Source organism: Nonomuraea sp. NPDC052129 (genome assembly GCF_040680095.1).
Taxonomy (GTDB): Bacteria; Actinomycetota; Actinomycetes; order Streptosporangiales; family Streptosporangiaceae; genus Nonomuraea.
The window spans coordinates 56,608-112,974 of sequence record NZ_JBFAVX010000040.1; the positions used below are offsets into that span (position 1 = coordinate 56,608).

The 56,367-nt window shown below is 70.5% G+C and carries 52 protein-coding genes and 1 pseudogene (2 of these 53 cut by a window edge); 31 read left to right on the forward strand and 22 right to left on the reverse strand.

Annotated features, from left to right (window positions below):
- The 4 genes from AB0L53_RS50600 to AB0L53_RS50615 all read right to left on the reverse strand — a co-directional run.
- On the reverse strand, positions 1–161 hold the 5' end (the start) of the coding sequence (locus AB0L53_RS50600) for a hypothetical protein (RefSeq protein WP_364011424.1). It extends 490 nt beyond the left edge of the window; the window shows 161 of its 651 coding nt (coding positions 1–161); it begins with the start codon at positions 159–161; the stop codon falls past the left edge of the window.
- 85 nt (positions 162–246) lie between these two features.
- The gene (locus AB0L53_RS50605) at positions 247–540 is read right to left on the reverse strand and encodes a hypothetical protein (RefSeq protein ID WP_358199743.1); all 294 of its coding nucleotides are present in this window, start codon (positions 538–540) and stop codon (positions 247–249) included.
- A 3-nt stretch (positions 541–543) separates the two neighbouring features.
- Complete coding sequence (locus tag AB0L53_RS50610) at positions 544–861, reverse strand: hypothetical protein (protein ID WP_357952112.1); 318 nt, start codon at positions 859–861, stop codon at positions 544–546.
- Between the two features lie 89 nt (positions 862–950).
- Positions 951–1,421 carry a hypothetical protein gene (locus AB0L53_RS50615; RefSeq protein WP_364011427.1) on the reverse strand — a complete coding sequence of 157 codons (471 nt, stop codon included), beginning with the start codon at positions 1,419–1,421 and terminating at the stop codon, positions 951–953.
- 218 nt (positions 1,422–1,639) lie between these two features.
- On the opposite strand from AB0L53_RS50615, the gene AB0L53_RS50620 reads away from it, so the two are divergent.
- Together AB0L53_RS50620 and AB0L53_RS50625 are read left to right on the forward strand one after the other, a co-directional pair.
- Positions 1,640–2,857 (forward strand): cytochrome P450, encoded by a 1,218-nt coding sequence (locus tag AB0L53_RS50620; RefSeq protein WP_364011430.1) that lies wholly within the window; start codon positions 1,640–1,642, stop codon positions 2,855–2,857.
- 14 nt (positions 2,858–2,871) lie between these two features.
- Positions 2,872–3,066, forward strand: a complete 195-nt coding sequence (locus AB0L53_RS50625) for a ferredoxin (RefSeq protein ID WP_357952115.1) — start codon at positions 2,872–2,874, stop codon at positions 3,064–3,066.
- Positions 3,067–3,076: 10 nt separating this feature from the next.
- Here the strand turns inward: AB0L53_RS50625 and AB0L53_RS50630 are convergent, their stop codons facing one another.
- On the reverse strand, positions 3,077–3,724 hold the full coding sequence (locus tag AB0L53_RS50630) for a TetR family transcriptional regulator (RefSeq protein WP_364011433.1): 648 nt from the start codon (positions 3,722–3,724) through the stop codon (positions 3,077–3,079).
- A 202-nt stretch (positions 3,725–3,926) separates the two neighbouring features.
- Between AB0L53_RS50630 and AB0L53_RS50635 the strand changes: the two genes are divergently transcribed.
- Both AB0L53_RS50635 and AB0L53_RS50640 read left to right on the forward strand, forming a co-directional pair.
- On the forward strand, positions 3,927–5,381 hold the full coding sequence (locus AB0L53_RS50635) for an MFS transporter (protein WP_364011435.1): 1,455 nt from the start codon (positions 3,927–3,929) through the stop codon (positions 5,379–5,381).
- A 42-nt stretch (positions 5,382–5,423) separates the two neighbouring features.
- A complete protein-coding gene (locus AB0L53_RS50640; protein WP_364011438.1) occupies positions 5,424–6,089 on the forward strand; it encodes a helix-turn-helix domain-containing protein in 666 nt (221 codons plus the stop codon).
- Between the two features lie 34 nt (positions 6,090–6,123).
- Here AB0L53_RS50640 and AB0L53_RS50645 read toward each other — a convergent pair whose 3' ends face one another.
- The 7 genes from AB0L53_RS50645 to AB0L53_RS50675 all read right to left on the reverse strand — a co-directional run bounded on the left by AB0L53_RS50645 (position 6,124) and on the right by AB0L53_RS50675 (position 13,233).
- Positions 6,124–7,308: a tetratricopeptide repeat protein gene (locus AB0L53_RS50645; RefSeq protein ID WP_364011441.1), complete on the reverse strand. Its 1,185-nt coding sequence runs from the start codon at positions 7,306–7,308 to the stop codon at positions 6,124–6,126.
- Positions 7,305–8,744: an AAA family ATPase gene (locus tag AB0L53_RS50650; RefSeq protein ID WP_364011444.1), complete on the reverse strand. Its 1,440-nt coding sequence runs from the start codon at positions 8,742–8,744 to the stop codon at positions 7,305–7,307. Before AB0L53_RS50650 ends, AB0L53_RS50645 begins: the two co-directional genes overlap by 4 nt.
- Positions 8,745–8,858: 114 nt before the next feature.
- The gene (locus AB0L53_RS50655; RefSeq protein ID WP_364011447.1) at positions 8,859–9,809 is read right to left on the reverse strand and encodes a catechol 2,3-dioxygenase; all 951 of its coding nucleotides are present in this window, start codon (positions 9,807–9,809) and stop codon (positions 8,859–8,861) included.
- A gap of 12 nt (positions 9,810–9,821) precedes the next feature.
- Entirely contained in the window at positions 9,822–10,967 is a 1,146-nt protein-coding gene (locus tag AB0L53_RS50660) for a 4-oxalomesaconate tautomerase (protein WP_364011450.1), read from the reverse strand.
- A gap of 67 nt (positions 10,968–11,034) precedes the next feature.
- Complete coding sequence (locus AB0L53_RS50665; protein ID WP_364011453.1) at positions 11,035–11,745, reverse strand: 4-carboxy-4-hydroxy-2-oxoadipate aldolase/oxaloacetate decarboxylase; 711 nt, start codon at positions 11,743–11,745, stop codon at positions 11,035–11,037.
- Complete coding sequence (locus AB0L53_RS50670; protein ID WP_364011456.1) at positions 11,742–12,512, reverse strand: PIG-L deacetylase family protein; 771 nt, start codon at positions 12,510–12,512, stop codon at positions 11,742–11,744. The genes AB0L53_RS50665 and AB0L53_RS50670 overlap by 4 nt, the downstream gene beginning before the upstream one ends.
- Positions 12,513–12,582: 70 nt before the next feature.
- On the reverse strand, positions 12,583–13,233 hold the full coding sequence (locus AB0L53_RS50675; RefSeq protein WP_364011458.1) for a GntR family transcriptional regulator: 651 nt from the start codon (positions 13,231–13,233) through the stop codon (positions 12,583–12,585).
- Positions 13,234–13,381: 148 nt separating this feature from the next.
- On the opposite strand from AB0L53_RS50675, the gene AB0L53_RS50680 reads away from it, so the two are divergent.
- From AB0L53_RS50680 to AB0L53_RS50690, 3 genes are all read left to right on the forward strand, one after another.
- Positions 13,382–13,897: an MFS transporter gene (locus AB0L53_RS50680; RefSeq protein ID WP_364011461.1), complete on the forward strand. Its 516-nt coding sequence runs from the start codon at positions 13,382–13,384 to the stop codon at positions 13,895–13,897.
- A gap of 23 nt (positions 13,898–13,920) precedes the next feature.
- Complete coding sequence (locus tag AB0L53_RS50685) at positions 13,921–14,046, forward strand: hypothetical protein (RefSeq protein ID WP_364011463.1); 126 nt, start codon at positions 13,921–13,923, stop codon at positions 14,044–14,046.
- Positions 14,047–14,124: 78 nt separating this feature from the next.
- Complete coding sequence (locus tag AB0L53_RS50690; protein ID WP_364011465.1) at positions 14,125–14,802, forward strand: GntR family transcriptional regulator; 678 nt, start codon at positions 14,125–14,127, stop codon at positions 14,800–14,802.
- A gap of 82 nt (positions 14,803–14,884) precedes the next feature.
- Here the strand turns inward: AB0L53_RS50690 and AB0L53_RS50695 are convergent, their stop codons facing one another.
- Positions 14,885–15,634 (reverse strand): glucose 1-dehydrogenase, encoded by a 750-nt coding sequence (locus tag AB0L53_RS50695; protein ID WP_364011468.1) that lies wholly within the window; start codon positions 15,632–15,634, stop codon positions 14,885–14,887.
- Positions 15,635–15,789: 155 nt separating this feature from the next.
- On the opposite strand from AB0L53_RS50695, the gene AB0L53_RS50700 reads away from it, so the two are divergent.
- The 11 genes from AB0L53_RS50700 (at position 15,790) to AB0L53_RS50750 (ending at position 32,438) form a co-directional block, all read left to right on the forward strand.
- Positions 15,790–16,344, forward strand: a complete 555-nt coding sequence (locus AB0L53_RS50700; protein WP_357952123.1) for a helix-turn-helix domain-containing protein — start codon at positions 15,790–15,792, stop codon at positions 16,342–16,344.
- Positions 16,345–16,452: 108 nt separating this feature from the next.
- Positions 16,453–18,471: a hypothetical protein gene (locus AB0L53_RS50705; RefSeq protein WP_364011472.1), complete on the forward strand. Its 2,019-nt coding sequence runs from the start codon at positions 16,453–16,455 to the stop codon at positions 18,469–18,471.
- Positions 18,464–20,683: a TOMM precursor leader peptide-binding protein gene (locus AB0L53_RS50710; protein WP_364011475.1), complete on the forward strand. Its 2,220-nt coding sequence runs from the start codon at positions 18,464–18,466 to the stop codon at positions 20,681–20,683. The genes AB0L53_RS50705 and AB0L53_RS50710 overlap by 8 nt, the downstream gene beginning before the upstream one ends.
- Positions 20,680–22,335: a SagB family peptide dehydrogenase gene (locus tag AB0L53_RS50715; protein ID WP_364011477.1), complete on the forward strand. Its 1,656-nt coding sequence runs from the start codon at positions 20,680–20,682 to the stop codon at positions 22,333–22,335. The genes AB0L53_RS50710 and AB0L53_RS50715 overlap by 4 nt, the downstream gene beginning before the upstream one ends.
- Complete coding sequence (locus tag AB0L53_RS50720) at positions 22,307–22,483, forward strand: thiomuracin/GE37468 family thiazolyl RiPP peptide (RefSeq protein ID WP_357952127.1); 177 nt, start codon at positions 22,307–22,309, stop codon at positions 22,481–22,483. Before AB0L53_RS50715 ends, AB0L53_RS50720 begins: the two co-directional genes overlap by 29 nt.
- A 150-nt stretch (positions 22,484–22,633) precedes the next feature.
- On the forward strand, positions 22,634–25,219 hold the full coding sequence (locus AB0L53_RS50725) for a lantibiotic dehydratase (protein ID WP_364011481.1): 2,586 nt from the start codon (positions 22,634–22,636) through the stop codon (positions 25,217–25,219).
- Positions 25,216–26,187 (forward strand): lantibiotic dehydratase C-terminal domain-containing protein, encoded by a 972-nt coding sequence (locus tag AB0L53_RS50730; RefSeq protein ID WP_364011484.1) that lies wholly within the window; start codon positions 25,216–25,218, stop codon positions 26,185–26,187. Before AB0L53_RS50725 ends, AB0L53_RS50730 begins: the two co-directional genes overlap by 4 nt.
- 7 nt (positions 26,188–26,194) lie before the next feature.
- On the forward strand, positions 26,195–27,361 hold the full coding sequence (locus AB0L53_RS50735; RefSeq protein WP_364011487.1) for a thiopeptide maturation pyridine synthase: 1,167 nt from the start codon (positions 26,195–26,197) through the stop codon (positions 27,359–27,361).
- 104 nt (positions 27,362–27,465) lie between these two features.
- On the forward strand, positions 27,466–29,049 hold the full coding sequence (locus AB0L53_RS50740) for an AMP-binding protein (RefSeq protein ID WP_364011490.1): 1,584 nt from the start codon (positions 27,466–27,468) through the stop codon (positions 29,047–29,049).
- A gap of 124 nt (positions 29,050–29,173) precedes the next feature.
- Positions 29,174–31,552, forward strand: a complete 2,379-nt coding sequence (locus AB0L53_RS50745; RefSeq protein WP_364011493.1) for a CoA transferase — start codon at positions 29,174–29,176, stop codon at positions 31,550–31,552.
- A gap of 103 nt (positions 31,553–31,655) precedes the next feature.
- A complete protein-coding gene (locus AB0L53_RS50750) occupies positions 31,656–32,438 on the forward strand; it encodes an enoyl-CoA hydratase-related protein (RefSeq protein ID WP_364011496.1) in 783 nt (260 codons plus the stop codon).
- A 98-nt stretch (positions 32,439–32,536) separates the two neighbouring features.
- Here the strand turns inward: AB0L53_RS50750 and AB0L53_RS50755 are convergent, their stop codons facing one another.
- Entirely contained in the window at positions 32,537–32,878 is a 342-nt protein-coding gene (locus AB0L53_RS50755) for a ferredoxin family protein (protein ID WP_357952134.1), read from the reverse strand.
- A gap of 33 nt (positions 32,879–32,911) precedes the next feature.
- A complete protein-coding gene (locus tag AB0L53_RS50760) occupies positions 32,912–33,883 on the reverse strand; it encodes an NAD(P)/FAD-dependent oxidoreductase (RefSeq protein ID WP_364011499.1) in 972 nt (323 codons plus the stop codon).
- A gap of 249 nt (positions 33,884–34,132) precedes the next feature.
- On the opposite strand from AB0L53_RS50760, the gene AB0L53_RS50765 reads away from it, so the two are divergent.
- The 8 genes from AB0L53_RS50765 to AB0L53_RS50800 all read left to right on the forward strand — a co-directional run bounded on the left by AB0L53_RS50765 (position 34,133) and on the right by AB0L53_RS50800 (position 43,232).
- Complete coding sequence (locus tag AB0L53_RS50765; protein WP_364011502.1) at positions 34,133–35,377, forward strand: aromatic ring-hydroxylating dioxygenase subunit alpha; 1,245 nt, start codon at positions 34,133–34,135, stop codon at positions 35,375–35,377.
- Positions 35,377–36,321 carry a hypothetical protein gene (locus AB0L53_RS50770; RefSeq protein WP_364011505.1) on the forward strand — a complete coding sequence of 315 codons (945 nt, stop codon included), beginning with the start codon at positions 35,377–35,379 and terminating at the stop codon, positions 36,319–36,321. Before AB0L53_RS50765 ends, AB0L53_RS50770 begins: the two co-directional genes overlap by 1 nt.
- The gene (locus tag AB0L53_RS50775; RefSeq protein WP_364011508.1) at positions 36,318–37,646 is read left to right on the forward strand and encodes a M20/M25/M40 family metallo-hydrolase; all 1,329 of its coding nucleotides are present in this window, start codon (positions 36,318–36,320) and stop codon (positions 37,644–37,646) included. The genes AB0L53_RS50770 and AB0L53_RS50775 overlap by 4 nt, the downstream gene beginning before the upstream one ends.
- 10 nt (positions 37,647–37,656) lie before the next feature.
- Complete coding sequence (locus AB0L53_RS50780; protein ID WP_364011511.1) at positions 37,657–38,514, forward strand: alpha/beta hydrolase; 858 nt, start codon at positions 37,657–37,659, stop codon at positions 38,512–38,514.
- Positions 38,515–38,516: 2 nt separating this feature from the next.
- On the forward strand, positions 38,517–38,651 hold the full coding sequence (locus tag AB0L53_RS50785) for a hypothetical protein (protein ID WP_364011514.1): 135 nt from the start codon (positions 38,517–38,519) through the stop codon (positions 38,649–38,651).
- 8 nt (positions 38,652–38,659) lie between these two features.
- Complete coding sequence (locus tag AB0L53_RS50790) at positions 38,660–39,538, forward strand: alpha/beta fold hydrolase (RefSeq protein WP_358541369.1); 879 nt, start codon at positions 38,660–38,662, stop codon at positions 39,536–39,538.
- A complete protein-coding gene (locus AB0L53_RS50795; RefSeq protein WP_364011517.1) occupies positions 39,538–40,509 on the forward strand; it encodes a zinc-binding dehydrogenase in 972 nt (323 codons plus the stop codon). Before AB0L53_RS50790 ends, AB0L53_RS50795 begins: the two co-directional genes overlap by 1 nt.
- 194 nt (positions 40,510–40,703) lie before the next feature.
- Positions 40,704–43,232, forward strand: a complete 2,529-nt coding sequence (locus AB0L53_RS50800; protein ID WP_364011520.1) for a heavy metal translocating P-type ATPase — start codon at positions 40,704–40,706, stop codon at positions 43,230–43,232.
- 115 nt (positions 43,233–43,347) lie between these two features.
- On the opposite strand, the gene AB0L53_RS50805 is transcribed toward AB0L53_RS50800, so the two are convergent.
- Complete coding sequence (locus AB0L53_RS50805) at positions 43,348–44,217, reverse strand: universal stress protein (RefSeq protein ID WP_364011523.1); 870 nt, start codon at positions 44,215–44,217, stop codon at positions 43,348–43,350.
- 55 nt (positions 44,218–44,272) lie between these two features.
- On the opposite strand from AB0L53_RS50805, the gene AB0L53_RS50810 reads away from it, so the two are divergent.
- The 3 genes from AB0L53_RS50810 to AB0L53_RS50820 all read left to right on the forward strand — a co-directional run bounded on the left by AB0L53_RS50810 (position 44,273) and on the right by AB0L53_RS50820 (position 45,097).
- Positions 44,273–44,407: a hypothetical protein gene (locus AB0L53_RS50810; protein ID WP_364011526.1), complete on the forward strand. Its 135-nt coding sequence runs from the start codon at positions 44,273–44,275 to the stop codon at positions 44,405–44,407.
- A gap of 142 nt (positions 44,408–44,549) precedes the next feature.
- Positions 44,550–44,747, forward strand: coding sequence for a DUF1918 domain-containing protein (locus tag AB0L53_RS50815; RefSeq protein ID WP_364011529.1), 198 nt, complete (start codon positions 44,550–44,552; stop codon positions 44,745–44,747).
- Between the two features lie 62 nt (positions 44,748–44,809).
- On the forward strand, positions 44,810–45,097 hold the full coding sequence (locus AB0L53_RS50820; protein WP_364011532.1) for a DUF1876 domain-containing protein: 288 nt from the start codon (positions 44,810–44,812) through the stop codon (positions 45,095–45,097).
- 191 nt (positions 45,098–45,288) lie between these two features.
- Here the strand turns inward: AB0L53_RS50820 and pflA are convergent, their stop codons facing one another.
- The 3 genes and pseudogenes from pflA to AB0L53_RS50835 all read right to left on the reverse strand — a co-directional run bounded on the left by pflA (position 45,289) and on the right by AB0L53_RS50835 (position 49,224).
- The gene (gene pflA, locus AB0L53_RS50825) at positions 45,289–46,080 is read right to left on the reverse strand and encodes a pyruvate formate-lyase-activating protein (protein ID WP_364011534.1); all 792 of its coding nucleotides are present in this window, start codon (positions 46,078–46,080) and stop codon (positions 45,289–45,291) included.
- Positions 46,077–48,124, reverse strand: a pseudogene (gene pflB, locus AB0L53_RS50830) (formate C-acetyltransferase). The gene pflA and the pseudogene pflB overlap by 4 nt, the downstream one beginning before the upstream one ends.
- Positions 48,125–48,180: 56 nt before the next feature.
- On the reverse strand, positions 48,181–49,224 hold the full coding sequence (locus tag AB0L53_RS50835; protein WP_364011537.1) for a zinc-dependent alcohol dehydrogenase family protein: 1,044 nt from the start codon (positions 49,222–49,224) through the stop codon (positions 48,181–48,183).
- 229 nt (positions 49,225–49,453) lie between these two features.
- On the opposite strand from AB0L53_RS50835, the gene AB0L53_RS50840 reads away from it, so the two are divergent.
- On the forward strand, positions 49,454–50,299 hold the full coding sequence (locus AB0L53_RS50840; protein ID WP_364011540.1) for a universal stress protein: 846 nt from the start codon (positions 49,454–49,456) through the stop codon (positions 50,297–50,299).
- Positions 50,300–50,715: 416 nt separating this feature from the next.
- Here the strand turns inward: AB0L53_RS50840 and AB0L53_RS50845 are convergent, their stop codons facing one another.
- On the reverse strand, positions 50,716–50,925 hold the full coding sequence (locus tag AB0L53_RS50845; protein WP_364011542.1) for a hypothetical protein: 210 nt from the start codon (positions 50,923–50,925) through the stop codon (positions 50,716–50,718).
- Between the two features lie 185 nt (positions 50,926–51,110).
- Entirely contained in the window at positions 51,111–53,807 is a 2,697-nt protein-coding gene (mgtA, locus tag AB0L53_RS50850) for a magnesium-translocating P-type ATPase (protein WP_364011545.1), read from the reverse strand.
- A gap of 251 nt (positions 53,808–54,058) precedes the next feature.
- On the opposite strand from mgtA, the gene AB0L53_RS50855 reads away from it, so the two are divergent.
- Positions 54,059–54,526 (forward strand): pyridoxamine 5'-phosphate oxidase family protein, encoded by a 468-nt coding sequence (locus AB0L53_RS50855; protein WP_364011548.1) that lies wholly within the window; start codon positions 54,059–54,061, stop codon positions 54,524–54,526.
- 308 nt (positions 54,527–54,834) lie between these two features.
- On the opposite strand, the gene AB0L53_RS50860 is transcribed toward AB0L53_RS50855, so the two are convergent.
- Positions 54,835–56,367, reverse strand: the 3' portion of a protein-coding gene (locus AB0L53_RS50860) for a pyridoxamine 5'-phosphate oxidase family protein (protein WP_364011551.1). It continues 1,386 nt past the right edge of the window; only the last 1,533 of its 2,919 coding nucleotides appear in the window; its start codon lies off the right edge, out of view; it ends in the stop codon at positions 54,835–54,837.

Below are 56,367 nucleotides of genomic sequence, written 5' to 3' on the forward strand. Positions count from 1 at the left end.
CGCAGCCACGCGTGGAACAGCTTGTTGGACACCTTCGCCGGCGTGGCCGCCGGTGCCGCTGTGTTCTGGGTGGCGGCACCGGCCGCCGCCGGGGAGGATGTGACCAGCAGCGCGGCGACCGCGGTCGCCGCGCCGGCACCGAATAACCATCGTCGTGACATACCGGCGACGCTAACGACACCCGCTTGCACGGAGATTGACACCGGCTTGGCAGCGGAGCCAGGCGCCGGTCGGCCAGGACCGTGGCTAGAGGGTGGAAGACTCCTCCGTCACCAGGGCCCCGCTGGAGGTGTCGACCCGCATGTGCACCGGGCCGCTGATGAGCGAAGGGTCCACGTGCAGCGTCCGCAGCGCGGCGTAGTCCAGCCCGCGATCCCTGGCCAGCGCGAGCGCCCGCTCGGCGACCACGCTCTCCGGTGTCTCCTCGACGCCCTCCATGTCCACGACGTGATGGACATGCTGGATCACGCCGTCGGCGTCATACAGGACGCAGCTCTTGACGTAGGCGACCCGACCGCCGCCCGTTGACCTGAATTCCATCTCTCACCCCCAGAAGTCGAGCCGCGCGAGCAGCCAGCCGGTCTGATCCGTGCCCGTGGCGATCGCCAGGGTGACGCTGCTTACGCGGTCGAAGACCAGCGGCGGCCACGAGGGCCACTCGCCGAAGTCCACGTCCTGGTCGGCGCCGGAGTCGAGCCTGCGCCGGAAGTGCTTGATCCCCGCGTACTGCGTCCCGCCCCCGGTCGCGCCGTACAGCGAGACCGACGTGCCGACCAGCGCCGGGGGAAGGTTGACATCGACCGTGTGGTAGCCGTTTCCCCAGGCGGAGAACCAATGCCAGTCGATTCGAGTGACGGCCATCGCGCCCCCTCTCTCTTGGTTGTGCCGTTGAGCCAAGAGTGAGGAGGAATGGACCGCCGCACCTGAGTAGTCCCCTACCCATTCGGGCGTCAGGAGTGGACGGCGCGGATCTCCGTGACGATGAACTCGTCGACGATGTGCTGGTTCTGCAGCAGGAACCCGACCATGCCCGCCACCGCCTCCGCGCCCAGCTCGGCGCGTATCTGCCCGCTCAGCAGGTAGACCAGGGGGGTCGACGGCTGGTCCAGCGCGAAGCGGCGGCCGTGGCGGTGCACATCGTGCAGGGTCTTGATCGGGATCGGCCGCGCCGAGGTGAACCAGACCGCGACCTCCCACAACGGCAACGCCGGATCGGCGTCGGCCGAAACCTCGTAGCAGGTGACGCAGCCGTGCCCGGCGTGCTGCCCGTGCGGGCAGGTCCACTGGGCGATGTCGGCCCGGCTCTGGTCGTGGCTGCTGAGGATCGCCGCCTCAGTCACGCGCCGGCGCGCCGATCGTCGCGGGCCCTCGGACGAGGGAAAGTAGTCGTTGACGATGATCGGGTCCCTTCTCTCCCACATTTCCGATCTATTGAGCCTAGCTCCCACGCGACGCTCCGCGACGGCCCCGCGCCCGACGGTCGCCCGTCTCCGGTCAGTTGGACCACCCGCCGACTGCGAAGCCCGTTATGCACCAAAGGCGGCCCGGAAAGGCATCCGAGGGCCATTTCAAGGAGGTTGCCTTAATAAAGCAGGCGACTTAAGGTGAGTTCGATCAGGTTCCCGAACTGGAGGGCACGATGACTGCTGAGGCGATTCCTGACTATCCCTTCACCCGGGCCACGGCTCTGGAGCCTCCCGCGGAGCTGGCGGAGCTGCGGGAGAAGTGCCCTGTCGCGCACGTCCGGCTGCCCAGCGGCGACGTGGCCGGGCTGGTGACCCGGTACGACGACGCCCGTGCGGTGCTCTCGGATCCGCGGTTCAGCCGCAACCTCGCCCGGGAGGGCGCCGCCCGGATGTCCACCACAAAGGACGGCGGCCTGTTCAGCCGGCGCAAGATGGGCAGCGAGAACATCAGCGAAGGCGAGGGGCATCTGCGGTGGCGGCGGCTGCTCAGCCGCTGGTTCACGGTCCGGCGGATGGAGGTGTGGCGGCCCAGGATCCAGGCGATGACCGACGACCTGGTGGACGGCCTCGTCGCCAAGGGCTCCCCGGCGAACCTGTCGGCCGGGCTGGGACTGCCGCTTCCGGTGCGCGTCATCTGCGCGCTGGTCGGCGCGCCCAGCGAAGACCAGGACAAGTTCGCCCACTGGTCGCGCACCATGCTGACCCTGACGCGTAACACCCAGGAGGAGGTCGACCAGGCGTACGAGGAGTTCAACGCCTACGTCTCCGACCTGATCGACCGCAACCGGGCGAACCCGGGTGACGACCTGCTGAGCGAGCTGACGCAGATCACCGACAGCGAGGACGGCCGCCTCAGCCACGCCGAGCTGATCGCCACCGTACGCGGGCTGCTGCTGGCCGGGCACGAGACCACGTCGAACATGATCGCGATCATGGCGGCGATGGTGCTCAGCGAGCGGGAGCGCTTCGAGGCGGTGATCGACGACCCCGAGCTGATCCAGGGCACGGTCGAGGAGGTCCTCCGCATGGACAGCACGCTCTCGGCGATCGGCGTGCCGAGGTTCATCACCGAGGACGTCGAGCTGAGCGGCGTGACGGTGCCGGCGGGGACGACGCTGATCCCCAGCGGGCCCTCCGCCAACCGCGACCCGCGCAAGTTCCCCGACCCCGAGCGGTTCGACCCGCGCCGGCAGGCCAACCAGCACCTCACCTTCGGCGCGGGACCGCACTTCTGCATCGGCCAGCCTCTGGCCAGGATGGAGCTTCAGGTCGTGCTGGGCACGCTGGCCCAGCGGCTGCCGAGCCTGCGACTGCGGGACGCCCCCGACGACCTCAAGCTCCGTACCGGAGGGCTCTCCGGCGGGCTGCAGGACGTCTGGGTCACGTGGTAACTGGAGGGCCCGTCATGAAGGTGATCGCCGACCAGGACCTGTGCTGCGCCAGCGGCATGTGTGTGATGACCGCCGACCAGGTCTTCGACCAGCGCGAGGAGGACGGTGTCGTCGTCGTGCTGGTCGAGGCGCCCCCGCCGGAGCAGCATGAGGCGGTGCGCGTCGCGGCCGCGGGGTGCCCCGCCTCGGCCATCCGCCTCCTGGAGTGACATCCGCCCATCAGGGAGTGGCGCTGACCGGGGCCAGCCACAGGCCGGTGATCGCGTCGATCATCCCCGTCGCGGCGGCGTCCCAGGTCGCGTGCGGGGTGGCCGTGCCTTCGTGCAGCGCGCGTTCCCGCTCGGCGCACATGTGCACCAGCAGGTGCCTGATCATGTCCTTGCGCTCCTGTCGTACCTGCTCGGGCAGGTCGGGTACGAGCCGGGAGATCCCGTCGAGGGTCTGCCGCAGCGACGAGGACGTGGTCGTCTCGTCGGTGATGAGCTTGCGGAAGGCGGGGTCGGTGGTGACCTGGGCGGCGAAGCGGGCGTACCAGGTCGGGGTGCCCAGGTCGGCTATGTGTTCGGTGACGGGGCGTACGAGGCAGGCGATCCACTCGTGCAGGCCGGCCGAATCCGTGATCGTCGTGAGCATCTCGGCGCGCCGCCGCTCCATCGGCTCGGCGTGCCGGCGGACGATCGCGAGCACGAGATCGGTCTTCGTGCCGATGTGGTAGCCGACCGCGGAGTTGTTGGCCTGCCCCGCCGCTTCGCTGACCTGGCGGTTGGACACCGCCGCCACCCCGTGCTCGGCGAACAGCCGCTCGGCTGTCGTCACGAGCAGCTCACGGGTCTCGCCGCCACGCTCGGGCTTGGTCGTGGTCACCATTACCTCCGCACGGTCGTGGGAGCACCGTAGAGGGATCGCCTTGATTAAGTCAACTGCTTGACTCTATTGAGGCGATCGCCTTACGGTTATGATGGCCGCCGCGTGATCTTCGCGTACCCGGAAGTGGGTGCAGGCGTGAGCGCGGCGCACAAGGGGGAGTGGTCATAGAGCCCCGTATCGCAACGATCGAGACAGGACGTCGATGACGACGCTGGTCCCTGGGACCGAGGTGCGGGCGCCACGCGGCGGCCTGACGGTGGCGGTGCTGGCGTTCGCCGGCATCGTGGTCGCGCTCATGCAGACCTTGGTCATCCCGTTGGTCCCGCAGCTGCCGACCCTGCTGCACGCCACCCCGTCGAACACCTCCTGGGCCATCACCGCCACCCTGCTGGCCGGCGCCGTGGCCACCCCGGTGTTCGGAGGGCTGGGGGATATGTACGGCAAGCGGCTGATCCTCGTGCTCTGCCTCGGGCTGCTGGTGACCGGGTCGGTCGTCTGCGCGCTCAGTAACTCGCTGCCCCCGATGATCGTGGGCCGGGCCCTTCAGGGCGCGGCCGCCGGCGTCATCCCGCTGGGCATCAGCATCATGCGTGACGAACTGCCCCCCGAGAAGCTCGGCTCGGCGATCGGGCTGATGAGCTCCTCGCTGGGCGTGGGCGGCGCGCTGGGTCTGCCGAGCGCCGCGCTGCTCGCCGAGCACATCGGCTGGCACGTGCTGTTCTGGGTCTCGGCGGCGCTCGGCGCCGTGGTGGCCGGACTGGTGCTGGCCATCGTGCCGGAGTCGCCGCTGCGCACCGGTGGCCGCTTCGACCTGCTGGGCGCGGTCGGGTTGACGGCCGGACTGGTGTGCCTGCTGCTGGCCATCTCCAAGGGCGGCGACTGGGGCTGGACGAGTGGAACGGTTCTCGGGTTGTTCGCCGCCGCCGCGGTCATCCTGCTGCTGTGGGGTGTGTGGGAGCTCCGCGCGCGGCGGCCCCTGGTGGACCTGCGGATCACCGCCCGCCGCCGGGTACTGGTGACGAATCTGGCCTCCATCACGGTCGGCTTCTCGATGTTCGCGATGTCGCTGGTGCTGCCCCAGGTGCTGGCGATGCCGGCGGCCACGGGATACGGCCTCGGCCAGTCGTTGCTGGTGATCGGCCTGTGCATGGCGCCGGGCGGTCTGGTGATGATGGCCACCTCGCCGCTCGCGGCGCGGCTGTCGGCCGCGCGGGGCCCGAAGGTGTCGCTCATGACGGGCTCGCTCGTGATCGCCGTCGGCTACTTCCTGGGCATCGTGCTCATGGGCGGGGTCTGGCAGATCGTCGTGTTCACCTGCGTCATCAGCGCCGGGGTCGGCATCGCGTACGCCGCCATGCCCGCGCTGATCATGTCGGCCGTCCCGGCGTCGGAGACCGGCGCGGCCAACGGGCTCAACGCCCTCATGCGCTCGATCGGCACCTCCACCTCCAGCGCGGTGATCTCGGTCGTCCTGGCCAACATGGTCATCCGCTTCGGCCCCGCCGAACTACCGTCCCTCACCGGCTTCCGGGTCGCCATGCTCATCGGCGGCGGCGCGGCGCTGGCCGCGTTCCTGATCGCCGCGTTCATCCCGAGCGGCCGCGATACGGGTAATCTGGCCCCGGTGGAGGCAGGGACCGCGACCAGAGCGCGGTGAACCAGAGCGAGGTCGGACAACGGTCATGAAGGTCAGTGCAACGTGACGCTCTCCGAGACGGCCGCCTCGATCTCGCCCCGCTCCGCGCTCGCCAGGGACAAGCTGATGCACACCGCGGAGCGGCTCTACGCGGAGCACGGGTTCGCCAACGTGTCGATCAGGAAGATCGGCGAGGCGGCGGGCCAGCGCAACAAGTCGGTGGTGCAGTACCACTTCAGCACCCGTGACGAGCTCATCCACGCGATCCTGGCCCGGCACATGGCCGCGATCGAGAAGCACCGCGTCGCGATGGTGGCCGCGCTGGGCGAGTCGGGCGAGATGTCCCTGCGGGACTGGGCCACCTGCCTCGTCCTGCCGAGCATCGAGCATCACATCGACGTGGGCACGCCGTCCTGGTACGGCCGGTTCCTCGCCCAGGCCGTCGTGGAGCCCAGCCTGCGCGAATACACGATCCAGGCGCATCTGAACATGCCGTCGTTCCGCCGCCTGGAAGAGCTCGGCCAGCCGCCCGGGCGGACCGCCGATCCTGAGCTCTCCGCGCAGCGGGGCGCGATGATCCGGCAGCTGATCGTCCACATGAGCGCCGAACTGGAAGCCGACCTGGCCGACCGCCGGGCGGACCCCGGAACCGCCGAGCGGGCTTGGCGGCGGCTGGGGGACAACCTGATCACCGCCATCACCGGGCTCAGCTCCGCCCTGCGGGAGTAGCGGTAGCTGTGGTGGCCGAGGCGGCGGCGAACCGCTAGCCGTGGTGGCCGAGTACGCGCCGTACTCCTGCCGCCACCCAGATCGTGGCCAGCCCGGCGTACACGCTCAGTAGCGCCACGCCGGTCGAGGCCAGGATCGTCGCGATGGCGATGGCGAGGACGAGGAGGGCCGTCCAGCCGTACAGGATCGCCCGTCCGCGCGCCGAGCCGGTGTGCACGGCTTCCTGGACCGCGGTGACCAGGGCCATGACGGCCACGCCCGCGGTGCCGACCGTGTCCAGGCCGAGCGTTACGCCCAGCACGAGCACCGCCGCGCCCACGGCCACCAGGCCGCAGCACAGCACGGCCACGCGGGCCTCGGCGCCCTCGAAGAGCAGCCGGGTGGCCTTGGCACGGGCCAGCCGCAGCGTGGTCCACGCCTCGGCGACCCACGCCGCCCAGTGCAGGAGCGCGATGATGATGAAGACCACGACGAGTGGCGGGACCGCGGGCAGCAGGAACACCAGCCGGCCGCCACGGAACCCGCCCCGCAGCCGCGCGAGCCGCCGGTAGAGCGGATTGCGCTGCTTCAGCGCCGTCACCAGGAGATCCCTGGCCTGGTCGAAGCCGGGGTCGAGGCGGAGCACCTCGCGGAAGGCGTCCGCCGCCCGCCGGGGATCGCCGAAGGCCAGCGCCGCCCGGCCGTACGCCAGGTGCGCGATGGCGCTCTCCGGGTCCAGCCCCACGGCGTGCGCGGCGGCGGCCGTGGCCTGCTCCGCCTCCCCGAGCTCGGTGAGCGCCACCGCCAGCAGGCTCACCAGGTCCGACTCCTGTGGATCGATGGCCAGCCCGCGCCGCGCCGCCTCGGCCGCCTGGGGCCACTGACTCCTGGACACGTGGACGCGGGCCAGCAGCTCCCAGATCGGGGCGTACTCGGGCTCGAGCTCGAGGGCCACGTGGAGGGCGGCCATCGCCTCGTCGGGCCGGCGGGCGAGCTGATGCACCTGTCCGGCCACGTAGTGGGTGAGCCATTGGTCGGGCGCCAGCCGGATCGCCTCATGCGCCTCCTCGACCGCCTCGGCCACGACGCCCTGCTGGGCGAGGGCGAGCGCCAGGAAGGAATGCGCGATGATGTGCTGCGGATCCTGGGCGAGGGCGCCGCGCAGCTCCCGCTCGGCCTCGGCCGGACGGCGCATCCCCAGCAGGGTCCGCGCCCGCTGCACCGGATCGGCGCTGGTCACCACTTGGCTTTGACCCAGGGCAGCAGCTCGTCCCAGGCGCCGGAGTCGTTGGAGTGCATCACGTAGTTGCGCGCGGTGGCCATCCACTCGCGAACCGCGGTCGGCCGTACGCTCTGAGCCGCGGCCAGCAGGTCGGGCGTCGACAGCGGGATGGGACGGCCCGCGCTGATCGACTGCTGGAGCTTGACCTCCACCGCCCGGTCCACCACCCCCTTCAGATCCGCGCCGACGAAATGGTCGGTGACCCGCGCGACCGCGTCGAAGTCCATCTCGGCCAGAGGCTTGTCGCGGCACAGCAGGCGCAGGATGGCCGCGCGGGCCGCCGGGTCGGGCGGCGGGACGAACACCGGCTGGTCCAACCGGCCGGGACGGCGGAACGCCACGTCCACGTACCAGGGGGCGTTCGTGGCCGCCAGCACCAGGACACCTTCGTTGGCGTTCTGGTCCACGCCGTCGAGCTCGGCCAGGAACTGGTTGACCAGCTGCCGCGTGTGCGCCTGGCGCATGTCCGAGCGACGGGCGGCCAGCGCGTCGACCTCGTCGAAGAACAGCACGCACGGTCGGTTGCGCCGGGCCAGCTCGAAGGTGGCTCGCAGGTTGCGCTCGCTGGAGCCGATGTACATGTCCAGGATGTCGGCCAGGCCCACATTGACGAACGACGCGCCGAGCTCTCCGGCGGCGGCCCTGGCCAGGTGCGTCTTACCCGCTCCCGGCGGGCCGTACAGCAGCACTCCGCCACCGGCGCGCTTGCCGTACGCGGCGAACAGGTCCGGCTGCTGGATCGGCAGCAGGAGCTTGACCCGCAGCGACTCCTTGACCGCCTCCATACCGGCCACGTCGGCGAAGTTGAGCTTGGAGCGCTCGACCTCGGCAGTGGCCCCGTCCACCTGTGCGGGCGCCGACGTGGCGTAAGCCTGTCCAGTGGGAGAGGGCGGTGCGGCGTAGGACTGCCCAGGAGGCGCCGGTGGAGCGGCAGGCGCCGGTGCCCCGTGCGGTGGGGCGGGCGGGGCCGGTGCCCCATACGTCGGGGTCGGCGGGGCCGACAGCCGGGCGGCCAGGTCGGCGTCTCCCACGGACGGATCGCGGGAGACCGCCTCGTGGTAGCGGTAGCCCGCCCGCGCCGTGTCCCCCTCGCCGAGCAGCGCCCGAGCCGCCAGCACGCCCACCTTGGGCGGGTAGCCGGGCGAGGCCAGCAACGGCTCGAGCGCGGCCAGCGCGGCGCCGTAGGCGCTCTGCCGGACGAACGCCTCCGCCAGCCCGGCCATGATGCCCGCGTCCTTGGGCGCGAGCACGAGCGCGGCGCGGTATTCGGCCTCGGCCTCGCCGAGATACCCCTTGGCCAGGAGCTGCCCGGCCAGGTGCTGCCGCAGGGGAAGGTTGTCCGGGGATAGGCGGGCCGCCTCGCGGAGCGCCTGGAGACCGGCATCGTCGAGCACGTGCCGTCCCTTCTGTAGCGGGTGGTTTCGGTCGGTCCTGAACTACGCAAGATACCGAAATCAGCTCAGACAGGGGCGCATGGGGCGTGAGCCCTCTAGCCCTTCGAGGACGTCTCAGGCGAGGGGCGGGGTGCCGTGCGTGTGGAAGGAGTCGATGGTCTTCAGCCCCCAGGCCTGTCCCTTGGCCCGTTCCTCCTCCGTCCAGGTGATCAGCGGCCAGTCCGGGGCCAGCACCAGGCGGGTGAGCGGGTTGCACAGCTCGATCCGGTTGCCGCCGGGCTCGTAGACGTACAGGAAGAACGTCTGCTGGATCGCGTGCTTGTGCGGTCCCGTCTCGATGTGGACGCCGTTGTCGAGGCACAGGTCGGCGGCGCGCAGGATGTCCTCGCGGCTGTCAGTGGCGAACGCGACGTGGTGCAGACGCCCATGCGAGCCCGACCAGTCCTCGGTGTAGACCAGGTCGTACGACTTGTTGGTGAAGGTCAGCCACTGCGCGCTGAGCCTGCCGGAATTGAGGACGATCTGCTCGGTGGGCCTGGCCCCGAGCAGCCGGTGGGTGAAGTCGGCGTTGGGGGCGACGTCGGCGGCGAGGAAGTTGACGTGGTCGAGCCGCCGTACGCCGACACCCTGGCCGGGCTTGGCCTGCGGCTGGTTCTTGAGCCCGGGGCGCAGCTCGGGGGGCGCCTGATACCACTCGCTCTCCCAGTAAAGGGCGATCTCGTGCCCGTCGGGGTCGTGGGTGACGTACAGGGGGCCGATCCCGGGCTCGTCCTCCACCCACGCGCCGGTCAGGCCGGCGTTCTCCAGAGCCTTGACCCGCGCGTTCAACGCCTCCTCGCTCGAGGCCCGCAGCGCCGTACGGCTGATGCCGGAGGTGGAGTGGGCGGTGAGCGTCAGGCTGTGGTGTTCGTAGTCGTCCCAGGTACGCAGGTGGACGGAGTCGCCGGAACGACCGCTCTCGGTCATGCCGAGCATCTGGATGAAGAACCACAGGCTGCGGTCGGGGTCGGGGGTGAGGAGCCGGACATGGCCGAGATGGGCGATGTCCCCCAGCGGCGGGGCCATAGCAGAGCCTCTCTAGGAGTCGGACGGGCGTGGGTGGACCGTGCCGTCGAAGATCTTGCGGGCGGTGCGGACGACGGCCGTGCGCACCGCGTGGGGGGAGCCGGACGGCCCCTGTTCGACGACGGTCTCGACGTCGAGGAACCCCGTCGGATGCTCGATGCGCAGCCGATCTCCGGCTCCGGCGAGCGGATGCTCGGCGCTCAGCCGATCCCCGGCACCGGCGAGTACGGCCAGGTCGTGGCCGATGCCGTCGGCGAGCAGCAGCCCGGCGGCGACGCTCGCGGCGCTGAGCACGCCGATGGCGGTGTGGCAGCGGACCGGGATGAACATCCGGGTGCAGACGGCGCCGCCGTCGCGGGGCGGCGCGAGCAGGGTCAGCTTGGGCACGGTCGTGTCGCGTACGTCGCCGAGGCCCATCAGCTTCCCCGCCGCGAGGCGTATCTCGCGCAGCCGGGCGGCGAGCGCGGCGTCGCCCTCCAGCTCGGCCGGGCTCTCGTAGCCCGTGATGCCGAGGTCGGCCGCCCGCGCGAGGACCACCGGCATGCCGTTGTCCACGCATGTCACCTCGACGCCGGCCACCTTGTCGCGGGCACGGCCGGTCGGCAGCAGCGGCCGGCCGGCCGTGCCTCCGGTGAACTCGATCACGATGGCGGCGGCGGTGCCCGGCACGCCGGAGATCTCCGTCGAACCCTCGTAGCTCACCACCCGGCCCGGGGTCGGGAAGGTCGCCGTGGCCAGCTCACCGGTGTTGAGCATCCGGATCCGCACGGTTGTCTCGCCGTCGCCGGCCGGGACCAGCCCGCGCTCGACGGCGAACGGGCCCACCCCGGCGAGAAGGTTGCCGCAGTTCTGCCGGTCGGATACCTCGGCGGTCTCGACACCCGTCTGCAGGAAGAGGTAGTCGACGTCCGCGGCGTCGTCGCCGGAGCGGGAGACGACGGCCACCTTGCTGGTCAGCGGGTGCGCGCCGCCCAGGCCGTCGATCTGGCGCGGGTCGGGGCTGCCCATGACGCGCAGCAGCAGGTCGTCGCGGGCCGCCCGGTCCGCGGGCAGGTCCTCGGCGAGGAAATAGGCGCCCTTGGAGGTGCCGCCGCGCATCAGCGCGCACCGCAGGCCGCGCTCGCGGTCCCCGTCACCGTCGCGTTCGCCGGAGGTCACGTAGCCACCCCCTCGCGCCCGTACGTCTCGGACGTCATGCGGCCGCGCCCCGCGCGCTGCTCGGCCGTCATGTGGCCGTCTCCTCGCGTCCGTACTCCTCGGCCGTCACGTAGCGCACGCCCAGCCGGGACAGCGTCTCGCGCAGGCCGTACCGGTCGAGGCCGAGCTCGCCCTCGGCGAAGGCCGCGCGCGTGGCCTCCTCCTTCGCCGTCCGCGCCGCCGCCGCCTTCACGGCCGTGGCGACGAGGTCACGGGGGACGCGCAGCACCCCGTCGTCGTCGGCGAGTATCGCGTCGCCGGGCCTGATCACCTGGCCGCCGACCACCACGGGCACGTTGACCGACCCCGCGCTGGCCTTGACCGTGCCCTGCGCGCAGACGGCCGCCGACCAGACAGGGAACCCCATCGCGCGCAGCTCCGCGGTGTCCCGTACACCGGCGTCGATCACCAGCCCGCGCACGCCGCGCCGCCGCAGCGCCGTGGCGAACAGCTCCCCGAACAGCCCGTCGGTGGACGGCGAGGTCGTTGTGACCACCAGCAGGTCGCCCTCGCGGCACTGCTCGACCGCCGCGTGGATCATGAGGTTGTCGCCGGGCCGGCACAGGACGGTGACCGCCGTGCCGCCGACCCGTACGCCCTGCTGGATGGGCCGCAGCCCGGGACCGAGGCTTCCCGTACGGCCCAGGGCCTCGTGCACGGTGGCCACGCCGAAGCGCGCCAGCGCGGCCACGTCGGCGGCGTCGGCCCTGGGCGGGTCGGTGACGATCACCCCGGTCATGCCAGGACCCCCGTCACCTGGGGGAAGGGGCGCATGTACGCCTCGCCGTACGTGGTGTGGGGCAGTCCCAGATTCGGACCGGCGTTGCGCTTGAGCTGTACGCCCCGGCGCGTGGCCAGGTCGGTGTAGTAGTCCCACAGATGCCGCTGGGCGGGAAGGCACTCCATCGCCTTGCGCTTGGTGTCGAAGACCTCGGTGATGTCGAGCAGCACCTGCGGGGTGAAATCGCACATCTCCGGCTGGTGGGGCTCGAAGAAGAACACCGGCGGCGCGCCGAGCGGCTCACCCGGCCCCGGGTAGCCGATCGCCTGCGCCAGGATCCGGGCCTGCAGCGCCATCCGGGCCGCTGCGGGGTGGTCGCCGTTGTACGGATCCTCCAGCGGGTGCGTGAGCACCACGGTCGGCGTCACCTCCCGGTAGAGGCGTACGAGCTCGTCCGTGAGCTCGGGCGTCTCCCGCAGCGGGTAGTCACCGGCGTCCAGGAACCGGATGTCCGCCCCCAGGGTCGCGGCGGCCTGCTCGGCCTCGGCCCGCCGCAGCCGCTTGATCTCTTCGAGGGATCTGCCCTCGCGCCAGGCTTTCGCGGACTCACCGCGTTCGCCGAAGGACAGGCACACGATGGTCACCTTCTCGCCCCGCGCGGCGGCCAGGGCGATCGCCCCGCCCGCCCGCCAGACGAAGTCGCCGGCATGCGCGCTGACCACCAGGGTGGACTGTGCCGCCGGTGTGGACTGCGCCGCGGCCGCCGGGCTCGCGTCGTCGGTCATGATCGCTCTCCTCGGGGTAGGGGTCGGCTGCGGGCCTGCTGGCCGGCCGGCTTCGCGCCGCCGGACGGCGCTATTCGCGCAGGGCCGCGATGACGCTGGCCAGGTGGGCGTGCGCGGCCTCCTGGGCCGCCGCCGGGTCGTGGGCGCGGATCGCCTCGATCAGCGCCAGGTGCTCGTTGAGGGACTTCTGCGGCCGGCCGGGACGCAGGGCCAGCTGGAAACGGTGCCGGACCAGCTGGGCGTTGAGCCGTTCCAGCAACTCGACCGCCACTTGCTGCTCGGAGATGTCGCGGATGTAGGTGTGCAGCTCGTGGTTGAGCGCCGAGTACGTCAGCGGCTCGCCGTCGGCGACCGCCTTGGCCATCGCCTCGCCCATGGCCGCGAGCTCGGCCAGCTGCTCGTCGGTGGCCTGCGCCGCCGCCTTGGCCGCGCACAGCCCCTCCAGGACCATCCGGCATTCGGTGATGGCGACCGCCTCCTCGAGGGTGACCACCCGGACCCGGGCACCCCGGTTGGGGATGCGCTCGACCAGCCCCTCGGCGGTCAGGTCGATCAGCGCGGCCCGGATGCCGCCTCGGGTCACGCCGAACCGCTCCGCGAGCTCGTGCTCGACCAGGCGCTGGGCGGGCGCCACGTCCCCCCGCGTGATGGCCTCGCGCAACGCCGCCAGAGCGCGCAGTTTCGCCTGTTCGCCGCTGATCGGGCCGTCTTCGTACGGCATCGCTCGCCCTTCTCTGTGAGTGCTTGATGAGGCTAAATCTAGGGCGACAATATTGTCAACAATATTGTTAGCCATATTGCCAACAAGATTGTCGCGAGTTACGGTCGGCGGCACTCCTACCCCCCCAGGAACCTCCGAGAGGAACCAGATGTCCCCAACACCACCGGCCGTCGCCTCGGGGCGGCCCACCAGGCTCGTCGCCCTGGTGATCGGCTTGTGCTGGATGGTCGTGCTCTTCGACGGGCTCGACATGTTCATGTACGGCGCCGTACTGCCCAAGATGCTCGACGACCCCACCCTGGGACTGACCCCCGCGAGGGGCGGCGAGATCGGCAGCTACGCCACCTTCGGGATGCTCGTCGGCGCGCTCGCGGCGGGCACCGTCACCGACTGGGCGGGCCGCAAGAAGGTCATCGCCGGATGCTGCGCGCTGTTCTCGATCGCGTCGGGTGTCTGCGCCGTCGCGCCGTCGCTCGGGGTGTTCGGCTTCGGCCGTCTCCTGGCCGGACTCGGCCTCGGCGGCCTGCTGCCGATCGCGATCGCGATGGTCGTCGAGTACGCCCCGCGTGGCCGCGGCAACCTCATGATCGGCTCTTCCCCACGGAGGGCCGGGCCACCGCCCTGGGCTGGACCGCCGGGATGGGCCGCTTCGGCGCGGTCTTAGGGCCCTGGCTCGGTGGTGTCCTGTTGGCCAACCATGCGCAGAGCTGGGGCTTCACCGTGTTCGCCGTCACCGCGGTCTTCGGCGCGATCATGATCACGCTGAGCGGCCGGGGCGGCAGCCTACGGGCGATAGACGGCGGATACAGTTAACCGTCAACGGCTAACATTTACCGTCTACGGCAAGCAACGATAGTCTCCGTCCGGGTGGACAATATGGGAGGAGAGCCGGTGACGATCATCAATCCGTTGCGCAATCCCCCGCTCGGAGATCAGCTGCTCGTCCAGCTCCGCTCGCTCATCGTGCGCGGCGAGCTGGGTGTGGGCACGCATCTGGTCGAAGGCAGGATCGCGGAGCGCTTCGGGGTGAGCCGCGGGCCGGTCCGCGACGCGCTGCGCCAGCTGGAGATCGAAGGGTTGGTCGAGACGCGCAAGCGGGGCGTCTTCGTCCGCGGCCTGTCCGACAAAGACCTCCTGGAGCTTTACTCGCTGCGCGGCGCCCTGGAGAGCCTGGCCATCCGGGAGACGATCGTCCGCCTTGAGACCGCCGACTGGGGCCCGATCGACGAGGCGCTCGACGAAATGCGGTTCGCGGCCGATCCCGCCGATCCCGCCAAGTTCGCCGCCGCCGACCTCGACTTCCACAGCGGGTTCTACACGCTCGGCGGCAACCGCTGGCTCACCGCCACCTGGGCGCTGCACCGGCCGCTGTTCGCGGCGGTGATGGAGATCACCAACACCGGCCGGGACCTGGCCGGCGTCGCCGACGATCATGTCGGCCTGAGGGACGTCGTCCGCTCGGGCGACGTCGACGCCGCGCTGGCCGCGCTCACCGCCCATCTCGACGGCTCCTGCAGCCGGATCCGCACGACGCTGAGCGAGCGCCCGCGCCCACTACCCGCCTTCTGATCCGCACGTCGACCATGGCTGCGGCGGGCCGAGATCCTCCTCCCGCCGCCCTGAATCCGAAGACGTCCTGACCGGCGCTCGCTCAGCCGGCCGACCAGCCGCCGTCCACCGGGACGATCGCGCCGTTGATGAACGAGGCCGCGTCGGAGGCGAGGAAGAGGGCGGCGTCGGCCATCTGCTCCGGCTGGGCCATGCTCTCACCGAGGGCGAGCACGGGGCCGAGACGGGCGGCGCCGGCCGGGTCGAAGGTGGTGTTCGTGGCGATGCCGGTCATGGTGGGGCCGGGCAGGATGGCGTTGCAGCGGATGCCGCTCTTGGCGTACGCCCATGCCACGCTCTTGGTCAGGCCGACCACGCCATGCTTGGAGGCGGTGTAGGCGGCCCCGGCCGTGCCGCCGCGGATGCCGGCCTCGGAAGCGGTGTTGACGATCGCGCCGCTGTTCTGGCTCAGCATGTACGGCAGCACCGCGTGCGTGACCAGGAACGTGCCGGTCAGGTTGACGCGCAGCACCCGCTCCCACAGTGAGAGCGGGATGTCGGCGGGCAACGCCATGGTGTCCATGATCCCGGCGTTGTTGCACAGCACGTCGATGTGCCCGTACGCGCTGATCGCGCTCTCGACCAGCGCGGCCACCGAGGCCTCGTCGGAGATGTCGGCCGCCACGCCGATCGCCGCGTCGCCGAGGTCGGCGGCGGTCCGCTCGGCGCTGCCGGAGTCGATGTCGCAGGCCACGACGCGGGCGCCGGCCTTGACGAAGGCGACCGCCATGGCCCGGCCGATCCCGGAGCCCGCTCCGGTGACCAGGGCGACCTTGTTGTCAAAGGTGCTCAAAGAGATGGTCCTTTCGATAAGGCAAGCGGCGGCAGGACATAACCGGACAATCGTGTCCGGTGACAACGTAATCGTTGGGCCTGATATGTGTCGAGGGGGCGAGTGCATGAAGTCGAACATTCGGACTCTGATGTCCGGTTGCTATCGTTGCTGCTATGCCTGACGTACGCCGGATGAACAGAGGACCCGGCGCCGCGGCCGGGAACCGCGCGGCGCTGATCGCGGCGGCCCGCGATGTGTTCGCCACCGCGGGCTACGACGCGCCGCTCAGCATGGTCGCCCGCACGGCCGGCGTGGGCCAGGGCAGCCTGTACCGGCACTTCCCCGATCGCGTCAGCCTCGCGCTCGCCGTGTTCGAGGAGGGGGTGACCGCGCTGGAGGCGCTGGCCGCCGAACCGGGCGCCACGCTCGACGACGTACTGGCTCTGATCACCGAGCAGGCCATCGCCTCGACCGCGTTCATCGACATGGTGCGCGTGCCCCCCGCGGACCCCCGCCTTATCGCGGTGCGCGACCGCGTGGCGGATTTGCTGACGGACAAGCTCGCCGAAGCCCAGCGCGCTGGGCGGATCCGTCCGGACCTCACCCCTGAGGACCTGGTCATGGCCGTCGGCATGCTCGCGGCGGCCCTCGTCCAGCGGCCGGCACCTGCCCGGCGAGTCGCCGCCGCACGGGCGTGGGCGTTGTTACGCAAGGGGCTGGACGCCTGACGCCTGCTCTTTAGGTCCGCCGGATACTCCATGACCTCAACTGATGACTATAAGTAGTCAGTAGATTACTCTTTGCATGGGCAAAGTTGATGGGCATCAGGAGATGGCGTGCGACCACGGCTGCGGGACGACGTCCGCTACGTGCCCTCTGACGAGGGCGCGTACATCCATGCCGACCACGGGGCATGCACGCTGAAGGGCGCACAGGCGTACGAACTGCTCAAGAAGCTCGCCCCCTACCTGACCGGCGAACACAGCCTGACCGAGCTGACCGCCGCGCTTCCCGCCGACCGCCGTCTGATGGTCGTGCGCCTGGTCGAGACGCTGGCCGGTCAGGGATTCGTCGTCGACGCGGCGGATGAGGAGCCGCACGGCCTGAGCGAGTGTGAGCGGCGGATCTACGCCGCCGAGATCGCCTTCATCCGCTACCGTCTGGGCTCGGCCGAGCGGCGGTTCGAGCGGCTGCGCGAGGCGCGCGTCACCCTGGCCGGGCACGGCCCGGTGCTGCTCGCCCTGCTGGAAGCGGGCCTGGTCTCGGGCTGGCGGCAGGTCCGCGTGGCGGCCCCTGCCGAGGGGGTCGCGAAGCTGGAGCAGGCCGCGGCACGGGCTCGGCGGGACGAGGCGCAGCGGGTACGCGTGGACACCGCCCAACCGCTGTGGGCCGACGCCGACGTGGGCTTTCAGATTGGTACGGAGACGGCCGACCTGCTCGCGACGGCTCAGGCGTGCCCGGCGGACGTTTCGCTGGGCCAGATCCTGCTCCGCCCCACCGAGGCATGGATTGTCGGCCCCGGCCCAGCGGCCTCGGCCGTATCGTGCTGGCTCCGTCTGGGCGGTCTGCCGTACCACGATGAGCACGACGACGGCACAGACCTGCTCGCCGGTCCGGTCCTGGCGGTGCTGGCCGCGCAGCCGGCACTGTCGTGCTTCGCACGCCTGACCGGCCTGGCGGAGGGGCAGCAGGGGCACGCGACGGCGACCCGGGTGGACCTGCACACGCTGGAGATGCGCCGTCATCGCGTGGTGCCATGGACGTCCGCTGTTCCGTACCGCGAGGCCAGGGTGGGTCCGACGCCCGACGTGCGTCGGTTCGGTGTTGACGGGATGCGCGCGGTGCCTGATGTACGGGACGGTGCAGCCCGGGTGGGTCCGACGCTCGACGTACGGGACGGTGCTGACGGACTGCGGGCGACGGTCGAGCGGCTCCAGGCGGCCGAGCCGATTTCGCCGGAGGAGTTGCTCGAACGGGCGACGCGATATGTGGACCCCCGCACCGGGTTGCTGGGGACCTTGGATGAGGAAGACCTGGTCCAGGTCCCGGTGTCGGTGTGCCGAGCCGTCGTATCCGACCCGCGCCGGATCTTGCCCAGCTGGGCGCCCGCGCCGCGGGTTGTCGGCTGGGGCCGGGATCGGCGAACCGCGCGGGTGCGCGCCCTGCTGGCCGCCTGTGCGACGTACGGCGTCCTGACCTCCGAGAACGCTGAGATGTGGGGCCTCGAGCCGCTCACCGGCCGCCCGCGCCGGGTACCTGCGCCCTCCTTCACCGCCGCCGGGTGGCAACCCGGCCGGCCACCGATCGGGGTGGGCGCGGGACTGTCATGGTCGGCCGCGCTGGTGGCTGGGCTGCGTTCGCATGCCGAGGTGCTGCTGCTGAGTACCCAGGCCCTGGCTGGGCCGTGCTCGATGCCGGACACCGATGCCAGGGCCGGTGCTCGCGTATCGCCGGAGGATGTCGCGGACGCCGAGGCCGCCCAGCTGCTCGCACTGCTGCGGACCGCGGGGGAGCGACTCGAGATCCGCGACCTCACCGGCGTGCTCCAGATCCCCGCCTATGCGGTGGCCTACGGATCCGCGATCTCAGTGGCCTGCGCCACCACACCGGTGCCGGCGTTGCGGGACGCGGTCGAGCGCGCGCTGCTGGCCTGGCAGGCGCGCACCGCGCGCCAACCGGCCTACGCCGACCCGGTGCCGTCGTGGTGGGCGGGCGAGGAGCCGCCGGAGTGGAAGCTCATCGCGGAGGCGCTGCAGGCGGCCGGGCACGTGCCGGTGGTGGTGCCGATGCACCACGACGCGGCCGCGGCCGAACTGCTGCCGTACGTGGTGCGAGTGGTGTTGTGTGATGACTGACGCTCTTGCCGATTCGGTGCCCACCGGAGAGCCAAGGCTCGTTCTGGCTGGCCCGGAGCCGAATGGCGATCACAGCCCCGCACTGGCCGGCCACCTGCCGACAGGGGAGCGCCGCCCTGCGCCGCTGCGAGTGGCTCTGCTGGGGTCCGGCCGCCTGCGCGACGCCATCGCGTCGGCGCTGCCGCAGCCGCCCATCCCCAACCACACCCCTCTCACCGGCGCCCGGTCGACGGATGCTCCATCGACGGATACCTGGCTGTCGGACGTCCAACTGCCTGATGCTCCGCTGCCGGGCGCTCCACTGACAGAGGCCACATACGACATCGGCACGCCGGACGTGCTCGTGACGGCCCACGATGCCGACGACACGCGCCACTACCAGCGCGTCTACCGGCAGGCCCTCGCCGCGCGTGTTCCCTGGCTGCCCGTACGGACAGACACCGGCTGGGTGCTGATCGGCCCGGCAGCCCGGCCGCCGCGACCAGGCTGCCCCCTCTGCGCCGAGCGCCGCCGCGCGAGCAACCGGGCGGACGCGAGGGCCCGGCGCGCGCTGCGAGAGCAGTACGGTCAGGAGTTGGTCGCCCGGCCCTGCGCTTTGGTGACGCCCCTGCTGGCTGCCGCAGTCGGGGCGCTGGTGGCGGCCGAAGCCGACCGGTTGCACCGCGATCCGGCCTCCGCGCGTACCGATCGGGCGCTGGTGCGGATCTCCATCGAGACCGCGCTGCTCACCCGGCATCCCCTGCTGCCCGACCCGCTCTGTCCGGACTGCGCCGACCTGCCGGCGGATCGCCCTCGCGTCCCGGCCCTCGGCCCGTCACCCAAATCCGACCCGTACGTCTTCCGGCTACGGAGCCTGACCGGGCGTCAGGCGGAGCTGGAGCGTCTGTACGTGGACGCCGAGACCGGCCTGATCCAATCCCTGGCAACGGGGACGGCGCTTGGCAGCGCCACGGCGGTCGCCCACTTGCGTCCGGCCATCGCCCGCCACGACAGCAATCACGGCTACGGCCGGTCGCGCGACTTCACCTCGGCGCGGCTCACCGCGATGGCCGAGGCGCTCGAACGTCACGCGGGCCTGCGTCCCCGGGGCCGACGCACCGCCGTCCACGCCCCATACGCGGAGGTGGCCGATCGTGCCCTGGACCCGCGCACGCTGGGCCTGTACCCGGACGATTGGTACGGCCGGCCGGACTTCCCCTTCGTCCGCTTCGACCCGGTACGGCCGACAGCCTGGGTGTGGGGCTACTCCTTCGCCCGAGCCGAGCCGCTCCTCGTACCGGAGAGTTACGCCTACTACGGCCCACGGCCCGAGGGCGATCCTGGATTCGCCTACGAGTGTTCCAATGGATGCGCGATCGGCGGCTGCCTGGCCGAAGCGGTATTCCACGGCCTGCTGGAGGTCGCCGAACGGGACGCGTTCCTGACCACCTGGTACACCCGCCTGCCCGCCCCGCGAGTGGACCTGGACTCGGCCGCGGACCGGAGCATCCCGATGAGCGCCGCCCGGATCCGCCACCAACTCGGTTACGAGGTGATGGCCTTCGACATCACCCTGGAGCAGGGCGTACCGGCCTTCTGGACGATGGCCGTGGACCGGGTCGGCGGCCCCAGTCGGCCGTACACGATGTGCGGAGCCGCCGCCCACCCCGACCCCGAGCATGCCCTGGCCTCGGCGCTGGCCGAACTCGGCCCCGGCATCGAGGGCCTGACCCGCCGCTACGACACCGAGCAGGCCGCGTGCTTGCTGGCCGCGCCCGACCGAGTACGCGAAATGGACGACCACGCCCTGCTCTACGGGCATCCCGACGCCTTCCGTCGGCTGGCGTTCCTGACCGCCGACGGGCCGCGCCTGCCGATCGCTCGAAAGCCCGCCCGAGACCTCCCGCCCACCTACGGCCCGCATCTGCCGATCGCCGGAAAGACCTGGCCCGCCAGGGACGACCTGGCCGGTGACCTGGCCGAGTTGGTCGGCCGCTATCTGGCGACCGGGCTGGACGTGATCGCCGTCGACACCACCGGTCCCGAGCAGCGCGCGGGCGGCTTCGCCTGCGCGAAGGTGCTGGTGCCCGGCACCGCGTCGATGACCTTCGGCCACCGCTTCCGCCGTACCCATGGCCTGCCCCGTCTGCTGTCGCTGCCTCGGCTGCTCGGCCATCGGGAGCGCGACCTGTGCCCCGGCGAGCTCAACCCCGACCCCCACCCGTTCCCATGACTACCGCCATGGACGCGGCGGGCGCGGCGATCCGCACCTATCTGGAGGCCCTGCGGGGTCGCGCGCCAGGCCCGGCCGACTGGAGCGCCGCCCCGGCGCGGTACAAACGCTATTTCGGTGCCACCCGCCTCCCACTGCCCTCCGGCCCGGTCGGCGAACTGCTGCGCGACCTGCTCGGCCTGGTCCGCGTCGACTGGGTTCATCCGGTCGACGAGCAGGGGCAGCCGGTCGAGGGAGCGCCGAGGATCACCCTGGGCCGTCCGGCGCCCTCTGGTGGCGGGCTCTATCCGATCGAGGGCTACCTCGCCGCGGGCGGTCCCGGTCTGCCCAGCGGCTTGTTCCACTACGACCCGGTGCATCACACCCTGGAGACGCTGCACCCCGGCGACCACCGCCAGGCACTCACCGGCCTGCTCGCCGCGCCCCCGCCCGAGCCGCCCGACCTGGTGCTCGTGCTGTCCGCCGTCTTCTGGCGTACCGGCTTCAAGTACGGCGATTTCGCCTATCGCCTGCAATGTCAGGAGATCGGGGCCCTGGCCGCCCAGGCCCTCGCGCTGGCCGAGAAGCTGAGCCTGGGGGCATCGGTCCATCTGCTGTTCGACGACGCCGCGGCCGACCGGCTACTCGGTCTGGACACCGCCGCGGAGAGCGTGCTGGCCGTGCTCACTCTCACAGGCACCCCCCATGAGCCGGTACGGCAGGCCGACACCGCCCACTCCTCGCGTTGGGCCCCAGCCGATGATCTCGCCTTCCGGCCCGCCCACTCCCCGCCTCTCGCCCCCCGGCCCGTGGACGCGCCGCCGATCAACGACCGGCTGCCCTGCCTGGCCGCTCTACACGCCGCCACTCGGACCACCGTCTCGGCCTGCGATGGCCGCCCTGCCGATCCCGAGCCCAGCGCGACGCCAGGAGGAGAACCACAGTTCTCGCTGCCGAACGTCACCCCCATACGGCTCGCCGACGGCATTCCCCACCGGGCCTCGCCCATCGTCGGATACCGGCCCGAGCCGATCAGCCCCCATGCGCTCGCTCAGATCCTCGCCGCCGCCTCCGCCACCTACCCCGGTGACCTGTCCAGCATCTCGCCGACGATCACGCTGTACGTGCTCGCGCTGCGCGTTCAGGGCCTGCCCGTGGGGGCCTACCACTACGACGCCGAGCGGCGGGCCCTGCTACGGATCGCCGCCGAGCCCGCCGCACGGATCACCGGCGGACCGCTGGCGCCCAACACCCGCGTCGGTCTGCGGAGTGCGGCGGCGGTACTCGTTCCGGTGGGCGACCCGCTGGGTGGCGTCCGGTGGTTCGGCGACCGCTGGTACCGCCTTCAGCAGGCCGAGATGGGCCTGGCCGTCCACCGAGCCACGCTGGCCGCCGCCGCGCTCGGTCTCACCTCACGCATCCACTCCGACGGCACCACCCCCGCCACTGAGGCGGCACTCGGTCTGACGAGCAGTCGCCGGCAGGCGTTGAGCTTCCTGCTGCTCGGCCGGCCCCCCACAGGCCCGTCGCTCATCCGGCGTCTCCCCGCCCCGGCGGTGGACGGCGTCGGCCCAGGCGACGGCACCACACCTACGACAAGCGTGGGTGCCATCCATCCCCCATATGAAGGGAGAAAGGAAAACCATGTCCGACAAAATCCAGCTCGACCTTGACGGTCTGGTGGTGGACAGCATCGAGGTGCTGCCCGCCGACTCCATCGAGTTCCTCACCACGGGCCACGGCATGACCGAGAACGCCGCGTCGTTCGGCTGTTTCTGCGGCGGTGGTAGCTGCCTGGCCCTCCCGTCCGACGAGATCTGACCGAGATCACGTCCTGATCAGGTGTGCCCGAGCCCGAGGGCGCGGGCACACCGCTCCACCGTCGCGAAAGTCGGGAACGTCTCGAAAGCCCGATCGGTCCGATCGGCTTGAACGGTCCGACCGGCTTGAACGGCTCGAAAGGTGATGCGTATGCCCCAGAGCAGCCACGCGGACCAGGGCGAGGCTCGCTCGGTTCTCTCGCCCGTGTTCGGGGTGCGGGTGGCGGGGATGGCGGTCGGCGATCTGGAAGACCTGCGCTTCACCCGCACCTGGTCGCTCGTCGACGAACTGCTGGATACCTCGGCCATGGTGGCGAGCGAGGGCGCGGCCCTGTCCGAGGCACTGCACGAGGTGATCGGCGACAACGCTCGGCCCGACCTCAAGCCACTGCTGGTCGCGCTGCGCCGGGCGCTGTTCAGTACGCGTACTCCGCAAGCTCGTACCCGATCGGAGGAGGTGCTCCGGGTGCTGCCGGACGGCCTTGACCAGCGGATCACAGCGTGGCTGGGCCATCTGGAGCGGCGCGACGCGCTGGAGGGCGCGCTGCTCGGCGTGCTGGCGGCGGAGCGGCGGGAGAAGACGACGCGGCTGCGCGAGGTCGTCGCCGCCGATGCCTTCCGCCAGGGCCTGGCCCAGAGCAGCCCGGTGCTGTCGGCCGAGCTGGACAAGTGGCTGGCCGGCCAGGCGGACGCCGTACCTGGGCGGCAGACGCTCCTGCGGCTGACCCGCTATGTCGCCCGGGTGGCGGCCAAGACCAGCCCGTACGCGACCTTCACCGCCGCCGGGTTCGGCCACTGGACGGAGCACGGACCGGCGGTGGTTCCCGCTCAACGTCTGGTACGTCGGGGTGTGGCCGAGCTGCACCCGTTCGTCGTCGAACGGATCTGGCGGGCGCTCGCCGACCGGCCCGAGCTGATCGACCGGGTACGGCTGCGGGTCAATCCCTCGGCGACAGAGGACGAGGGCCGGATCTGGTTCCTGGGCGCCGGTCCGAGCGAGCCGATCAGAAGCGTGCCGGCCGTCGACGCCGTACGCGCCGTGCTGGACGCCGTCCGTACCGCGACGTACCCGACCGAGCCGGCGTTGCGTGCTCGCTTCCGACACGACGGGCAGGCGGCGCGGCTCGTGGCGGTCCTGCTGGAGGCGGGGCTGCTGGAACGGCGGCGTCCCTACGCCGACCAGTCCGGCGACCCCCTTGGCGAGCTGATCACGTGGCTGCCCGCCGACCACCCCGCCGCCGACGCGCTGCGGCGGCTTGACGAGGCGGTGGCCACTTACCCCGATCTGACCTGTGCGGCCGAACGTGCCCACCGGGCCCAGCAGATCGACGAGCAGGCGCGAAGCCTGAGCTTGGGGGAGGGGCTGGTGCGGCTCATCACCCCCAACCTCGGGGAGAAGCCGGTGCGGCTCGTCACCCCGAGTCCGGAGACGACCCTGTTGATCGGCGGCGTGACCCGATGCGGCAAGGAGCGGTGGCGGCCGGTCTTCGACGATCTGGACGTCGTACGCGAACTGCTGGGGCTGCTGGACATGGACCTGCCGGTCAAGCTGGCAGCCACCGCTCTGTTCCGGGAGAAATACGGGCCGTCCGCGTCGGTACCGTTCCTGAGGTTCTACCGGCAGGCCCACCAGGCCGCCGAGCTGCGAGGCCTGCTGCACCCGCCGCCGGGCGGGAACTCGGGGGACGGCCCGCCCGCCCTCGCCGAGCTGCGCCGCCAGACGTGGCGGACGCTGCGGGCCGCAGGCGAGGACCCGTCGGGGGTGATCCGGGTCGATCCCGCGCTGGTGCGCAAGCTCGCCGCCGGTTGGCCGCGCCACGTCCGCGCGCCCCGCTCCATCTGCTGCTACGGCCAGGCGCTGACCACGCCGCAGGGGCCGGGCCTGGTGGTCAACACCATCGCCTGCGGGTACGGCCGGGGGCTGGGCCGCCTGCACCACCTGCTGGCGCAGGCCACCGACGGGATCCCCGTGCTTGACCGTCACGAGATCTCCGAGATCGACCACCACGAGGTGGCCGAGTGCCTGGGGGCGTTCGGCACCAGTCTCAATCTGCGGCCGGCGGTCGGGCGGGCGATCGACTATCCCTTCACCACAGACGACAGCCTGGACGCCCTGCCCCCGGCGGAGCTGCGGGTCAGCTTCGAGGGTGAGCGTCAGCTGGTCGTGCTGCGCGATGCGGACGGTTCCGAGGTACGTCCGATGCATCTGGGGCTGCTCGCTCCCTATCTGCTGCCTCCCGCGTACTCGTTTCTGGTACGCGTTTTCGGCGAGCCGCCCGTGGCCCTGCAGCCCGGCCAGCGGTTGGGCGGCGGGCGTGAGAGTGGTGGGTGGCGGTGGCCGCGGTTGGAGGTTGGGCGGGTCACGCTGGCCCGCGCCCGCTGGCGGCTGCCCGCCGGAGAGTTGCCCACCCCTGGCAAGGGGGAGAGCGAGGCGGCCTATCTGGTGCGGTTCGCCCGTTGGCTGGCCGAGCACGGCATCCCGCGCCGGTTCTTCGCCCGGGTCATCCCCGCGGACAGGGCGAAGGGGTTTTTCACCAAGGCACGCAAGCCGCTGTACGTGGACGTGGCCAACTGCTTCCTGCTGTTCGACCTGGCTCGTGCCGCGAGCGACCCCGGCGATCTGGTGGTGCTGGAGGAGGTGCTGCCCGATCTCGCGGACAATCCCCGCTACGGCGACGACGGGACCCGTGTCACCGAGTACATGTTCCAGCTCACCGCCACGGGTGAGCGCCCATGACCACTCCCGTGGAACCTGGGGTGGTGCCGGGTTGGATCAGCGCCCACCTTTTCCATGCGGGGTCCCTCGACAACCTGATCGCGCAGGTGATCGCGCCCCTGGAGGGGGAGCTGCGGGAGGAGTTGGCCGGGTTCTTCTTCCTGCGCTACTGGGAAGGTGGCCCCCATCTGCGGCTCAGGGTTAAACCGCAGGGTGGCGCCGACGCCGGGCGGATTCGCAGCCTGATCCGGCGGCGGGCCGACGCCTACTTCGCCGAGCATCCGTCGGCGCGCGGCCTCCCTGCCGCCGACTACCAGGCGCTGGCGGCTCGCCTCGCCCACGCCGAACGCCGGGCCGACCACGACGACCGCCTGTACCCCAACGACTCGGTGGAGTTCATCGCCTACCTGCCCGAGCACCACGTCTACGGTGAGGGAGCCTGCATCGCGGCCGTGGAGGAGCATTTCACCGACTCCAGCCGTCTTGCCTGCGAGATCCTCGCCACCGGTCCCGATCAAGGGCGGCGGACGGCGATCGGCCTGGCCGCCTACACCCTCACTATTGCCGCCTGCGTCCCAGACTTGCAGGTCGCGGCCCAGGCCTTCGCGCTCCGGCTCGGGGCCACTCCCGTGCCACCTGACGTGGAAGAGGTCTTCCGGAGCGAGGCCGACGGCCTGCTGCGGCAGACGCGGCGGCTGTGGAACCGGCCGGTCTCAGGGCCGCCGGCAGCCTGGTCGTCCTCCATCCGTACCATGCGCGACCGCCTGACCGGCCTCGACGCCGCCCTGCCCGACCCGGCCGACCTGGGATCACCGGCGGCCTTCCTGGCCGGCGCACTGGAGCCCGCAAGCCTCACGGCCCCTGCCGTTCCGTACATCCTGTTGCGCTGCACGCATCTGCTGCACAACCGGCTGGGCATCACCCCCGCTGCCGAGAACCGCCTGGCCTTGCTGACCGTGCGCACTCTGGCCGCCCTTTACGAGAGGTGAATTCGCCATGACCCCCCTCCAGCCGTCCCGCTGGCACAGCGTCCACATCTCCTACCACGACGTGCCAGGCCAGGACGACCTGCTGCTGGACGCCGTCGGCCCGCTGCTGCGCCACCTGAGCGGTACCGTCGAGGCCGTCCACGTGCTACGGCACTGGCGGCGGGGTCCCCACCTGCGGCTCAACGTCAAGACCGACCCCGCCACCTGGGCGGACGCCGTACGGCAAGCCATCGACGAAATCATCGGCACCTACCTGCGCGCCCACCCCTCCACCGCCGTCCTCGACCAGCGCGCGCTGCTCGCCCAGCATCGGGTGCTCGCCGAACAGGAGAAAGACCCCGGCCCGCTCACCCCCTGGTATCCCGACAACTCCCTCCACAACGCCCCCTACGACACCCGTCACCAGACCCTGGACGAGGACGCCGCCGACCTGCTGGCCGACTTCTACACCGACAGCACCCCGCTGCTGCTCGACATGTTGCGACACGTCCGCTCGGGCCAGGACACCAAGGAGGGCCTGGCCATGACGCTGATGCTGGCCACCTCCCACACCGCCCTGGGCCCGATCACCCGCAGCTTCGTCTCCTACCGCTCCCACGCCGAAGGCTTCCTTGCCCGCTGCGCCGACCCCGACGCCATACGGGCCGGCTTCGAACGGGACTACCAAGCCCGGCGAGACGAGCTGACCGACGGGGTGCGCGCGGTCATCGCGACCCTCGACGCCACCACAGGCGCCCAAGGCACCGGCATCGATGGCACCGGCACCGAAGGCACAGGCGCCCAAAGCACCACAGGCGCCATCGGCGCGCCCGTCCCTTTCGTCCGCGAATGGGCCGCTCTGATCGCCGAGTACGGCCGCCGCGCCCAACCGCTGATCGCCCGCGGCCGGCTCATCCGCCCCGGCTCCCACCAGGAAGCGCTCGCCATCCCGAGGCTCAGCGACTTCCACCGGCTGATGTTCTCCAGCCGGACCTACCACGACCGCGTCTTCGCCGATCCGGACTTCCTGCGCTACCGCGTCCTGATCAACTACACCTACCTGCAGAACACCCGGCTCGGCATCACCCCGCCGGCCCGCTTCCGCATCTGCCACCTGGCGGCCAACGCGGTGGAGGAGGTCTATGATCTGTCGGCGCTCGGCCTGATCCGCGCGTTCGTCGAGGCCCACCCGTGAAATTCCGCGCGTTCGTCGAGGCCCACCCCTAAAACCTCCACCCGCTGTCGTCCCCGGGATGAGGCATGGGACATCCTCACATAGTGCCGATCGTGAGGGGGACCATGGAAAACGCGGACGATGTCACGGCCTCGCCCGAGACGATGCTCGACGTGCTGGAGCGTCGCGCGGCCGTCGCGCCGGAGGCGGAGCTCGTGCGGTTCGAGGATGGCACGTCGCTCCGCGTCGAGGAGTGCCGGGCGCGGGCCACCGCCGTCGCGCGCGGGCTCGCGGGTCTGGTGTCCCCTGGCGATCGGGTCGTCACCTGCCTGCGTCCCGGTCCGCGGTTGGTCGAGGTGATGTTCGCCCTGGCCAGGCTCGGTGCCGTCGAGGTGCCGCTGGCTCTGGACGCCCGGCTTCCCACGGCTCGGCACCTCACCGGGGCCACGGGGGCGCGCGTGCTCATCGCCGGGACGGACGCCGTACGTGACAATCCCGATCTCGTCGCTCTGGCCGCGGAGATGGAGCGCGTGGTGCTCGTGACCGAGCGGGCGCGGGCCGAGCTGGCGGGATCGGTGGACATGGACGACCTGCTCGCCGATCCGCGCCGCCTGCCGGAGTGGCGTCCGGGACCGGCGGATCCGGCCGTCGTCATGGCGACCTCGGGCACCACCGGCCGGGCCAAGGGCGCGCTGCTACCGCACTTCGCCGGCGTCCGGCAGGCCCGGCGGGTGGCCAGGGCCATGGGGTACGAGCCGGGGGACGTGCTGTTCAACATGTTCCCCTGGAATCACATCAACGTCAGGCACGCGGGGTTGCTGCCCGCGTTGATCTCCGGTGCCACGCTGGTGGCCCACTCGCGCTTCTCCGCCTCCCGGTTCTGGGACATCTGCCGGCGGGAGGGGGTCACGGCGTTCAACTTCATGGGCGCCGTGGCGGCCATCCTCGAACGGGCTCCGGCCACCGAGTCCGACAGTCTCCACCAAGTGCGCCGCGCCTATGGGGGACCGGCGCCGGAAGCTCTGACGAGGCGTTTCCAGGACCGGTTCGGCGTGCCGCTGCTGGAGGCGTACGCGTGCACCGAGCTCGCCGACGTGGCGGTGAGCACGGCCAGTGTCCGGCGGCCGGGCTCGGCCGGCCGGCCCGTCCCGGAGTACGAGGTGGTGATCAGGGACGAGGACGGCCGGCCGCTCCCGGCGGGACAGGTGGGGCAGATCACCGCGAGGCCCAGGGCCGGGTCGATCATCTTCAGCGGGTACGCCGGCGACGACGCCGCTACCGGGAAGGTCCTGCGCGACGGCTGGTTCACGACCGGGGACCGTGGCCGGCTCGATGACGACGGCTTCCTCTATTTCGCCGGCCGTCGCGCCGACGTCATCAGGCGGCGCGGCGAGAACATCGCCACCTGGGACGTGGAGCAGGTGGTGGCCGCGATGCCCGGTGTCCTCGACGTGGCCGCGGTGGGTGTGCCCTCCGAGCTGACCGAGGAGGAGGTGCTGGTGGCGGTGAGCGCCGCGCCCGGAGCCGTCGTCCGCGCGCCGGAGGTGTACGCCTGGTGCCTCGACCGGCTCCCGCGCCACGCCGTCCCGCGTTTCGTGCGCGTACTCGACGAACTGCCGCGTAACGCCGCCACGAAGGTGGTCAAGGGTGAGCTGCGCGGCGACGGAGTGCCGCCGGACGCGTGGGACTCCGGCGCGGGGGTCGCCTGACCGCGCGGACGCTGGACAGACCTGCATGGTCGGCCGGACCGCTGGACAGACCGGGATGGTCGCGCCCCGGCGATCCCGCGCTCTACGTTCGAGCCGTCAATACGTGCCGCTGAGAGGAGCGGGTGTGCCGGACAGGTTGCGGGTTCTGGACCTCACCGACGAGCTGGCCTTCAACGGGGCCAGGCTGCTGGTGGGGCTCGGGGCCGATGTCGTACGCGTCGAACGTCCGGCCGCTGCGGTGCTGTCGCGCGCGGAGACCCTGCACTGGCACGCGGGCAAGCGGGTCGTGGGCATACCCGAGAGCGCCGAGGTGCTCGACGGGCTCGTGGAGCAGGCGGACGTGGTGATCGAGAGCGGCCCGCTCGAAGAGCTCGCGGGCGTGCGCGCGGGATCCGGCGCGGTGTCGTCGCGCTGGCCGCGGGCCGTCCATGTCGTGGTCACGCCGTTCGGCACGAGCGGTCCCCGGAGCGCCTGGCGAGCCGACGATCTCGTGGCCGCGGCCGCCGGTGGCATGGGCTGGCTGGGCGGGCAGCCCGGCGGGCAGCCCAAGCCGCCGCCCCGCGAGCAGGCCACCCAGCTCGCGGGCGCGCACGCGGCCATCGCGGCGCTGCTCGGTGTCATCGCACGCGACCGTACCGGGCGGGGGCAGCTCATCGACGTCTCCGTTCAGGAGGCGGTGGCCGCCACGCTGGAGACGGCCGCCATCTCCTGGATCCACGCCGGCCGGTACCCCTCCCGCAATGGCGGGGTGTACGAGCACGTGGCGCACCGCGTCTTCCGTGCCGCGGACGGTCATGTCGCGGGCGGATACTCCGGCAGTGACCGCATGTGGACGGATCTGCTCGCCTGGATGGCGGAGTCGGGCGAGGCGGCGGACCTGACCGAGGAGAAGTGGTCCGATCCCGTCTTCCGCTGGCGGGGCCGTGAGCACGTGGACGAGATCGTGGCCAGGTTCGTGGCGAAACGCTCCGCCGCGTCGGTGGCCGAGGAAGGGCGCGCGCGGGCGCTGCCGTGGGCGGAGGTCGCCACGGCCGCGCGCCTGCCCACCAACCCCCAGCTCGTCGCGCGCGGCTTCTTCACCCGCATCCTGGGCGAGGGCCTACCGGCGGACGGTGTCACGGACGTGGGCTTCCCCTTCCCCGCCGCGGAGCCACCGCGCCCGGTACGCCTCACCGAGCCGCTTCCCGCCCCCGTCGAGGCCCCCTGGCGGACCGCGCACCCCCGAGGCCGCCGGGCGGCGACGGGCACTGGGCGCCCGCTGGCGGGGGTCCGTGTTCTGGACCTGACCTGGGTGCTCGCCGGCCCGTACGCGACCAAGACGCTGGCGGAGCACGGCGCGGACATCATCAAGATCGAATCTCGGCACCGGCAGGATCCCACGCGCTTCGCCCCGTCGATGAGGCTGCGCCCCGACGCTGGGTTCGACGACAGCGGCTACTTCATCAACTTCAATCGGGGCAAGCGCGGCGTCGCGCTCAACCTGCGTACCGAGCCGGGCCGCGAGGTGCTGCGGCGGCTCGTCGCCGAGTGCGACGTGGTCATCGAGAACTTCAGCCCCGGCGTGCTCGCCAAGTGGGGGCTGTCCTATGACCAGATGGCGGAGCTGAACCCCGGCGTCATCCTGGTGTCGATGGCCGGGGTCGGGCAGAGCGGGCCGTGGCGGGACGCGGTGACCTTCGCCGACACGCTCGCCGCCATGTCCGGGCTCACCAGCGAGACCGCCGATCCCGGGGAAGGTCCGCAGGGGCTGACGTTCGGGCTGGGGGACATGGTGGCCGCCAATTCGGCCGTCCTGGCCGTGCTCGACATGATCGCGGCCGGTCGGGCGGGTCATGTGGATCTCTCCCAGCTGGAGGCGATGGCCGCGTCGATGGGACCGGCCGTACTCGAAGCCGAGCTCGGAGACTCGCGTGCCGAAGGCGAGGTCGGCGGTTCGCGTGCCGAAGGCGAGCCGGGCGGTTCGCGTGCCGTGGTGCGGCCCAATCGGCATCCGCGGATGGTGCCGCACGGCGTCTATCCGACCAGCGGCGACGATCGCTGGCTCGCGCTGGCCGTACGCGGGGACGAGGAATGGCGGCGCCTCGCCGAGCACGCCGGAGCGCCGGAACTGGCCGCGCTGGCGTCTGCCGGGCTGGAGGAGCGGCGCGGGCGCGAGGACGAGATCGACGACGCCCTGGCGGTCTGGTGCTCGCGACACGACGGCGCGTCACTGGCGGCCGAGCTGCAAGAGCTGGGCATAGCCGCCGCCGTCGTCGCCACCGGGCGGGACCTGGTGGAAGCCGACGAGCACTTGGCCGCGCGTGGCTTCTACCCGGTGCTGGATCACCCGATCGCGGGTCCGGTCCGGCACGAGGGCATCGTGATCCGCATGTCCGACACTCCCGGGGCGCTCACGGCACCGGCGCCACTGCTCGGCGAGCACACCGACGCGGTGCTGAAGGAGTTGCTCGGCATGGACGAGGAAGAGCTCGCCCGGCTACGCGACGCCGGCGTCCTGGAATGACAGCGGCTACGCGGCTGCGGTGTCCTGGAATGACACCCGCCCCCTTGACCCACGACCTCCTCCCCGCGGCTGAAGTCCGGGGTCTCGACACTCAGGAGTCTCGATGAACCAGCCGAACCGGCCGGTCCTGGACGTACGGCGCGACGGGGGGACGGCCACCATCGTCATCGACCGGCCGCCCGCCAACGCCGTCGACCCCGCGATGATCGAGGAGTTCTTGGAGATCATCCCCGAGCTGGCCAAGGACGTCACGGTCCGCTGCCTCGTCATCCGCGGCACCGGCCGCTTCTTCGTGGCGGGGGCGGACATCGCCGTGATGCGGGACCTCTCGACGGCCAACCACGTGAAGATGCGCCGTTGGATCGAGGTGCAGCGCCTGCTCGAACTGGCGCCCAAGCCGGTGATCGCGGCGATGAACGGTCACGCCCTGGGCGGCGGCGCCGAGCTGTCCCTCGCCTGTGACCTGCGTATCCTGGCGGCCTCGGCCACGATCGGCTTCCCCGAGATGAACCTGGGGCTGTTCCCGGGGGCGGGCGGCAGCCAGCGCCTGCCGCGCCTGCTCGGTCCGCATCGGGCCAAGCGGCTGATGATCGACGGCACCCGCCTGTCGGCGGGCGAAGCGCTCGACCTGGGGCTGGTCGACGTGGTGGCCGACGACCAGGTCTTCGACCGGGTGGTGGCCGAGCATGCCGAGGGCCTGGCGGCCAAGCCGACCGGTACGATCGGCCTGCTCAAGCACGTCGTGGACGCCGGGTACGGCCTGCCGATCGAAGAGGCGCTCGAAGTGGAGCGCGAGGCGGTCATGGAGCTGATCCACACCGACGATGCCGCCGAAGGACTCCAGGCGTTCCTGGACAAGCGCCCGCCCCGGTTCACCGGACGCTGATGGCCGCGAATGTCCGGTGTTGATCCCGGACAAGCGCGCGTCAAGGAGGTTCACCGACCGCGGATGTCCGGAGTGCTCACCCCGGACATCCGCGGTTTTCAGCCGTCGTAGCCGGTCACCAGCGCGGTGTCGGTGTTGAGGTCGCCGACCTTGCGGGCGCCTCCCGGGTTGCCGAGCGGCTCGTCGCGGCCGGCCAGCACCTCGGTGAAGAAGTCCTTGGCGTCCTGGAGGAAGAGCGTGCGCGTCTCGTCGCCGCGCGCCGTACGGTCGACGAAGATCGCCTCAACCGGGCACTCCGGCTCGCAGGCCCCGCAGTCGATGCACTCGGCGGCGTTGATGTAGCTCTTGCGGTCGCCGACGTAGATGCAGTCGACGGGGCATACGTCCACGCACGCGCGATCGTTGACGTCGATGCAGGCCGGGCCGATGACATAGCTCATGGATCTCTCCTGTCTTCTGGGTGGGGTACGGGGTCAGGCGGCGTCCGTGGAGTGGCCGGGGAAGAGGCCCAGTTCGGGGTCGAGTTCGACGGCGGCGTTGTTCACCGCGGTGGCCACCTCGCCGAAGCCCACCGACATCAGGCGGACCTTGCCCGCGTGTTCGGTGAGGTCGCCGGCCGCGTACACGCGGGGCAGGTTGGTCCGCATGCGCTGGTCCACCAGGACGGACCTGCCGCGCAGTTCCAGGTCCCAGTCCGCGAGCGGGCCGAGGTCGCTGATGAATCCGAGGGCCGCGATGACGGAGTCCGCGGGCAGGGCCCGGTCCCCCTCGCCCCGCGTACGCAGGTGCGCCTTCTCGACCCGCTCGCCGCCGGACAGGGAGACCACCTGGCTGTCGACCACGATGCGTACCCCCGCGACCCGGGCGGCCTCGACGCCCGCGGCGTGCGCGCGGAACGCGGCCCGGCGATGCACCAGGGTGACCGACCTGGCCAGGGGCGCGAGGGCGAGCGACCAGTCGACCGCGCTGTCCCCGCCGCCCACGACCACGACATCGTGGCCGGCGTGTTCCGACGGGTCCGGCACGAAGTACGTCAGCCCCCGGCCGAGCCATTCCTCGCCGGCCGGCAGCGGACGCGGGGTGAACGTCCCGATGCCCGAGGTGAGGATGACGGCCTGCGCGTGTACGGCCGTGCCGTCGGACAGGACCACCACGGGCCGCCCGCTCTCGTCGCGGCGCAGCTCGACGGCCTGCCTGCCCAGCAGGTAGACCGGGTCGTAGGCCGCCGCCTGGGCCGTCAGCGCGTCCACCAGCGAGCGCCCGAGTATGCCGGGGATGCCGGCCACGTCCCGTACTTCCTTCTCCGGGTACAGCGCCGAAATCTGCCCGCCGACCTGAGGCAACGCGTCCACGACCACGGACCGCAAGCCGCGGAAGCCCGCGCAGTAGGCCCCGTAGAGGCCGGTCGGTCCCGCTCCGATGATCACGATGTCGGTCTGGATCATGCTGATTCCACCTGGGTCCTCCCGGTAGTCGCCTGTCAAGCCACGGAAGCTACACACCCCGGCGACGGGAACTCGCAGGTCGCGGACCGCTGACCGGAACGCGGCTCGCTCAGTGGGACACGGTCCGCTGGGCGGGATGATCCGCTGGGCCGCCCGGCCGCGCCGGTGGTGAACTGCGTGTCGTGGTCGAGCGGCGCATCTGAGCGCCTCTACCGGCCATCCGACAAGCCATGGGAAGCGGAGGCGAGAATGAGTGCAGAGGCGGGTGCGCCGGCTGCGAGCGGGGGTGTCGCCAGACGCCGGCCGTCACGACGGGGCAAGCTGCCCGGACGCCAGGACTGGTCGAGCTGGCCCCACTACCAGGGTGCCGACAGCGGGTTTCGCGGCTACTGGTATCCGGTGGCGTTCTCCTCGCACATCACGGGAAAGCCCAAGGCGATCACCCTGCTCGGCGAGCGTATCGTCGTCATCCGTGACGGCGGCAAGGCGTACGCGCTCAAGGACCGGTGCCCGCACCGGGGCGTGCCGCTGAGCTACGGCAACCAGCAGTTCCCCGGCACGATCTCGTGCGCGTACCACGGCTGGACCTTCGACCTGGAGACCGGCGATCTGAAGGCGGCGATCACCGACGGACCGCAGTCGCCGATCTGCGGGAAGGTGACCCAGCCCACCTACGAGGTCGAGGAACGCCTCGGCATGGTGTGGATCTTCGTGGGGGACGGCGAGGACGCGCCGCCCATCGACGACCAGCTCCCCGAGGAGCTGCGCGACAACCCCGCCGTGATCGGCGCGCGCATCCAGGCGCGCGAGGGGAACTGGCGCTTCGCCTGCGAGAACGGCTATGACGAGGGGCACGCGAAGTACCTGCACCGCACCGCGCTGTGGCGGCTGTTCAAGGCCATGCCGGTGTGGAACGAGACGCGGATCGAACGTCGCGGCCGCTGGATCTACCGGGTGCAGGAGGCCCAGCACTGGGACGCCGACTTCCCGGGTCTCGGCCGGTGGAACAACCAGGCGTGGTTCAAGCTCAAGCCGCCGAAGCAGGTCGCCAACATCGGTAATACGGGCAGCCACCGGAAGGTGAACCCGGCCATCGCCGCCGAGGACTTCCCCGGGTTCGCCTCGGTGAGCATGCCGGGTGTGCTGCGCATCGTCTACCCGACCTTCATCCACTACGAGTTCTACGTGCCCGTCGATGCCGACAACCATCTCTATGTCGGCGCGATGGCCAATTTCGAGAAGGGCGTCAAGACGCTGCCCTTCTACGCCAAGTATCTCGGCGCCGTCCGCTGGCTCTTCCACGGCCAGTTCTCCGGCCAGGACAAATGGATGGTCGAGGTGACCGACGCGCCGCCGGAACGGCTCTATCGTCCTGACGACTCGCTCCTGCAGTGGCGCAAGCTCGCCGAGGACGTCACAGAGGAGCGCATCGAACGGCTGCGCGCCTCCGGGCTCGCCGTCGACGACCCCCGGCCGCCGAAGCAGGCCGGCTGATGGCCAGGATCGTCCTGGGCGTGGGCGCGTCCCACTCCACGCTCATGAACACGCACTGGGACCAGGTCGAGCACAAAGAGGACGCCGAACGCTTCCGCGACGCGCTCGGCACGGCCCGCGACGCCCTCGCCGAAGCCCGCCCCGACGTGGCGATCATCATCGGCTCGAACCACTTTCGGGGCTTCTGGCTGGACCTGATCCCCGCCTTCACCCTCGGGGTGGACCAGGTCGTCTCCTCCGGAGAGTCGGGGACGCCGTCGGGACCCCAGCGCACCAACCCGGCCGTCGCCCAGGCCGTCGCCGAATCCCTGGTGGCGGCGGGTACCGAGGTGGCGATCTCGGCGAAGCTGCAGATCGACCACGGCCAGAGCCACGCGATTCAGTACCTCCTACGTGACCTCGGCGTGCCGGTGATCCCGCTGGTGGTCAACGTGTTCGCCACGCCGCTGCCGCTCATGCGGCGCTGCGTCGAACTGGGGCGCAACATCGCCGCCGCGGTGGCGGCGCTGCCGGACGAGCTGCGGGTCGCCGTCATCGCCTCGGGCGGCCTGTCGCACCGGCTCCCGTGGCCGAGCCGCTGGCAGGACCCCGAAGGAGAGGACGAGGAGTTCCTGGTCGAGGCCTGGCGCGAGGGCCGGGGCGACTGGCAGCGGTACGACGCGCGCAGGCGGCAGATCATCACCGCCGCCCGGCCGACCATCTTCCCCGAGTTCGACGAGGAGTTCCTCGCCGCGCTGGAGAAGGGCGAGCTGGCGCGGTACGCGAACCTGTCAACGGCGGAGATCGAGGCGGTGGCCGGCAACGGCGGCCAGGAGCTGCGTACCTGGCTGACCATGGCGGCGGCGCTGGGCTTCGCGCCCGGCCGGACGCTGGCCTACGCGCCGATGCCGGAATGGCTGACCGGCATGGGGGTGGCCATCATCGAGCCCGCCGGATCGATATGAACAAGGACGAGCGCGAGCGGATGGTGGCCCAGGCCCTCGCCACGATCACCGAGGCCAGGCTGCGCAAGGCCGCGGTGGAGGTCACCTCCATCGCCAGCCCCACCGGAGGGGAGGAGCCGCTGGCCCGGCGGCTGGCCGAACGGCTCGCCGCCGCGGGCCTGGAGTCGCACCTGCAGCGCATCGACGACGGCCAGGCCAACGCGATCGGCCGGCTGAGGGGCGATGGTACGGGCGCCGACCTCATGCTGTACGCCCCGATCGACACCCTGACCACCGGCGACCCGGACGAGGACGTGCCGTGGATCGGCCCCGGGCTGCGCCCCGACATGCGGGCCGAGGCACAGTGCGACGGCCCCTACGTCACCGGCCTCGGCGCGAGTAACCCCAAGGGCCACGCGGCGTGCGTCCTCATGGTGGGTGAGGCCCTGGCCTCGGTGGGCGTGCGGCCCGCCGGAGACCTGCTGGTCGCCTTCGGGGCGGGCGGCATGCCGACCAACGCCATCGACGGCACCGGCCGCCTGAACACCGGGCAGGGCGCCGGCTGCTCCTTCCTGCTCGAACGCGGCTGGCAGCCCGACTACGCCGTGATCGCCAAACCGGGCGACTTCGTCGCGCACGAAGAGGTCGGTCTGTGCTGGTTCGAGATCGTCGTACCGGGCATCCACACCTACGCCGGCAGCCGGCACCGCCTGCCGTACCAGAATCCGATCGTGACCGCCGCCAAGGTGGTGACGCGCCTGGAAGGGTGGCTGGCGGCCTATCCCGAGCGGCACCGCACCGCGACGGCCGCGCCTCAGGGGATCATCGGCTCGATCGCCGGCGGCTGGGAGCGGATGCCGGCGGTCACGCCCGCGGCCTGCCGCATCCGCCTCGACCTGCGGATCGCGCCCGGCACGACGCCGCTGGCGGCCAAGCGGGAGCTGGCGGAGTACGTCCGCGGGCTGTCGGCCGAGCTGGGCGTGGAGCTGACGGTCGAGATGGTGCTGGCCATCCCCGGCACGCGTACGTCACCGGAGGACTGGGTCATCCGCAGCGCGGTTCGCGCTTGGGAGAGCGTGGCCGGGCGCCCGCACGAGCCCATCGACGGCAACAGCGGTGCGACCGACGCCAACATCCTGCGCGCGCGGGGGATCCCGACCGCCCGGGTGGGCATGCCGAAGGTCGCCTCCACCGAGTTCGACGTCGACTTCGCCCGTGGGATGAACACCGTCGACGTCAGAGCCATGCGCCGCCTGTGCGAGGTGCTCGTACGGGTGGCCGTCGACACCACCACGCGGACGCGCGCCGAGATCGCCGAGCTTAATGACGACGAGACCGATGACTAAAGGAGGCGATATGGAACCCCCCACCGGTTCGTACGCCGACGCCGACGGCGTCAAATACCACTACCTCGACCTGGGCTCGGGGGCGGACACGATCTTCCTGCACGGCGGCGGCCCCGGCTGCACCGGATGGAGCGACTTCGGCCCGGTGGCGCCCCTGTTCGCCGCGGACCGCCGCTGCCTGATCGTCGACATCCTGCAGTACGGCAAGTCGGAGAAGTGCCTCATCACCGGCCCGATGTGGGATTTCCACGCGGCCAAGACCGTCGCGCTCATGGACACGCTGGGTGTGGAGCAGGCCGACTTCGTCTGCAACTCCTGGGGCGGCACCATCGCGCTGTGCCTGGCCGCCCGCTACCCCGGCAGGGTGCGTTCCCTGGTCATCACCGGCAGCATGCCGGTGTTCTACGGCCCGCTCGCGCCGCTACCCGAGAACGGCCGCCGCGGCCGCGCCGCCCGGGACGCCTACTACGGCGGCGAGGGGCCGACGCGGCAGAAGATGCGCGACCTCATCACCCGGCTGGAGTGGTACGACGGCGACCGGTTGCCCGAGGCCACCCTGGACCTGCGCTTCGAGCAGAGCCTGGACCCCGGTGAGCGGGAGCTGGCCGCCATGTCGGACTCGCCCCGCGGCGAATGGCAGGACCTCACCGCCGAACTGGGCCAGATCCAGGCGCCCGCGCTGTTCGTCTGGGGCATGCAGGACGCCTTCCTCACGCCCGACTATCCGCTCATGCTCGCCCGCATGGTGCCGCGCGGGAACCTGCACATCATGGACCACGCCTCGCACCACCTGCAGGAGGAACGACCGGGCGCCTACCACGCGGTGGTCACCGGGTTCCTGAACTCCCTCAAGGACCCATGGAGATGAGCATGTCCAGATCGAAGAAGCTGCTGATCGCCGTGCCGGTCGTCGCGCTGGCCGCGATCCTGGGCCGCCTGCTCGCGGTCCGCAGCAACACCCAGGTGCACCGCATCAACCAAGACAAGCCCGCTCTCGACCGCTGAAGGTGACGATGAGTATCTGGACCGAACTGAGCCCCCTGAGCCTGAGCGTCTCGTACGTGGACGCCGCAGGAGTGCGGACCCGCAGCCTCCGGGCCGGGTCAGGCGAGCCCGTGGTGTTCCTGCACGGGACCAGCGGCCACCTCGAGGCGTTCACCCGCAACCTGCCCGCGCACGCGGCGGACTACGAGTGCCACGCCATCGACATGCTGGGCCACGGCTACACGGGCAAGCCCGACTACGCCTACGAGATCCCGCGCTATGTCGACCACCTGCTGGCCTACTTCGACGCGGTGGGCATCGAGCGCGCCCACATCGTGGGGGAGTCGCTGGGCGGCTGGGTCGGCGGCCGTACCGCGATCGACCACCCCGACCGCGTGGCCAGCCTGCAACTGCTCTGCGCGGGCGGGACCGTGGCCAACCCCGAGGTCATGAAGCGGATCCGGACGAGCACTCGCGAGGCCGTGGTCAGCGATGACGTGGAGCTGACCCGCAAGCGGCTGCGACTGCTGATGGCCGATCCGGCCGACGCCACCGAAGAGCTGGTGGAGGTGCGCCACGCCATCTACCACGAGCCCGAGTTCGTCGACAACCTCGACAATCTGCTATGCCTGCAGGACATGGACACCCGCCTGCGCAACATCCTTCGCCGCGACGATCTGGCCAAGATCACCCAGCCCACGCTGATCGTCTGGGGCCGCAAGAACCCGTTCGGCGACGTGCCGGAGGCCACCGCCATGCACGAGGCCATCGCGGGCTCGGAGCTGGAGCTGTTCGAGGAGTGCGGCCACTGGCCGCAGCACGAGCAGGCCGCCCGCTACAACCCGCTCAGCCTGGCCTTCCTGGCCAAGAGCTCGGCGGCGGGCTTCTCCGGCAAGGGACGCGGCTGATGCGCGGGGCCCGTTTCCACGAGTGGGGCGCCCCGCCGGTCGTGGAGGAGCTGCCCGAGCCCGTACGCAAGCCCGGAGAGGTGCTGGTCGAGGTACATGCGGCGGCGCTGGGGCATCTGGACCTGACCGTCGCCGGCGGGTCTTTCGGCATGAAGCCCCCGCTTCCGTACGTGGGCGGTGTCGAGGCCGCCGGCGTGGTCCTGGACGCCGACACCCTGGCTCCGGGCACGCAGGTGCTCCTTCGTGGTGGCGCGCTCGGCCTGCTGCGCGACGGCTGCTGGCGCGAACGCCTCAGCGTCTCTCCCAAGGCCGTCACCCCGCTGGCGTCGCCGCTGCCCCCGGAGGTCGCGGCGTCGTTCTTCGTACCGACCACCACGGCGTACGTCGCCCTGAACGACGTCGCCCGCCTGGAGCCGGGCGAGGAGGTCATCGTGACCGGCGCGGCCGGCGCGGTCGGCGCCATGGTGGCTCAGCAGGCCCGGCTGGCCGGAGCCACGGTGACCGGGGTGGTCGGCCGGGCCGACCAGCTCGGTCAGGTGCCCGAGGGGATCCGCGGGGTGGTCACCGACGACGCCGAGGCGGTCGCGGAGTTGGCGGCGGCGCGCTCGGCGTCCCTGCTGGTCGACACGCTCGGTGGGAGCGCACTGGTCGAGCGCTCGCGCTGGGTCCGTCCCGGCGGCCGGGCCGTCGTGATCGGCTACGTACTGGGGGCGTCCGTCACCGTCGATCTGCCGTCCTGGCTGCTCGACGACGTGGCGCTGCTTCCGGTCAACATGGTCCGGCACGAGCGGCGGGCTCGCGAGGTGGCCCCGTCGCTGATCGAGCGCCTGGCCGCGGGGGAGCTCAGCGTGGAGGTCGAGCGGTTCGACCTGTCCGAGATCGCGAAGGCTCTGGAACTGCTGCGCGACGGCAGGTTGCGCGGCCGTGCCGTGGTGGAGTTCGGCGCGGGGGCGAGTCAGCTTCGACAATGAAGCGCTTCGTCCACATCTACTACGGCCAGTAGCACTCCGTCAGTGGGACTTTCGACCCCCATCATCAGGACGTTCTGCTATAGCACCGGCGAAGCCTCCGTCACATGCTAGCGAGAGCGTAGTAGAGAAGGACGGAGGGAAAACCGTCGTGCTTGATATCGTCAGGGCGAGGATCACAAGAGGGCAGGCCGGCCATGACCGCCACTGACTGGGTCGTGATCGGCGTCTCCCTGGCCTTGCTGGGTTTCCTCGGCTGGTACTTCTTCGGGCCGAGGAAGAGCAGCGTGGCCGAGCTGCGTGACGGAGTACAGGAGATTGAGATCGTCGTGCGGGGCGGCTTCTCGCCGGACATCATCCAGGTACGGCAGGGCACCCCCGTGCGGCTGACCTTCAACCGGAGAGAGAGCGGTGATTGCACCTCCCGGGTGGTGTTCGCCGATTTCGGCGTCAGCCGGGCGCTGCCTGCCTTCGCCAAGACCACAGTGGAGTTGCGGCCTGGCGATGCGGGGGAGTACGGCTTCGCCTGCGGGATGAACATGGTGCACGGCCGCCTGATCGTCGAACCGGGCTCCGGCGGCGGTCACGATGTCGCTGCGAGTACCGCACCTTTGTCGACTGAACTGCCGTCACAGGATGTCGAGGCGACGGAGCGGCGTGCCGAGATCGCCGACCTGTCGCGTCGGGTCCTGGTCGGGGCTGTGCTGACCCTGCCTGTGGCGTTCGTCGTCATGGCGCATGAGCTCTTCGGCGCGGGATGGATCCCGGAGTTCCTGCTCAACCGCTGGGTGCAGCTCGCGCTGATCGCGCCAGTGATGTTCTATACAGGCTGGCCGATCCATCGCGTGGGCTGGCTCGCTCTACGGCACCGCTCGGCGGACATGAACAGCCTGATCACGCTGGGTACGAGTGCCGCCTTCTGCTACAGCCTGTTGGTCACGGTCGCGCCCGGCTCGCTACCGGAGGGGGTTCGTGACGTCTATTACGAGGCCGTCGGGGTCATCCTGACGCTGATCCTGCTCGGCCGTTTGCTGGAGGTGCGGGCCAAGGCGGGCACCGGCGAGGCGATCCGCAAACTGATCGGTCTGCAGGCCAGGACTGCCCGGGTTCAGCGCGACGGTGCGGAGATCGAGATTCCCATCGCGGACGTCGTGGCGGGCGATGCGGTGGTCGTACGGCCGGGCGAGAAGGTTCCGGTCGACGGGGTCGTCGTGAAGGGGCGCTCGACGCTGGATGAGTCGATGGTGACCGGCGAGTCGATCCCGGTGGACAAGGGCCCGGGCGATGACGTGGTGGGCGCGACGGTCAACCAGACGGGATCGTTCACGTTCAGGGCCGAGAAGGTCGGCGCGGAGACGGCGCTGGCTCAGATCATCCGTCTGGTCCAGGCCGCCCAAGCCTCCCGTGCGCCGATCCAGCGGCTGGCCGACCTGGTGTCCGGCTATTTCGTCCCGGTGGTCATTGCCATCGCGATCGTGACTTTCGCCGTGTGGTTCGTCGCCGGACCGGTGCCGACGTTGACGCTGGCATTGGTGGCGGCGATAGCCGTACTGATCATCGCCTGTCCGTGCGCGCTTGGGCTGGCCACCCCACTTTCGATCATGGTGGGCACCGGGAAGGGGGCTCAGTCCGGCATCCTGATCCGCGACGCCGAAGCCCTGGAAACCGCGTGCAAGCTCGACACGATCGTCCTGGACAAGACCGGCACCATCACTCGTGGCAAGCCGGCGCTCACGGACGTCGTTCCGTACGGTGACTGGGCAGCCGATGAGGTGCTACGCCTGGCCGCCTGTGCCGAACGTTCCTCCGAGCACCCACTGGGCCAGGCCGTGGTCGAGGGCGCGACCGGGCGCGGCCTGATCCTCACCGAGCCGTCGGAGTTCGATTCGGTCACCGGGCAGGGCATCGCGGCGACCGTCGAGGGGCGTCGTGTGCTGGTCGGCGGGAAGCGCCTGCTCGGCGACACCTCGGCGCTTGAGGAAGAGGCCGATCGCCTGGCCCGGGCGGGCCGTACCCCGATCATGGTCGCCGTGGACGGCGAGCCCGCTGGGGTGATCGCGGTGGCCGACACCGTCAAGGACGACTCCCGCCAGGCCGTCGCGACTCTGCAGCGGCTGGGACTTCAGGTGGTGATGATCACTGGGGACAACCGGCGGACGGCCGAGGCCATCGCCCGCCAGGTCGGCATCACCCGGGTGCTGGCCGAGGTGTTGCCCGCGCACAAGTCTGCCGAGATCGCCCGCCTGCAGGGAGAAGGGGCGAGGGTCGGCATGGTCGGTGACGGCATCAACGACGCGCCCGCGCTGGCCGAGGCCGATGTCGGCTTCGCCATCGGCACCGGCACCGACGTGGCGATCGAGGCCTCCGACATCACGTTGATCTCCGGCGCGCTCGGCGGGGTGGTTACCGCGGTACGGTTGTCGCGGACCACGATGCGCAACATCCGGCAGAACCTGTTCCTGGCGTTCGTCTACAACGTGGTCGGCATCCCGGTCGCGGCCGGGGTGCTCTACCCCTTCCTCGGCATCCGGCTCAGCCCTGTCTTCGCCGCCGCCGCGATGGCACTGTCGTCGCTGTCAGTGGTGGGCAATGCCAACCGGCTGCGCCGCTTCACCCCGCCGGCGTTGCCCCCGGCGCCGCCGCTCCCGCCCGATCAGCACGTCACCGTCGAAACGGGAGCCGAGTTCACCGCTGTCACCGACCCGGTTTCGCGGGATGTGCAGTAGGCGAGGAGGCGAGCTTTGGCGAGTGCGCAGAAGTCGGTGTTGAGTTCGGTTCCGAGGAAGGGGCGCTGCTGTTGGGCTTCTTGCCGCCCTCCCTGGCGTGGCGAGGCAGCGGACGTCATACCGAAATAGGTGCGTCCTTGGCGCGCACCACTGTCACCGTGCAGTGTGTGTGGTGCAAGACGCCTCGGCTGACCGAGCCGAGGACGATCGACCCGATCGCGTTCCTGCCGTGCGAGCCAACGACCAGCAGGTCGGCCCGGTCACCGGCGGCGGCGAGCGCATTGACGGGGTGGGCGCACCGCACGTCCACGATCACCTTGACCCGCGGGTATCTCTCCCGCCACGACGCGAGTTGTTCCTCGGCGACGTGCTGGTGGGCCTCACGCAACGCTTCGAAGTCGCAGGAGAAGCCGGCGGCCAGAGCGAACGGCAGCGCCCAGGCGTATACCGCCCGCAATGTGCTTCCGCGCAGTTCGGCCTGCCGGAAGGCGTAGGCCAGGGCGGGCTCGCACGTAGGGGAGCCATCGAGACCGACGACGACCTCACCGTGGGCCACAGCGGCCCTTGGCCGGACGACGACCACCGGAACCGGCACCTGGCCCGCGAGGTTCATGCTGACCGAGCCAAGTACGGCCCCGGCGAAGCCACCCAGCCCTCTACTACCGACCACCAGTTCGATCGCGTCGCCGGCCTGCTGGCGAAGGACGGCCGCCGGTGTTCCGGTCATCACCTCGGTACTCACCTCGACGGTAGGCTGGCGTTCGCGCGCGATCTCCTCGGCTTGTGCCAGGATTTTCCGCGCGTTCTCGATCAGCGCCTCGTCCCACTCAGGTGCGGGAATCTGCGGCACCTGGTACGGCCAGGTTTCCACCACACAGACGCTACGCAGCGGCACATGCATCCGAAAGGCGTCGTCGGCCGCCCATGCCACGGCGTCGAATCCGGGCACCGAACCATCGACACCCACCACGATCAGATCAGGCATCGTACATTCCCCCTTCTCCATTTCAGCTCCTCGGTGGCTAACCGGGCAGGGCCGGATGTCCCAAAACTTGGAGATGATCGGCGGCCGGGAAACCAGCGGCCTGGTCACCGGAAGCCCGATCGCGCGGGTGCGCCCCGCAGCCCTGTCCCCGGTTCCTTACGCGGCGGAGGACTTCGGCCTCTGGCAATGAAAGGACGTTGGCCTCTAGCCGCCAAGTCCACGCGTAGGTCAACTAGAAGAGAAGAAGGGAGGTCGGCCATCACTCTGTTCGCGGCCGGCCGGGACGGCACGGGCGGCGGCGACACCGACCGAGGTCGAAGGGGGGAGAAGTCATGAAGGCAGCAGTCGGAGACCGGTTGGTGATCGAGAGCGCTCACTTGGGGGAGGAGCGCCGTATCGGCGTCATCATCGCTCTGCACCACGATGACGGCACGCCGCCGTATGACGTCCACTGGCTCGACGAGGAGCACGAAACGCTGGTCTATCCAGGGCCGGATGCCCACGTCGAGCCTCGGGAGACCCGGGCCTGAACGCTATGGCTGCGTAACGGCACAAGATGGCCGGGGACCGTGGAGAAGGAGAGATTTCTGCCATGGAAGCCAAGGAATGGTCCGTACGGATCGACATCACCGAAGAGGGCGACGGCACCTCTGCCCGAGCGGTCCTGTTCACTCGGGACAGGACCAGTCTGGCCGGAGTCGGGACCGCGCGCCGCAATCCGATCGACCGATCGGTGCCAGAGATCGGTGACGAGCTGGCGGCAGGCCGCGCACTGGCCGACCTGGCACACAAGTTGCTGGTCGTCACAGCCGAGGACGTCGCTGAACTGGCCGGGCAACGGCCCGGCTTCGCCAGAGGCGCGCCATCGGGCCGCGCCTGAATTCCTCAAGTTCAGGTTCGCGTGGCGGGGAGGGCCGAGCCGGTCGCCAGCCGGCTCGAGCCGGATCTCGGCCATGTGGGCGGCGGTGCCGCTGGACGGCGAGCTTCGCGCAGGTCCGCGCGCTGCCCGATGCGACCCTCGACACCCAGGTGACCCAGGAGTCTCCCTGCTGACGTCGGAAGGCGGCGACGTCAGGTGCTGGCTACACCGTAGGCGTGGAATTGGGCGTGCACGCGGTTGAGCAGGTCCTGATCGGGTGGTGCGACGTTGGCCAGCGGAAAGTGCAGGCCGAGCTTGCGGTACTTGGCCGCCGCCATGCGGTGGAAGGGCAGGACGTCGACGTGTTCGACGTTGCCCAGTTCCGCGACGAAGCGGGCCAGGCCGTCCACGTTCTCTTCGGCGTCGGTGAGTCCAGGGACGAGAACGAACCGTATCCAGGTGGGGCGACCGAGTGTGGCGAGCCGGCGGGCGAAGCGCAGGGTCGGTTCCAGCGGACCGCCGGTCACTTTGCGGTAGGTGGCCGGGTCGGAGGACTTGATGTCGAGCAGGACCAGGTCGGTGTCGGCGAGCATGGTGTCGCTGGCGCGGTCGCCGAGCAGCCCGGAGGTGTCCAGGGCGGTGTGCAGGCCGCTGTCATGGCAGCGGTGCAGCAGTTCGGCGGTGAAGCCGGGCTGGAGCAGCGGCTCGCCGCCGCTGATCGTGACCCCGCCGCCTGCTACCGAGATGAAGCGCCGGTATCTGTCGATTTCGGTCATGCCTTCCTGCACTGTGGCCTGGTGGCCGTCGCGCATCCGCCAGGTCTCGGGGTTCTGGCAGTACAGGCAGCGCAGCGGGCAGCCGCAGGTGAACACGACGAAGCGGGTGCCGGGGCCGTCCACGCCGATGGACAGGTCCCAGGAGCTGATCACGCCGGTGCCCGGTGGGGCCGGCGGGTGGCACAGCTCGGTGGCGGCCTGTTGGAGGTGGGCCTGGCGGGTGTTCACAGTGATCCGTGGAAGGTGCGGTTGATGACGTCGCGTTGCTGTTCGGGGGTGAGGCGGACGAAGTTGACGGCATAGCCGGAGACGCGGATGGTGAGTTGCGGGTAGCGGTCGGGGTGCTCCATGGCGTCCAGCAGCACCGCCCGCGTCAGGACGTTGACGTTCATGTGGAACCCGGCGGCGTCGAAGTAGCCGTCCAGCACCCCGACCAGGTTGTCCACGCGCTCGGCCGGTGTGCGGCCGAGCCCTTCAGGGGTGGCGGTGTTGGTCAGGGAGATGCCGTCGAGCGCTTGGTCATAGGGGAGTTTGGCCACCGACAGCGCGGAGGCGACCAGGCCGTGGCGGTCGCGGCCGTTGCTCGGGTTGGCGCCGGGAGCGTACGGCTCTCCGGCACGCCGGCCGTCGGGGGTATTGCCGGTGTGCTTGCCGTACACGACGTTGGAGGTGATGGTGAGCACGGACTGGGTGTGTTCGGCGTCGCGGTAGGCGGGGTGGCGGCGGACCTTGGCCATGAATGAGCGGACCAGGTCGACGGCGATGTCGTCGGCGCGGTCGTCGTTGTTGCCGTAGGCGGGGTAGTCGCCGTCGACGGTGTAGTCGATGGCCAGGCCGCTCTCGTCGCGGATCACGGTGACGTGGGAGTGCTTGATGGCCGACAGGCTGTCGGCGGTGACGGACAGTCCGGCGATGCCGCACGCCAGGGTGCGTTTGACGGGGTAGTCGTGCAGGGCCATCTCGATGCGCTCGTAGGCGTATTTGTCGTGCATGTAGTGGATGATGTTCAGCGCGTTGACGTAGGTGGCGGCCAGCCAGTCCATCATCCGGTCGAACGCCGCGGTGACCTGTTCGTAGTCGAGGTGGTCGCCGGTCAGCGCCGGGTAGGCGGGGCCGATCTGTTCGCCGGTGATCTCGTCACGGCCGCCGTTGATCGCGTACAGGAGCGTCTTGGCGAGGTTGACCCGGGCGCCGAAGAACTGCATCTGCTTGCCCACCGGTGCGGCCGAGACACAGCAGGCGATGGCGGTGTCGTCGCCGAAGCGCGGCCGCATCAGGTCGTCGTTCTCGTACTGGATCGAGCTGGTCTCGATGGACAGTGCGGCGCAGAATCGTTTGAACGGCTGGGGAAGGCGCGGTGACCAGAAGACGGTGAGGTTCGGCTCGGGGGCGGGGCCGAGGTTGCGCAGTGTCTGCAGGTAGCGGTAGCTGGTGCGGGTCACCAGCGTGCGGCCGTCGGAGCCCATGCCGCCGATGGACTCGGTCACCCAGGTGGGGTCGCCCGAGAAGAGCTGGTCGTATTCCGGGGTGCGCAGGAAGCGGACGATGCGCAGCTTGATGACGAAGTCGTCGATGAGCTCCTGCGCGCGTTCTTCGGTGATCAGTCCTTCGGCGAGGTCACGCTGGAGGTAGATGTCGATGAAGGTGGAGGTGCGGCCGAGCGACATGGCGGCGCCGTTCTGCTCCTTGATCGCGGCCAGGTAGGCGAAGTACAGCCACTGGATCACCTCGCGTGCGGTGCCGGCGGGACAGGAGAGGTCGTGGCCGTAGGAGGCGGCCATCTGCTTCAGCTCCTCCAGGGCGCGCCGCTGCTCGGCCAGTTCCTCGCGGTCCCGGATCACCGCGTCGGTGGCGAAGGCGCCCTCCAGCGAGCGCAGCTCGGCCTGCTTGGCCTCGATCAGCCGGTCCACGCCGTACAGCGCGACTCGGCGATAGTCGCCGATGATCCGGCCGCGGCCGTAGGAGTCGGGCAGGCCGGTGATGACGCCCGCCCGGCGGGCGCGCCGGATCTCGGGGGTGTAGGCGTCGAACACGCCGTCGTTGTGCGTCTTGCGGTACGTGGTGAAGATCTTCCGTACCAGAACATCGCCGAGACCTTCGCCCACACGGCCGCGGTGCGCTCCGTCGGTCCGGCGAGGAATTCCGCGCCGCCTTCGTAGGGCGTGTAGTTGGCCTGGATGAAGGCGCGCACGTCCACCGCCGACCGCCAAGCCGTGCCGCTGAAGCCGCGCCATGCCCCGAGCTCGGTGGAGTGACCCGTTGTGGCCGTCATCGGTTCCCCCTCATGTCGAATGCCTGCTCTTCTTTCGTAGTGCGGCGGGGCCTGCGTCAACTGCGGGACAGGATCACCTTGAGGGCTCCGGTCGCCGTCGGGTCGGCGAACGTCTCGTAGGCGGCGGTCATGTCGTCCAGCGCGAAGCGGTGGGTGATGAACGTGCTGGGGTCCAGTCGTCCGGCGGCGATCATGTCCAGGAGGGTCGGTGTGGAGTGGGTGTCGACCAGGCCGGTGGTGATGGTGAGGTTGCGGATCCACAGGTCTTCGAGGTGCAGGGTGGCGGGTGCGCCGTGCACGCCGACGTTGGCGACGTGGCCGCCGGGGCGTACCAGGCTGGTGCACAGTTCGAAGGTTTCCGGCAGGCCGACGGCTTCGATGGCGACGTCGGCGCCCAGCCCGCGGGTCAGCTCGGTGATCGCGGCGGCCGGATCGTCGCCCGCGCCCACGACCAGGTCCGCACCGAGCTGCTTGGCGGCCTCCAGCCGTGACGGGGCGGGATCGACGGCGACGATGTGGCTGGGCGTGAACAGCTGTGCGGTGGTGATCGCGGCCAAGCCGATCGGGCCGGCTCCGACGATCACGACCGTGTCGCCGGGCTGGACGCGGCCGTTGAGGACGCCGACCTCGTAGGCGGTGGGCAGGATGTCGGCCAGCATGAGCGCGGCCTCGTCGGTGACGCCGTCGGGCAGCCGGTGGGTGGAGGTGTCGGCGAACGGCACGCGTACATATTCGGCCTGGGTGCCGTTGACGCGGTGACCAAGAATCCAGCCGCCGCCGCCCAGGCACTGGCCGAACATGCCGATGCGGCAGTAGCGGCAGCGCCCGCACGCCGAGATGCACGACACCAGCACCCGCTCTCCCGGCTTGATGGTGCTGACCGAGCTTCCGGTCGCCGTGACGGTGCCGACCGCTTCGTGGCCGAGGATCCTGCCCGGCTCTACAGTGGGTACGTCGCCTTTGAGGATGTGCAGGTCGGTGCCGCAGATCGTGACCGCGTCCACGCGCACGATGGCGTCGGTGGGTTCGATCAGCCGCGGGTCGGGAGTCTCCTCCCAGGACCGCCGGCCGGGGCCGTGGTAGATGAGCGCTTTCATCATGCCTCCTGATGGTGTTCACCTCTCACGTTCATCCGGATGGGTCGGCCTGACTAGGGACGAAGGTCCCGCTCCATCGATGCCTTTCGGCCGCACCAACCCCGATCAAGGTTCTGCGGACTGGCTCACTTTGGGACCTATGGCACTCGGATTCGGGACTTCGCCCTCCGGCGGCCGGTCGCCTGTTTCGCGAGGCTCGAGGTGTGATTCGAGCTCGTGAAGGAGATGGGTGATGACCGGACGGATCGTGGTCGGTGTGGACGGATCCGCGCCGGCGACAGCAGCAGTGGAATGGGCTGCCGCCGACGCGCGGCGCAGAGGTCTGGACCTGCGGATCGTGCACGTGTGCGAGCAGTGGCCACACGGTCCCGGAGAGTTCAGCGCGGAGTACTGCGCGGGTGCGCTGGAGGCCGCCGCCGACCGGGCGCGTGAACTGGCCGGCAGCGTCGAGGTGACGACGGAACTACGCGCCGGGAACGTGATCGACGATCTGATCGACGAGTCCGCGTCGGCTGACAGCGTGGTGCTGGGCAGCCGGGGGCTCGACGGTTTCAGTGGGATGGTGCTCGGCTCGGTCAGCATGGCCGTCGCCGGCCACGCGCGGGACCCGGTCGTGATCGTGCGCGGGCCCGGCGGGGAAGAGCACGGCCGGATCGTCATCGGCTACGACGGGTCCGAGCACTCCGAGGCCGCCATGCAGTACGCCATCGACCAGGCCTGCTCCCGCCCCGCGCGGCTGCACGTCCTGTATGCCTGGCAACTGCCGATCTTCTCCCCGTACGCGGCCGGCTACAACAGCCTGCTGGAGGAGGCATTCCAGCACGAGGTCCGTATAGCCGGCGAGCGCGTGGTTCCCTGGAGTGAGAAGAACCCCGACGTCGAGATCACCGACGAGCAACTGTGCGAGCACCCGGCGGGCGCCCTGATCAAGGCCGCGGCTACGGCCGATCTGGTCGTCGTCGGGTCGCGCGGGCTGGGTGGCTTCGCCTCGGCGGTGCTGGGTTCGGTCGGCCACGCCGTGCTGCACCACGCCACCTGCCCGGTCGCGGTCGTACGGCCCCGCCAGAAGAGGCCATGAACATCGAGCCGCTGATGCCGACCAGGCGATGAGCCGCATCCTGGTAGCCGTCAAGCCGGACAAGCCGCCGCTGATGACTGGCTTGCGGCTCCTTCGAGGTCCCGCATATCGTGCACCCGACCGGAGAGCGGGGCGCGCAGCTCGGCCGCAATCCCGTCATAGGCCTGCCGACCCGCTGGTGCACTCCCTGGCAGACATTCGCCCATGCGGTGACCGATTATTGGCCTTCTAAGGAGAATTACCCAAGGTGACGGTCATGCTGCCGCAGTTGCTGACCCAGGTGACCGACATGGTCAGGTCTCTGGCCGAGGGCCCGTCATGACCGCCTCCTGGGTAGCGGGGGCGACACGTGCCAGGGCTCTCGTCCGGAGGAGAGCGGGGCCGGCGTATGCGCGGCGTGTCGCGGCCCCCGAGTACTACGAGCTGTTCTCCCGGGTCTTCCAAACCGAGGGGCGCCCCTTCCGCCCCTGGCACCCGCCGCCGACGTCCGAGAAGGCCGCCTGCTCATACTGCTTGACGATCCGCACTGCCAGCGCGAACACCAGCAGCAGCGCGGCCGCGGGGAAACCTTCTGCCCTGGTGCGGCGGGGGTGGGAATGGTCCAGTGATGGACGGGATGACCGCATCAGAGCCAACAGTGAACTGCATGTGTTGTCGCGCCCCGAGTAGCTGGTGACTGTCTCGTTGCGAGACCACGGCTCATCGACCGGCTCATCTCGACCTCGCGCGTGCTGGAGGCGCTGTATGTGGGCGTTGCGGCGGCGGTATGTGTCACGCGGTCGTCGCTGACAGGTGCCGCGGGCTGGTCTGATCAAGGAGCGGTTGTTGGTGACCCAGCAGGCGCCGTCTTGGCTTTGCGGGGCAGCGGCAGGGGGTTGCTGGCGACGGTGAAGCGGCTGGCTCTGCGGTGGATGCGGTGGGCGTGCGGCGGTTCGCGGTGGCGTGCGACCGCTGGGAGGGTGCGGTAGAACCAGCGTTTTCCGAGCTCGATGAGTCCCATGTAGATGATCACCATGGTGGCCAGGGTGAGAAAGAACAGGCCGGGCAAGGGCTGGAAGCCGAGAGCGGTGGCGAGCGGGGTGGATGGTAGCAGGGCGCCGACGGTGACGACGCCGAGGGCGGCCAGCAGCAGGGGGAGGCTGGGGTGGCTGCGGAAGAACGGGATGCGGCGGGTGCGGATGGCGAAGATCACCAGGGTTTGGGTAGCCAGGGATTCGACGAACCAGCCGCTGCGGAACAGCGGCGGGCCCGCGTGGAAGATCTGCAGCATGATGGCGAAGGTGGCGAAGTCGAACAGGGAGCTGATCGGGCCGAAGAACAGCATGAAGCGGCGGATCAGCCGGACGTCCCAGCGGGAGGGGCGGGCCAGTTGCTCGGGGTCGGCGTTGTCGGTGGGGATGGCCAGCTGGCTGGTGTCGTACAGCAGGTTGTTGAGCAGGATCTGTGAGGGCAGCATCGGCAGGAAACCCAGGAACAGTGAGGCGCCCGCCGCGCTGAACATGTTGCCGAAGTTGCTGGAGGTGCCCATGAGGACGTACTTCATGGTGTTGGCGAAGATCCGGCGTCCTTGAACGACGCCGTCGGCGAGGATGGCGAGGTCTTTTTCCAGCAGGAGCACATCGGCGGCGTCTTTGGCGACGTCGGTGGCCGAGTCGACCGAGATGCCCACGTCGGCGGCGTGCAGGGCGATGGCGTCGTTGACGCCGTCGCCGAGGAAGGCCACGTCCAGGCCGCTTCGGCGCTGCAGGCGCACGATGCGGGCCTTGTGTTCCGGGCTGATCCGGGCGAAGACGGTGGTCTTGTCGATCAGCTCGGCCAGCTGGGTGTCGTCGGCGGCGTCGACGTCGGCTCCGGTGAGCACCCGTGCGGCGGGCAGGCCGAGGTCGGCGCAGACTTTCGCGGCCACGGCCGGGTTGTCGCCGGTGAGGACCTTGACGGTGATGCCGAGCTCGGCCAGGCGTCGCAGGGCATCGCGGGCACCGGCTTTGGGCGGATCGAGAAACACCAGCAGGCCGCGGAAGGTCAGATCGCGTTCGTCGGCGGGTGTCAGCGTGGTCGTACCGGGGGCCTCTCGGGTGGCCACGGCGACCACCCGGTTGCCCGCGGCGAATTCCGCCTCCAGAGCTGCGGTGACCTGCGCGGGGACGTCGGCGCATCGGGCCAGGACGGCTTCCGGCGCGCCCTTGCTGATGATCAGGCGGTGGCCGTCGTCACGTTCGACCAGGACCGAGACGGTCCGCCGCTCGTGGTCGAAGGGCACAACGGCCAGCCGCCGGTAGCGGCCCAACTGCTCATGCAAGGTGGCAGCGGCGGGCGAGTTCCACAAGGCCAGGTCCAGCGCGTTGCCGCCGACCACCCGTTCCTGACCGGCACCGGGGTCGACGATGGCCTCGTCGCACAGCAGGCCGAGCTCCAGCGGCTCTTCGCCGACGTGCCCGGCCGCGTCCAGGGCGCGCATGAAGCTGATGCGGCCCTCGGTGAGGGTGCCCGTCTTGTCGGTGAACAGCACCTCCACGTCGCCCAGATCCTCGATGCACACCAGGCGCTTGACGAGTACCTTGTGCCGGGCGAGCCGTCTGCTGCCGGCGGCCAGGCTGGTGGAGACGACCGCCGGCAGCAGTTGCGGGGAGATGCCCACCGCGATCGCCAGGGAGAACAGCAGCGCGTCGACGATCGGCCGCTGCAAGATCACGTTGATGATGAAGATCGTGGTGGTGAGCACGGCGGCTACTCGCACCAGAAGCAGGGAGAAGCGGCGCAGCCCTTTCTGGAACTCGGTCTCGGGGTGACGCTCACCAAGGGCGAGCGCGATCTTTCCGAACTCGGCGCGGCCCCCGGTGGCCACCACGACGCCGGTGCCCGAGCCCTCGCGCACGACGGTGCCCATCAGCGCGCCGCAGGTCAGCTCGGCAAGGGCCGTGCCGGCGCTGACCGGCTCTGTGGCCTTGGCCGTCGGCAGCGACTCGCCCGTCAGCGCCGACTCCTCGCATTCCAGGCCGGTCACCGAGATCAACCGCAGGTCGGCGGGCACGATCTCGCCCAGCCGTAGTTCGACGACGTCGCCGGGGACCAGCCCGGTCACCGCCACCGAACTGGGGTGGCCGTCGCGCCAGACCACGCAGCGATGCTCAATCTGGGAGTGCAGCGCCTCGGCGGCCTTCTCCGCGCGGTATTCGTTGACGAAGCCCAACCCGACCGAGGCCGCCAGGATCGCCCCGATGATCAGCGCGTCTTTCGGCTCGCCGAGGAAGAAAGAGGCGACAGCGGTCACGGCCAGCAAGACCAGCAGCGGTGAGCGCAGTTGGCGGCCCAGCACCGCCGGCCACCGCGCCCGGTGCGAGCGTACGGCGTTGGGCCCCAGCACCGCCAGCCGATCCCGCACCTGTGCCGTCGTCAGCCCCGTACGCCCGCTGCCCAGCCGGGCGAGCACCTCCTCGGCAGGCAGCGCCGCCGCGTCAGCCACGTCCAGCCAGACCACATCGCCTGGGAGAGCCGTCGCGACCATCATCCGCCCCCTTGCCTCCCGCCGCTGTCCTTCCCTCAAATCCTGAGGGGTCATCCACGGGTGCGTTAGGGGCCAAAGTCCCGAGCGCCAGGACCTGCGGCATTGTGTCCTTGGCGGCTTTCCTCGTCGTCATCGCACACCTTCGCGGGGCCGTCGACACTTTGAAGAGCGACAGTTGGGGAATCTGCCGCATGGGATCCACAGAGCGGCGAGGCCAGGAGTACGGCTGACGGACCGCATGAGACGCTGTGTGCATGGAGCGGCAGGAAAGGCGATCGAGGCCCGCGGGTCCTCTCGAGCCGCTGGACCGTGATGCCTGCCTGGTGCTGCTGTCGACGGTCGTCATCGGTCGTGTCGCCTGGGCGCCATCCGGCGATGATCTGAAGGTTGTGCCGGTCAACTTCGTGCTGGACGGTGACGGCATCGTGTTCAGGACCGCGCGGGGCGGCAAGCTCGACGCCATCCAACACGGCGTGCCGCTGGTCTTCGAGGTGGACGATGTGGAGCCCGCGTTGCACGTGGGCTGGAGCGTCGTGCTGAGCGGTCGGGCTGAGGTCGTCACTGATCGTGAGCAGGTCCGTCGTCTGGAGCAGTTGGCCGGTGCGCCGTGGGTCGCGATGACCGAGCCGGTGTTCGTGCGCTTGCCCCTGCACGAGATCAGCGGTCGCCGCCTTCCCTTGCACGCGGGCGGCGTCTTTGTACAGCCCGTCGAGGAAGCGTGATTCAGGCGCGGTGTGGCGTTTTAGAACGTGGCTCGTAGAACGTGGCGTTTAGAACGGAAAGGGCCGCCCGGACGGAGTGCGGCGGTCGATCTCCCGGTCTAGGTCGTGCCGGCTTCGGGCGCATGGTGATCTGGGTGGTCCGCATCTCGGTCAGCTCCTCAGGCACGTCGTTAGTGTGCTGCCAACTCTGCCGCACCGCCCGGCGCCCGAGCAGATGCGTAAGTCCTCTCGCGCGGGGCTCGAAGGACTCTTGAGGATCAGCTGTTCACCCTTCTGGGAAGGGGACCTTCGGCCCTGGAGCATGACCGTCAAAGGTGATGGATGCGGCGGCCGGTGATTTGGTGCGGGGTGATGCGGATGTAGAGGTGGCGTTCGCCGCCCGCCCACGGGGTGACGCGGGAGCCGGTGACCTCCGGCAGTTCGTCAGGGGGTATGTGGTGGGCGGGGCCCTGGACGAGCACGCTCCACCCTTCGCGCTGGGCCTCGTCGATCCGGTCCACCTCGAAGCCGACCTTGATCTCCACGCCTTCCAGGCCGGTGCGCAGGTCCTGGTCCATGGGGCCGCCCGTGGCGGTGCGGAAGACGATGGAGCCGTGGTGCAGCTGGTAGTTGACGGGCAGCACGGTCGGGCCGTGGGAGCCGTTGAAGGCCACCCGGCCGATGCCGCCGGGCTCGATCAGCTTGAGGCATTCGTCGCGGTCCAGGCTGGCCAGTGTCGGAGCCGCCTTGGCGCGGCCGCGGCCGGGTGGCTGGTCGATGCCTCCGCCGAGGAGGTCGTCGACGGTGGTCTCCAGGGCTCCGGCCAGGAGGCACATGGTTTCGGCGGTGGGTGTGCCGGGTTGTTCCTCCAGGTATTGGAGGTAGCCGGGTGATATGTCCGCGCGTTCGGCGACCTGTTCAAGAGTCAGACCGAGTCGCATGCGGTGCTGGGCGATGCGACGTCCGAGGTCGCCAGTGGCTGCCATGGTCGGTTCTCCTTGCCTGCCGGTAACGAAGGTCGGCCTTGGCACGCCGTTGATGCGTGCCTGCCGGTGGTCGGCGTCGATGAAGAGCTGGGAGCCGCGGAAGCGGATCGGCATCGACAGCGTGCCGAGCCGGTCGGGAAGCAGTGGGTTGAGGTGCAGGCCGTCGGGGTGGATCTCCAGGCCCAGGTAACAGCGTTCCAGGAGATCGATAGTGCCGGCCATGGCGCCGAGGTGGATGCCCTCGGCGGTGGTGCCGTGCTGGACGTCCTTGATGTCGCTGAACAGCGCCTCGGTGAAGAATTGCCAGGAGCGGGCCCGGTCGGAGCGGGAGAGCACCCAAGCGTGGACGACGGCGCTCAGCGTGGAGCCGTGGCTGGTGCGGTCGAGGTAGTAGCCGACCATGCGGGGGATCAGGCTGGGTTCGACCGGATAGCCCAGCCGGTTCAGGATCCCGACCAGCTCGTCGGAGGTGAGCAGGTAGCACAGCATCAGCGTGTCGGCCTGCTTGGCGGCCTTGTAGCGGTTGACGTCGTCGCCGTCGGCCTCAAGGGCCCGGTCGAGCCGGCGTACGCCTCGGTAGCGTGCCCAGTCCAGCTCCAACAGGTCGGCGTAGCCGGTGAACTGGCTGATCACGCCGTCGTGGAAGTCGACCCGCATGCGGCGAGTGATGTCGTCCCAGCGGGCCTGCTCTTGCGCGGAGGCCGCGAGTTCGGGCAGTAGGTCCAGGGTGTCTCGGGCGCGCAGCAGCAGCCACACGGTCATGATGTTGGTGTAGGCGTTGTTGGCCAGGCCGGGTGAGGAGGCGTCTGGGTAGCGCTCGTGGTATTCGTCGGGTCCCATGACGCCGTGGATCTCGTACCGTCCCGATGTGGGGTC

Bases quoted from the DNA above. Each gene is read 5' to 3' on its own strand.
- AB0L53_RS50605 (WP_358199743.1), bottom strand. From the start codon at position 540: ATGGAATTCAGGTCAACGGGCGGCGGTCGGGTCGCCTACGTCAAGAGC.
- AB0L53_RS50610 (WP_357952112.1), bottom strand. From the start codon at position 861: ATGGCCGTCACTCGAATCGACTGGCATTGGTTCTCCGCCTGGGGAAAC.
- AB0L53_RS50615 (WP_364011427.1), bottom strand. From the start codon at position 1,421: ATGTGGGAGAGAAGGGACCCGATCATCGTCAACGACTACTTTCCCTCG.
- AB0L53_RS50620 (WP_364011430.1), top strand. From the start codon at position 1,640: ATGACTGCTGAGGCGATTCCTGACTATCCCTTCACCCGGGCCACGGCT.
- AB0L53_RS50625 (WP_357952115.1), top strand. From the start codon at position 2,872: ATGAAGGTGATCGCCGACCAGGACCTGTGCTGCGCCAGCGGCATGTGT.
- AB0L53_RS50630 (WP_364011433.1), bottom strand. From the start codon at position 3,724: ATGGTGACCACGACCAAGCCCGAGCGTGGCGGCGAGACCCGTGAGCTG.
- AB0L53_RS50635 (WP_364011435.1), top strand. From the start codon at position 3,927: ATGACGACGCTGGTCCCTGGGACCGAGGTGCGGGCGCCACGCGGCGGC.
- AB0L53_RS50655 (WP_364011447.1), bottom strand. From the start codon at position 9,809: ATGGCCCCGCCGCTGGGGGACATCGCCCATCTCGGCCATGTCCGGCTC.
- AB0L53_RS50665 (WP_364011453.1), bottom strand. From the start codon at position 11,745: ATGACCGGGGTGATCGTCACCGACCCGCCCAGGGCCGACGCCGCCGAC.
- AB0L53_RS50670 (WP_364011456.1), bottom strand. From the start codon at position 12,512: ATGACCGACGACGCGAGCCCGGCGGCCGCGGCGCAGTCCACACCGGCG.
- AB0L53_RS50675 (WP_364011458.1), bottom strand. From the start codon at position 13,233: ATGCCGTACGAAGACGGCCCGATCAGCGGCGAACAGGCGAAACTGCGC.
- AB0L53_RS50680 (WP_364011461.1), top strand. From the start codon at position 13,382: ATGTCCCCAACACCACCGGCCGTCGCCTCGGGGCGGCCCACCAGGCTC.
- AB0L53_RS50700 (WP_357952123.1), top strand. From the start codon at position 15,790: ATGCCTGACGTACGCCGGATGAACAGAGGACCCGGCGCCGCGGCCGGG.
- AB0L53_RS50710 (WP_364011475.1), top strand. From the start codon at position 18,464: ATGACTGACGCTCTTGCCGATTCGGTGCCCACCGGAGAGCCAAGGCTC.
- AB0L53_RS50715 (WP_364011477.1), top strand. From the start codon at position 20,680: ATGACTACCGCCATGGACGCGGCGGGCGCGGCGATCCGCACCTATCTG.
- AB0L53_RS50720 (WP_357952127.1), top strand. From the start codon at position 22,307: ATGTCCGACAAAATCCAGCTCGACCTTGACGGTCTGGTGGTGGACAGC.
- AB0L53_RS50725 (WP_364011481.1), top strand. From the start codon at position 22,634: ATGCCCCAGAGCAGCCACGCGGACCAGGGCGAGGCTCGCTCGGTTCTC.
- AB0L53_RS50730 (WP_364011484.1), top strand. From the start codon at position 25,216: ATGACCACTCCCGTGGAACCTGGGGTGGTGCCGGGTTGGATCAGCGCC.
- AB0L53_RS50735 (WP_364011487.1), top strand. From the start codon at position 26,195: ATGACCCCCCTCCAGCCGTCCCGCTGGCACAGCGTCCACATCTCCTAC.
- AB0L53_RS50740 (WP_364011490.1), top strand. From the start codon at position 27,466: ATGGAAAACGCGGACGATGTCACGGCCTCGCCCGAGACGATGCTCGAC.
- AB0L53_RS50750 (WP_364011496.1), top strand. From the start codon at position 31,656: ATGAACCAGCCGAACCGGCCGGTCCTGGACGTACGGCGCGACGGGGGG.
- AB0L53_RS50755 (WP_357952134.1), bottom strand. From the start codon at position 32,878: ATGAGCTATGTCATCGGCCCGGCCTGCATCGACGTCAACGATCGCGCG.
- AB0L53_RS50760 (WP_364011499.1), bottom strand. From the start codon at position 33,883: ATGATCCAGACCGACATCGTGATCATCGGAGCGGGACCGACCGGCCTC.
- AB0L53_RS50765 (WP_364011502.1), top strand. From the start codon at position 34,133: ATGAGTGCAGAGGCGGGTGCGCCGGCTGCGAGCGGGGGTGTCGCCAGA.
- AB0L53_RS50770 (WP_364011505.1), top strand. From the start codon at position 35,377: ATGGCCAGGATCGTCCTGGGCGTGGGCGCGTCCCACTCCACGCTCATG.
- AB0L53_RS50775 (WP_364011508.1), top strand. From the start codon at position 36,318: ATGAACAAGGACGAGCGCGAGCGGATGGTGGCCCAGGCCCTCGCCACG.
- AB0L53_RS50780 (WP_364011511.1), top strand. From the start codon at position 37,657: ATGGAACCCCCCACCGGTTCGTACGCCGACGCCGACGGCGTCAAATAC.
- AB0L53_RS50785 (WP_364011514.1), top strand. From the start codon at position 38,517: ATGTCCAGATCGAAGAAGCTGCTGATCGCCGTGCCGGTCGTCGCGCTG.
- AB0L53_RS50790 (WP_358541369.1), top strand. From the start codon at position 38,660: ATGAGTATCTGGACCGAACTGAGCCCCCTGAGCCTGAGCGTCTCGTAC.
- AB0L53_RS50795 (WP_364011517.1), top strand. From the start codon at position 39,538: ATGCGCGGGGCCCGTTTCCACGAGTGGGGCGCCCCGCCGGTCGTGGAG.
- AB0L53_RS50800 (WP_364011520.1), top strand. From the start codon at position 40,704: ATGACCGCCACTGACTGGGTCGTGATCGGCGTCTCCCTGGCCTTGCTG.
- AB0L53_RS50805 (WP_364011523.1), bottom strand. From the start codon at position 44,217: ATGCCTGATCTGATCGTGGTGGGTGTCGATGGTTCGGTGCCCGGATTC.
- AB0L53_RS50810 (WP_364011526.1), top strand. From the start codon at position 44,273: ATGTCCCAAAACTTGGAGATGATCGGCGGCCGGGAAACCAGCGGCCTG.
- AB0L53_RS50815 (WP_364011529.1), top strand. From the start codon at position 44,550: ATGAAGGCAGCAGTCGGAGACCGGTTGGTGATCGAGAGCGCTCACTTG.
- AB0L53_RS50820 (WP_364011532.1), top strand. From the start codon at position 44,810: ATGGAAGCCAAGGAATGGTCCGTACGGATCGACATCACCGAAGAGGGC.
- AB0L53_RS50835 (WP_364011537.1), bottom strand. From the start codon at position 49,224: ATGATGAAAGCGCTCATCTACCACGGCCCCGGCCGGCGGTCCTGGGAG.
- AB0L53_RS50840 (WP_364011540.1), top strand. From the start codon at position 49,454: ATGACCGGACGGATCGTGGTCGGTGTGGACGGATCCGCGCCGGCGACA.
- AB0L53_RS50845 (WP_364011542.1), bottom strand. From the start codon at position 50,925: ATGCGGTCATCCCGTCCATCACTGGACCATTCCCACCCCCGCCGCACC.
- mgtA (WP_364011545.1), bottom strand. From the start codon at position 53,807: ATGATGGTCGCGACGGCTCTCCCAGGCGATGTGGTCTGGCTGGACGTG.
- AB0L53_RS50855 (WP_364011548.1), top strand. From the start codon at position 54,059: ATGGAGCGGCAGGAAAGGCGATCGAGGCCCGCGGGTCCTCTCGAGCCG.